The following is a 56,513-nucleotide window of genomic DNA, read 5'->3' on the forward strand; positions in this document are numbered from 1 at the left end:
ACAGCGTGGCCGGGCTGTTCTGGGTCCGCTGCCTGATGCTCTTCATCGAGGGGGCGGGCATCACGATCACCGCGTCGCTGGTGCGGGACTTCTCGCCGCGCATGGGGCGGGCGCAGGCGTTCGCGTTCTGGACGTGGGGGCCGGTCGGGGCGTCGTTCCTGGCCTCGTTCATCGCGGGGTTCACGCTGCCGCTGTTCGGCAACGCGTGGCAGTCGCAGGCGATCATCATGGGCGTCCTGTCACTGGCGATGTGCGGGGTCGTCATCTGGCAGATCGCCGAGCCGTCGGCGGCGCTGCGGGCGCAGGTGCTCCAGGCCGAGCAGGCCGTGCGGGCCGAGGGGCACATCCGGCACGGACGGCTGGGAGAGCTGTTCAGGCGCCCGCACCTGTGGGCGCACGTCTTCGGCAACACCGGCTGGCAGGTGCTCTACTGGACGTTCGCCATCTTCGGCCAGACCATCCTGACGGCGGCGTTCGGCATGGACGCGGCCGCGGCCAACCGCGTCGTGGCGCTGGGCATCGTGCTCAACGCCCTGGCCGTGGTGGTCGTCGGCCGGATCTCCGACCGGTTGCAGCTGCGCAAGCCGTTCACCGCCGCCGGCACGGTCCTGACCGTCGCGGCGCTGGCGTACTTCATCGCCATCGTCGGCCCTGGAGTGCCGGCGGCGCAGGTCACGGCCGTGTACGCGCTGCTCTACCTGTTCATGGGCATCGCGTACGTGCCCTGGATGGCCAACTTCTCCGAGGACGCCGAGGACGTCGAGTCCCGCCTACAGGGCTCCGCGCTGGGCATCTGGGGCATGGTCGTCCGCGTCATGATCGTGGTCCTGCTGGTGGTCTCCCCCGTCGTGGTCAAGGCCGGCGGCTGGCAGACGTGGCTGACCGTGGCGCTCGCCGGCCAGGTCGTGTTCCTGATCTCGATGGCCGCTTTCAGGGGCAGGTGGTCTACCGCGCCGGGACCACGACCGACTGCGGATTCCCCGGGGCGTACACCGTGATGCCCTGCGGCAGCGACTTGAGCTTCTCGATCTCGGCGCAGGCGGGGCACTTGTCGTAGCCCTCCTGCCTGGCGCGGTTCGCCTCCGCCTCGGCCTTGGCCTGGGCGACCTTCGCCTGGGCCTCGGAGACGGCCGCCGAGGCGGCCAGCGAGCGGTCCACGGCCTGCTGCACCTCGCCCGGCAGCGTCACCTTGACCAGCGTGAAGCGCAGCCCGGTGAGGAAGTCGCCGCCCAGTGTCGCCGGCAGGTCGCGGGCCAGCGAGGCGTTGACCGCGTCCTGCACCTTGATGATGGTGGTGTTGCTGTCCTGCGGCTTGAGCGCGGAGCTCTCCAGCAGCGAGCACGACGGCACCAGCTCCGCGCAGCGCATGGCGCCGATCTGGCCGCGCAGCGCGTTGTCGATCACGGGCCGGACAGCCTGGCCGAAGAAGGCCGACCAGCCGTCGTCGCCGTCCCACGCGTAGAGCGAGCGGTCGTCCTGGGTGCGGAAGGTACGGGTGCCGTACTTGTCGTCGAACGTCTTCAGCGCCGTGTGGTCCAGGTTGAGCGTGAAGTAGAGGGTGCCTTCGATGCCGAGGTTCACGCCGTCGCTGCTCGGCACCGTCACCACGTCCACGCCGAGTCTCGTGGCGCGCCTGGCGTCGGCGGTGATCGTGTAGAAGCGCTGCTGCGCCGGGTAGCGGTGGGTGGACGACCACATGCCGGTCCAGGTCAGGCCCGAACCGGGGTCGATCACCTGGCGTACCTGGTTGTCGTCGAGGGGTCCGCCGTCGCGAATGACGGCCACCTCGCCGCCGGCCGTTCGCTCCAGGCCTTCCACGCCCCCGACGAGCAGGGGGACGGCGACGAGCGCGGCGACGATGATCAGGACGATTCTCATCCGAGCCCTTCCGCGCGGGCGGCGTCGGCAGCCGCCGCCCGCGGCTTTCGCGGCGTATTCCAGTGGTGTCTCGCTTGGCAGAGGGGCTCAGGCGAACGGGCCCACCTGGCCGGGGAGAGAGGTCCTGGCCTCGGGGGCCTCCGCGAGGTCGAGGTCGCGGGTCTCCGGGGCGATGGCCAGGCCCAGGGCCGTGACCGCCAGGGCGACGACCACGTAGATCGACACCGCGAGCGTGGATCCGTACGCCTCGAACAGCTTGAGCGCGATGATCGGGGCCAGCGCGCCGCCGACGATGCCGGCCACCTGGTAGCCCATGGAGGCGCCGCTGTAGCGCAGGCGCGTGCTGAACAGCTCGGCGATGAACGCCGCCTGCGGCCCGTACATCGCGGCATGGGTGACCAGCGCCACCACGGCGGCCAGCGCGATCAGCGGGAACGACCCGCTGTCGAGCAGCGGGAAGAACGCGAACACCCACACCGCCGCGCCGACCACGCCCGCGAGGTAGACGGGCCGCCGCCCGAACCGGTCGGACAGCGCGCCGGACAGCGGGATCAGCACGAGCTCCAGCGCGGACCCGATCAGCACCGCGTTCAGCGCGTACGAGCGCGGCAGGTGCAGCACCGTGGTGAGGTAGACGATGATGTACGCGGTGAAGGTGTAGAAGGCCACGTCCACGCCGATCCGCGCGGTGAAGGCCGACAGCAGGGCCCGCGGGTGCGTACGCACCACCTCGAGCAGCGGCATCCTGGCCTTGGCGCCCCGCTCCTCGACCTCGGCGAAGAGCGGCGACTCGCTGATCCGCAGCCGCACCCACAGGCCCACGAACACCAGCACGCCCGACAGCAGGAACGGCACCCGCCACCCCCACGACAGGAACGCCGCGTCGGACATCGCGAACGAGAGCACCGTGAGCAGCCCGGTGGCCAGCACGTAACCGGCGGGCACGCCGACCTGCGGCCAGCTGGCGTTGAAGCCGCGCCGCCGCCCGTCGCCGTGCTCGAGCGACATGATCACCGCGCCGCCCCACTCGCCGCCGAGCCCCAGACCCTGCACGAACCTGAGCAGTGCCAGCAGGATCGGCGCCGCCACGCCCACGCTCGCGTAGCCGGGCAGCACGCCGATGAGGAACGTCGAGACGCCCATCACCAGGAGCGTCACCACCAGCACGGTCTTGCGGCCCGCCCGGTCCCCGAAGTGGCCGAACACGATCCCGCCGAGCGGCCGGGCGACGAACGCCACGGCGTTGGTGGTCAGCGACGCCAGCGTCGCGCTGAACGGGTCGAGCGAAGGGAAGAACAGCTTGGGGAAGACCAGGGTCGCGGCCGTGGTGTAGAGGAAGAAGTCGTACCACTCCAGCGACGTGCCGATCAGGCCGGCGAGGATCACCCGCCGGGTCTGGTGCGCGGAGCCTGTCATTCGATCGCTCCTCGATTCATCTGTGGGGGTTCTTCTCAACATAAGAATCGTTGAACAATTCGACAAGAGGTTTGCTCCATGATTCCCTGTTCGATGTGGATGACGTGGTTGCCGATCTCGCCCAGGACCGCTCCCGGCTGGGCCGCACCAGCACCGCGGAGCGGGTGGCCGACATCCTGCGCGACCGCATCAGCGAGGGCTTCTTCCGCCCCGGGCAGCGGCTGTCGGAGGAGTCGATCTCGGAGGGGCTCGGCGTGTCGCGCAACACGCTGCGCGAGGCGTTCCGGCTGCTCGGCCATGAGCGGCTGCTCGACCACCAGCTCAACAGGGGCGTGTTCGTCCGGCTCCCGTCAGCCGAGGACGTCGCCGACCTCTACCGGGTGCGCCGCGTGCTCGAAGGGGCCGCGGTGCGCCGCAGCCCGGCTCCCGAGACGCTGGCCGCGATCAAGGAGGCCGTGCTCGACGCCGAGCGGGCCGCCGCGCGGGACGACTGGCAGGGCGTCGGCACCGCCAACATCCGCTTCCACCAGGCGCTCGCCGCTCTCAACGGAAGTCCCCGGATCGACGAGGCCATGCGCCAGCTGCTGGCCGAGCTGCGGCTGGTCTTCCACGTGATGGAGAATCCGCGGGCGTTCCACCAGCCGTTCGTCGACCGCAACCGCGTGCTTCTCGGTCTCATGGAGTCGGGGCAGGCGGAGAAGGCCGCCGCATACCTGGACGACTACCTCGACCACGCGGAACGGCTGCTCATCGAGGCGTACGCGCCGTAACGTGTGGCGCATGGATCGGATCTTCACCGTTGACGAGGCCCGCGCGCTGCTCCCCGAGGTGATCGAGGACGCCCGCGCGGTGATCGCCGCCCGCGCCGACCTGGCCGAGATCGAGTACGCCCGGCGCACCGGGGACGTCTCCCCGCTCGGCGGCCTGCCGGAGACCAAGGGGCTGCAGGCCCGCATCGAGGAGATCGCCGGCGGCTGGATCGAGCGGGGCATCGAGGTCAAGGGCATCGCCCCGGTGCTGGTCGACTTCCCCGCCGTGCTGGACGGGGTGTCCGTACGGCTCTGCTGGATCGAGGGTGAGCGCGAGCTCGGCTGGTATCACCGTACGGAACTGGGCTTTGCCGGGCGCCGGCCCCTGGGTTAGCATTCAACGCATGGGTTGATAAACCGAAAGGTTGAATGCCATGCTCCTGCAGGACAAGGTCGCCCTGGTCTACGGCGCGGGCGGTCCGATCGGCGGCGCGGCGGCACGGGCCTTCGCCCGGGAGGGCGCGCGGGTCTTCCTCGCGGGCCGCACCCAGGCGCCGCTCGACAAGGTCGCCGCCGACATCCGCGCCGCCGGAGGGACAGCCGAGACGGCCCTGGTGGACGCCCTGGACGAGGGGGCCGTCGGCGCGTTCGCCGACTCGGTGGCCGGGCGGGCCGGCGGCATCGACGTCTCGTTCAACGCCATCGGGGTCCAGGACGTGCAGAAGCCGCTGCTGGAGATCTCCGCCGCCGAGTTCCTGCGGCCGATCGAGGTCGCCGCGCGGACGCAGTTCCTGACCATCAGGGCCGCCGTCAAGCACATGATCCCCCGCGGCTCCGGGGTGATCCTGCTGTTCGGCGGCGGCGGGCCCCAGACGCAGCCCGGGCTCGGCGGGTTCAAGGTCGCGCTCGACACCATGGAGGGCATCCGGCGGCAGTGGGCGTGCGAGGCCGGCCGCCACGGCGTCCGCGTCGTCACCATGATCACCGGCGGCGTGCCGGAGAGCCTGCCCGGCGACTTCCCCGGCCGGGACGAGCTCGAGGCCGAGCTGCGCGGGCCGACCCTGCTCCAGCGGACCGCGACGCTGGCCGACGTGGGCGACGTCGCCGCGTTCGTGGCCTCTGACCGGGCCAGGACCATGACCTCCGCGACCGTGAACATCTCCTGCGGCGCCATCGTGGACCACTGACGTGCCCGACGACCAGCTGAGCCTTACCTTCGCCGCGCTGGCGGACCCGACCCGGCGCGCGATCCTCGCCCGGCTGGCCGAGGGCGAGGCGACGGTGAACGAGCTGGCCGAGCCGTTCGACATCAGCCTCCAGGCCGTCTCCAAGCACCTCAAGGTGCTCGAACGCGCCGGGCTGATCAGCCGGGGCCGCGACGCGCAGTGGCGGCCCTGCCGCCTGGAGACGGCCCCGCTGGACGGCGCCGCGGAGTGGATCGGCCGCTACCGCGAGCGCTGGAGCGACCGGTTCGACCGGCTCGAGCAGGAGATCAGGAAGATCCAGAGGGGTGAGCATGAGTGACACCGAGTTCGTCATCGAACCCGGCCGCCAGGACATCGTCATGATCCACGTCTTCGACGCTCCCCGCGAGGTGGTGTTCCGGGCGGTCACCGACCCGGAGCTGGTGCCCCGGTGGTGGGGGCCGCGCGTCCTCAGCACCCGCGTCGACGTGATGGAGGTCCGGCGGGGCGGCCTGTGGCGGTACGTGAACGTCGACGCCCACGGCCGGGAGTACGGCTTCCGCGGCGTCTATCACGACGTGGTGGCTCCCGAGCGGTTCGTACGGACGTGGGAGTTCGAGGGCACGCCCGAGGACGTGGCGCTGGAGACCGTCGCCCTGGAGGAGGTGGCGGGCGGGACGCGCTACGTCGCCCGGTCGGTGCACCAGTCGGTGGCGGCGCGGGACGCGATCGTGCGGGCCGACGGGCCGCGGGGCGGGCGCGAGTCCATGGAGCGCCTGGCCGAGGTGCTGGCTCAGAGGCCCACCAGGACGTAGGGGGCCCACAGGTCGGGCTCGGCGGGGCCGTACAGGTCGCGTAGGTCCAGTACGGCCTCGCGCAGCGCCTGCGCGGGGGCCGTGCCGGAACGCAGCCTGGTGTGGAAGTCACGCATCAGCGCCCCGGTGACCTCGGCGGAGACCGGCCACAGCGGGAGGAGCACCGACCTGGCGCCCGCGTGCAGGAGCGCGTGGGCCGGCGCGGCCAGGTCGTCCCCGCTCGTGGCCCCGCCCTCCTGGGCGGTGAGGACGACGAGCCTGGCGTCCACGTTCATGCTCATGAGCCGCCTGGCGGTCAGGAGCCCGTCGGCGAGCCTGATGCCCGAGCCGAACGGGTCGCGGGCGTCGAACACGGCCTGGCACGACAGGTGCACCACGTCCCAGCTGCCGGGGAGTGCGGTCGCGGCGGCGTCCGGGCCGGTGAGGGGCCGGGTACCGAGCAGCGCGGCGACGTCTTCGAGCCCGGGTTCGGCGGTGCGGCCGAGCACCAGCGACCGGGTCGCGGTCGAGGGGGCTCGCTGTGCGAGGCGGGCCAGGGCGGCGACTGAGGGGGCGTACGTCACGGGGAAGCGCTCGAGGAGCGGGCGGCCGTCCGGGGCGAGGGCGTGGAGCGGGACGCGGTGGAGTCCTGCGTGCGGGACCAGGTAGAGGTGGTCCAGGCCGTCCTTGAGCGCGTCGAGCGCGTCCGCGAGGAGGAGGTCGGCCAGGCTGCGCCAGAGGGCGGCCCGGTGGCGGCGCGCCTCGATGTCCAGCAGCTCCGGCCGCCGCCCGTCGATGGTGGCGGTGAAGGCGGCCAGCAGGTCGTGGCCGACGGCGGTGGGGAAGGCGCGTGGCTCGGGCCAGCCGGTGCGGTGGGCGAGCACCGTCACGCTCTCCTCACCGACGTGAAAGCCGAGCAGGGCGGTCGCTCCGCCCGCAAGGCCGGGGGTGACAAGGGTGTCGAGCTGCAGCCGGCCGGGCGGGGTGCCCCGGCGCAGCGCGACGTGGCCGGGGGCGAAGGGCTCCATCCGCCGCCACAGCGCCTCGACGTCGGCCCGCGCGCCGCGGGCGCGCCGGATGAGCGTCGCGGCCTCCGCCGGGTCGCGCGTGTTGCGGGCGGCCGCCATGAGCGTCCGCACGGCGTCGAGCCCGCGCCGCTCCTCCTCCAGCAGCTCGCCGGGCACGTCGCCAGAGGCCTGCGCGTCCCCGAGGTCGAGCTGCGCGGCCGGTATGCGGGACTTGGCCTGCTCCACGTACCTCCAGGCCGTCATCGCGCGTCCCAGGCGGATGGCGAGACCGATGGCCCTGTCTGAGTCGTGGCCCAGCTCGCGGGCGCGTTCGGCGTCGGCGAGCGCGCCCGGCGAGTCTCCCAGCCCCTCCGCCGCGAGAGACCGGTGGTGCAGGGCGAGGCCCAGCTCCAGGTCGTGGCCGAGCTCCTCGAGCAGCTCCACGGCCTCGGTCAGCCGCCAGTGGGCCCGGGTGTACGACCCGGCGGCCACGTCGAGCGCGCCGAGGCGGCCCAGGGCGAGCGCCGCGCCGGGCCAGAAGCCGATGCTCTGGGCCAGGGCCGCCGCCTCCTCCAGGGAGACCTCCGCCCCGGCGGGGTCCTCGAGGCGGGCACGCATGATGAGCGCCAGGACCACGCCCCGGGTCCGCCCGCCGGCGCGTTCGAGCTCCAGGGCCCGTGCGGCGAAACCGCCGGCCTGCTCCCTCTCGCCTCGCAGCGCGCAGACCAGGCTGAGGTCGGCGTAGGCGTCCGCGAGGTCCGTACGGCCGCCCAGTTCCTCCTCGATCGCGATGGCCTCCCGGTACCGGGCCTCGGCCTCCGCGAGCTCGTCCAGCTTCAGGTGGAGCGCGGCGCGTCCGGCCAGCAGGGACGCCCGCCACGCGCGCCAGATCGGCGACGACACCAGCCCCAGTCCCTCGTCGAAGGCGGCGGCGGCCTCCTCCCAGCGGGCCTGGTCGGTGCGGATGCGGCCGAGCAGGTCGAGCGCCCGTACGAGATCGGCCGGGAGCGCGACGTCCGCGTCGCGGGCCAGGGCGACCGCCCGGGTGAGGTGCTCGGCGGCTTCATCCGGACGGCCCAGTCCCCTGGCCGCCGCGCCGAGGTTGCGCAGGTGGCCGGTCATGAGGTGGTCGCGCAGCTCGTGGCCGCGGGCGGCGTACGCGTGGGCGGCTTCCAGGTCTCCCAGCGCGCGGCAGAAGGCGGAGAGCTTGGCCAGCAGGAACGAGCGGTGCCGGGACGCGGTGGAGCGTCCGCCCACGCTCAGCTCTGAGACGACGGAACGGCTGTTCAGGGCGCGCTCGGCGAGGGCGCGGGCGCTCTCGAGGTCGCCTGCGGCCTCGGCCTCCTCGATGCGGAGCCACGTCTCCAGCCGCTCCGTCTGGTCGCCGCCCGCCCTGATCGCCTCCGCCAGGGTCGCGTGGCCGCGGGTGACGTCCCCGAGGGTGAGCTGGATGCTCGCCAGCCGCGCCAGCAGCTCGGCGTCCAGCCCTCCGCCTCCGCCCATGGCCGCGATGAGCTCGAAGGAGCCGCCGGACTCCGCCGAGCCACCACGCTCCACCGAACCACCGCTCCCGGTGCCGATGCCGCTCCCGGTACCGCTCCCGATGCCGCCGCGTGTCGGCCCGACGCCACCGGATGCCGGCCCGACGCCACCGGATATCGGCGCGACGCCACCGGATGCCGGCCCCACAGCCCCGGATCCCGGCCCTGCACCACCTGACACGCCACCGGATGTTGGATCGACGCCGTCCAGTGCCGGGTCGAGGCCGGCGAGGCCCATTTCCAGGGCCGTGCGGGCCTGGTGGAGCTCGCCGCGTGCCTCCAGGGCGAAGCCGAGCTTGATCGAGGCCGGCGCCGCCAGCTCCCGCAGGCCGCCGGCCCGGAAGCCCGCAGCCGCCGCCTCCAGCGCCTCCACCTGCGCATCCAGGTCACCGGTACGGGCGGCCAGCGCGGCCAGCCGGTCGTGTACGACGGCCTCCTTGAGCGGGTCCCCACCGGCCAGCCCCAGGGCCGAGCCGAGCCGTTCCCCGGCCTGCTGCCACGAGCCGAGCCGCGCGTCCAGCTCGGCCCGCCCCAGCGTGGCGGTGAGCAGGGCGGTCACGTCGCCCTCCGCGGCGGCCAGGTCCAGCGCGCGCTCCAGGTCGGCCGGCGCGTCGTCGAGGCGGTCGAGGAGCATCAGGCAGGAGGCGCGCATGGTCAGCGCGGAGGCCTCCTTCGCGAAAGCGCTCAGCCGGGCGAACGCCTGCCCCGCCGCCCCGAACTCCTCCAGCGCCCGCTCCGTGTCCCCCTCCGCGTACGCGAGCACGGCCAGGTTGTAGCGCGCCGAGGCGGCCCCGTCGTACTGGCCGAGGGCTTCGTACTCGCGTTCGGCCAGCTGAAAGGCCAGCCTGGCGCCGTCGGCGTCGCCGCGTTCGCGGCGGCGGAGCGCGATGCGGTACCACTCGTCGGCGGGCTCGCGCCGCTCCCCCCTCCGCCGCACGATCTCCACCAGCCGCGCCTCGCAGGCGGCGGCCTGGGCGGGGTGGCCGCGGCCGGCCAGGAGCAGGGCCTGCGCGTCGAGCGTCCTGCAGGCCTCCTCCCACGCCCCGGCCGCCTCCAGCTCGATGGCGCACGCGGCGATGCGTTCGCCCGTGGCCGTGAGGTCGTCCTGGTCGAGGGCCGCCCTGGCGGCGGGCACGAGCACCAGGGCCGCCTGCCGCGCGTCGCCGAGCTCGAGATGGAGGTCGCGGGCCCTGGCCGCGCAGGAGACGGCGCCGACGGGGTCGCCGGCGGCCAGGCAGGCCTCGGCCGCGTACCCCAGCTGGACCGCCTCCTCCCCGGCCAGCCCGGCACTCTCGCACAGGGTCGCGGCCCGCTGGTGGTGTTCGAGGGCGCGGGCCGGGTGCCCCGCCTGGAGGAGGACCAGGCCCATGTGCCCGAGCTGGAGCGCCTCGGAGGCGGTCTCGCCCAGCGAGCGGTAACCGGCCGCCGACCGGTCGAAGGACTCGAGAGCCCGGTCGAGCTCGCCCAGCTCCTGGTGGATGAGCCCCTGTTCGGACAGCGCGTACGCCATCCGGGACCCCGCGCCGAACGCCTCCGCGGCATGCCCCAGCACGACGCAGGCTGTGCGCCGCCGACCGAGCTCGCGCAGCCGCTGCCCCGCCTCCAGCAGGAACTCGCCGGGCGAGTCGGCCTGCCGCTCGGCGTACCGCAGCAGCTTGACCGCCACCGCGCCGTCCGGGGAGTCCGGCAGGGCCAGCGCGAGCTCGGTGGCGGACTGGGAGAGCCGCGGGTCCGGCGGCAGCGGGCCGTCGAGGACCGTACCGAGCCGCGACAGCAGCTCGGGGTCCCCGTCCCTGGCGAGCGCGAGGACCTCGTCCAGGTCGCGCGGGTCGCCCTGGGCGGAGAAGCGCGCCAGCAGCGCCCGGCACAGCACGCGCCGCGCGGAGCCGCCCCGCCCGCCCTCCGCCCCACCGCCGAAGTCCGGCGCCTGGTCGCGAGCGGTCTTCACGGCCGGCTCGACGCCGTGCCGAGCGGTCTTCACGGCCGGCTCGACGCCGTGCCGGCCGGTCTTCGCGGCCAGCTCGACGCCCTGCCGGGCCGCCGCCACCGCTTCGTGCAGGTCCTCCGCCCGTCCCGCGTGCGCGGCGCGCCGTAGCAGCACTTCCGAGACCAGCTCGTACGCCTGCGCCCGGAACGCCGGCCGCTCACCGGCCGCCAGGGCCTCGCGCAGCACGGCGACGGCCTCGTCGGTGTGCTCCGGGCGAAGGTCCAGGTGGAGCGCCCGGCCCAGCGTCAGCAGCGCCTCGGCCCTGGCCGGGTCCCGCTCGCCGTGGGCCGCGAGCGCGGCGCGGGCGGCGGCGATGGGCTCGGCGGGCTCTCCCCCGGTCACCATGGCCCGCTCGAGCAGCGCGTTCGCCAGGTTCGCGAGCAGCCTGGCGCGGTCCGGGTGCCCGGTCGGCACCGCCCCGGCCGCCTCGCGCATGACCTCGACGGCGCTCTCCAGGTCGGCAGGCTCGCCGGTGACGCCGTAACGCTTCCAGCGGCGGTCGGCCAGCAGGCCGAGCCGGACGACCGGGTCGGTCCCGAGCCCCCGCGCCGTCTCGTCGGGCGGCACGTGGAGGGCCTCCAGCATCTCGGTGCCGGCCTCCAGCGAGCGCTCGTCGCCCGTGACGACGAACCACTCGACCAGCCCCGCCGCGTACGGCGCCAGCACGCCCGGATGGGCCCACTGCTCGTGCCAGAAGTCCAGCGCGCACTGCCCCACCCTGATGAAGGCCAGCAGGTCGCGGTCGGCGAACGACCCCGCCGACCGCGCGTGCGCCACCTCCACCAGCGCCAGCAGGGCCCGCGACCGATCCTGGCCGCGCGGCTCCGTCCCGGTGGCCGCCAGGTACGCCCTGACCAGCTCCTCGTCACCGAACGCGGCCATGCCGAGCGCCGTGGCCAGCTCCCCCGCGTGGGCCGGCTCGGCCAGCGCCGCCCTGAACAGCACGTGCACCGCGTCGTCGATGTGCTCCCGCTCCCCCGTCACCCCGAACAGCCGCACCAGCCCGTCGCCCAGCACCGCGAGCGCGCCGGGCGCCCAGACGGGGTCGGGCGAGCGCACCGACTCCTGTAACAGCAGCTCTCCGAGCCGGTCGGCCACCTCGGGCGTGGGGTCGGCGACGGCCCGCCGCACCAGGGCGTGGACGAGCAGCCCCACATGCGGGTACGCAGCCGGGTCGACGTGCTGGAACACCTCTTCCACCAGCCCCGCCCACGTGTCGGCCGAGTCCCCGGTCGGCGCCTTCGAGCCGCGCAGCCTCTCGGGAAGGCGCTCGGGGTCGGCCACGGCCACGGCGGCGAAGAACGCGCCCGCGACCGCGGCGTCCTGCGTGATGCGCTGGTCGAGCCGGTAGCGGGCCAGGTGCAGCATGCCGATCAGCCGCCAGGTGGCCGCGTCGGACCGGTCGCCCGCACACGCGCGCATCGCCTGCTCGGCCTCGGCCAGCGCCGCGGGATCCCAGATCAGGCCGGGATCCGCGCTCTGCTCGAACCGCTCGATGCGGGCGGCCAGCGCGCCGGCCGGTTCGGTCATGGGCACGGGTTTTCACCGGGCTGCGTACCCGTACAGAACCGTGCCTTCGACCACATCGCCCCGTACGGTATCGCGCCCCGGCGCGCGCGGTCGCCCCTTTACGGTGCCGGCCGCCGCCACCTCCTGGCTTGTCCATTTCTCGGCCAGGCCTCGGCCAGCACCGGTGAGGCCACCCCCGTGACGGGTAGTCGGGGATCATGCTCTACGGCAAGGAACACGTACAGCGTTATCGGGAGACCAACGGCCAGGAGGGACACGACTGGAACAACACGACTGTCCTCCTGCTCACCACCAAGGGCCGCAAGTCAGGCCGGCCCTATACGACGCCGCTCATCTACCAGAAGCACGGCGAGGACCACGTGGTCGTGGCCTCCAAGGGCGGGGACCCGGATCACCCGCAGTGGTACAAGAACCTCCTGGCCGACGCCGAGGTGGAGGTGCAGGTGATGGGCGACAAGTTCCGGGCCCGCGCCCGCACGGCCTCGCCGGAGGAGAAGCCGGAGCTCTGGGGGCTGATGACCCGGACCTGGCCGGACTACGACGAGTACCAGAAGAAGACCGAGCGCGACATCCCGATCGTGGTCCTGGAGCGCGTCGGATGACGCCTCGATGACAAGAGCCCCGCCGTCGCGCGGCGGGGCTCCCTGACCTCACTTGATCTCGTAGGCCCTGACGACGGTCTCGGTGAAGGCGTTGAGGCCCAACAGGTGGTAGAAGTACCGCCTCATCCGTGGGTCAGGGACGCAGCGTGGCGTACAGGTCCATCGTGCGCTGGGCGATGCGCTCCCAGGAGAAGTGCTCGACGGCCCTCGCCCGCCCCGCCACCCCGAGCGCGGTGGCCCGCGCCGGCTCGCGGAGCAGGGTGTTGACGCGCTCGGCCAGGTCGGCGGCGAACCGCTCCGGGTCGTGCGGCGTGCCGTCGGGACCCTGGGAGATGGGGACGAGCAGGCCCGTCTCGCCGTCGGCCACCACCTCGGGGATGCCGCCGGTGGCGGTCGCCACCACGGCGGTCTCGCAGGCCATCGCCTCCAGGTTCACGATCCCCATGGGCTCGTACACCGACGGGCACACGAACACCGCCGCGTGGGTCAGCAGCTGGATCACCTCGGGCTTGGGCAGCATCTCCTGGATCCAGAACACCCCGTCGCGGTCGAGGCCGCGCACCAGCTCCGTGACCTCCGCCGCGATCTCCGGCGTGTCGGGGGCGCCGGCGCAGAGCACGAGCTGGGCCTCGGGGTCGAAGGAGCGTGCCGCGCGCAGGAGGTGGACCAGGCCCTTCTGCCGGGTGATGCGGCCCACGAAGATGACGTACGGCCTGCGCGGGTCCACCCCGTGCCGCTCCAGCACGTCGGTGGCGGAGTCGGGGGCGTATTCGGCGGTGTCGATGCCGTTGTGGATGACGCTGACCTTCTCCGGCGGGATCTCCGGGTAGGCGGACAGGACGTCGCGGCGCATGCCCTCCGACACCGCGATGACCGCGTCCGCACCGGCCAGCGCGGTCCGCTCGGCCCACGACGAGATCGTGTAGCCGCCGCCGAGTTGCTCGGCCTTCCACGGCCGCAGCGGCTCCAGGCTGTGCGTGGTGATCACATGGGGTACGCCGTGGAGCAGCTTGGCGACGTGTCCGGCGAAGTTGGCGTACCAGGTGTGCGAGTGGACGACGTCCGCGCCCTCGCAGGCGGCGGCCATCTCCAGGTCCACGCCGAGCACCTGCAGCGCGGCGTTGGCCCCGGCGAGCCCGTCGGGCACGCGGTAGGCCGAGACGCCGGGCTCGGCGCGCTCGGCCCCGAAGCAGCGCACGCGTACGTCGGCGAGCTTCCGCAGCTCCCTGGCCAGGTATTCCATGTGCACCCCGGCCCCGCCGTAGACCTCCGGCGGGTACTCCCGGCTGAGCAGATCAACACGCATGACATGACCTTATTGGGGGTCGTGTCCGGCGGGCCACAGCGACAAGCCGAAGATCAGGAGCTCCCGATCGCGCATTGCACAACAAATCTGGACACGAAGGAAGTTCTCCATGCCGGGTTTCGTCGATAGATCGGCCATTTGGGGGTAGCGTCCTGGACATGAAGTCCCGAAAGGTGCTCGCGGTCGTGCTGGCAGGTGGAGAGGGCAAGAGGCTCATGCCGCTCACGGCGGATCGGGCGAAACCGGCCGTGCCGTTCGGGGGGATGTACCGGCTCGTGGATTTCGTGCTGTCGAACCTGGCGAACGGCGGCTTCCTGAAGATCGTCGTACTGACGCAGTACAAGAACCACAGCCTCGACCGGCACGTCTCGCGGACCTGGCGGCTGACCGCGATGCTGGGCAACTACGTGACCCCGGTGCCCGCGCAGCAGCGGCTCGGCCCGCGGTGGTTCTCGGGTTCGGCGGACGCCCTGTTCCAGAATCTCAACCTGATCTACGACGAGATGCCCGAGCACGTGATCGTGTTCGGGGCCGACCACATCTACCGGATGGATCCCCGGCAGATGGTCGAGCAGCACGAGGACTCGGGCGCCGACGTGACGGTGGCGGCGATCAGGCAGCCGCTGTCGCTGGCCGACCAGTTCGGCGTGATCGAGACCGATCCTGAGGGCCGCAGGATCGTGGCGTTCAGGGAGAAGCCGAAGGACGCGGTGGGCCTGGCCGACTCGCCCGACGAGGTGTACGCGTCGATGGGCAACTACGTCTTCAAGACGCAGTCGATGATCGACGCGCTGCGGGAGGACGCCCTCGACCCCACCAGCAAGCACGACCTGGGCGGCAACATCATCCCGATGCTCGTCAAGTCGGGCGGGGCCGACGTGTACGACTTCGCCAACAACATCGTGCCCGGCTCCACCGAGCGCGACCGCGGCTACTGGCGCGACGTGGGGACGCTCGACGCCTACTACGAGGCCCACATGGACCTCATCTCGGCGCATCCCGTCTTCAACCTCTACAACGACAAGTGGCCGATCTTCACGGGCCACGACCCGCTGCCGCCGGCCAAGTTCGTGCACAACGAGGGCGACCGGGTGGGGCACGCGATCGACTCGCTGGTCTCCCCCGGCGTGATCGTCTCCGGCGGCACGGCGATCAGGTCGGTCCTGTCGCCCAGTGTCGTGCTCCACTCGCACTCGCTGGTGGAGGACTCCGTGCTGATGGAGAACGTCAAGGTCGGCCGGGGCGCCATCGTCCGCAAGGCGATCATCGACAAGAACGTCGTGATCCCCGACGGGGCGCGGATCGGGTTCGACCTCGAATACGACCGCACCCGGTTCGCGCTGACCAGGGGCGGGGTCGTGGTGATCGGCAAGAACGAGATCGTCGACCGCTAGCCGCGCAGCCTCAGCAGCCGGTCCACGTACGTCCTGGCGTGCTCGGGACCGATCGGCCGGTTGAAGAAGATCGCGTGGTAGTAGATCGGGGCGAGGACCAGTTCCATGAGCTCCAGCAGCTCGGGCGGGTCCTCGCCACGCCGTCGCGCCCGCTCCAGCATGGCCTCCAGCTGCAGGGCCCGGTCCGTCATGTAGGTCTCGTAGTCGCCGCCGCTGGTGCCGATGTGCGCGGCGCGCACATACAGGCGGCCCAGCGGGCCGGCGACGTCCGCCGCCACCCTCGTGGCGTACGCCTCCAGGTCGCCGCGGAGCGAGCCCGTGTCGGGCACCGGCGAGCCCTTGGAGAGCTGCTCGGTCACCGTGTCGTCGACCAGCGCCGGCAGCGTGCCCCAGCGGCGGTAGATGGTCGCCTGGTGCACGCCTGAACGCTCGGCCACCCGTGCGATGCTCAGCGTGTCCCAGTCCTCCTCGCGCAGCAGCTCGAGGACCGCGTCGTGAACGGCCGCCCGGACCTTCGCGCTGCGGCCGCCGGGCCGTCGTGCGGGTTGCATGCCCCTTACTTTAATGCGAAATCTCTTGCGTTAGCACTCTATCCGGCTTATCTTGAAGCGAAATTCTTCGCGTTAAGGGGTCGGCCCCGGCCGGCGCTCCCGGAAAGGACCTGGCCGTGAACCGCTCCCTCATCAAGGTCGTCGTCGGGGACGTCCTCCCGTCGATCGCCGTTTACTACGCGTTACGCGTGCTCGGCGCGAGCGAGTACGTCGCGCTGCCGGCCGCCGCTGCGACGGGCGTCGTACGTGCCGCCTATGTCGGGATAAGGGAGCGCAAACTTGACGGTTTCGCCGCCTTCATGGGGCTGATCTTCGGCCTGGGACTCGCCCTCGCCTTCGTCACCGGCGACGAGCGCTTCCTGCTCGCCGTCAAGTCCGCCACCACCGGCTCCATAGCTGTCGTGCTGGCGGCCACGTGCATGGCCAGGCGCCCCGCGGCGTACGGGATCGCCAAGCGGTTCGGCGCGGAGGACGCCGCCACGGCCGCCCGCTGGGACCGGCTGTACGAGGCGGATGCCCGCTTCCGGCGGGTGTACGTGGTCATGACGCTGACCTGGGCCGGGGCCCTGCTGGCCGAGTCGGCGATCCGCATCCCGCTGATCTACCTGCTGCCCGTGGACGTCATGGCCGGCCTGTCGTCGGTGCTGCTGATCGGCACCCTCGTGCTGCTGGCCGCCTGGAGCGCCTGGTACGGCCGCCGCGGCGAGCAAGCCGCCGCCGCCCAGCACCAGGCCTCCTGATCCGGGAGCACGCCGCCCCGCAACCGCGCGGCTCAGCCGCCGCCGTCCCAGGCGCCGCGGGCACTCCACCCCGGGCTGCCCCACCGGATGACCCAGGCGGGCTGCGGGGGCCGGCTGGGGTGACGGTCGAGGTAGACCGGGCCAGGGTCGCCGGCGAGGTGCGGGTCGCGGCCCCAGACGGTGCGGTACCAGGTCTCGTAGTCGTCACACAGCGGGTGTGACACGCCGGCTGCGCCCACCTCGCAGAGACCGGCCTCGGCGGCAGCGGCCGGTCCGAAGAGCACCACACCGGCGATCAGCATTCCGCCTGCGGCTACGAAGTTACCTTTCACGATCCCCCCCTGTAATCATGAAGTGACGACACGACCACTCTAAGAAGCGACGTCCGTATCGTGGCGGAACGGCACGGCGGGCCTGCGGTGTACGGCCGTCGCCACCCCGAGGGCAAGGGCGGCATATCCCCAGGAGACGGCCAATCCCGCCCAGGGCGGGAGCGGGTAATAGCCCCCGATCAGCGACGACACCACGTCCACGTGCGCGAACGTGGGGACGCTCTGCGTGATCGCGAACCCGGCGGCAGGGGTGATCATCAGCAGCCACGGCGCCAGGCCCGCGGTCGCCAGCAGATCGGGCACGACGACCAGCGCGATGGCCAGCCCGATGGCGACGGCGGCCCGCTTGACCAGCGCGGCGAGGCCCAGCGCCAGGACGGCGGCGGCCGCGGTCAGGGCCGCGTAGCCGACGATCACCCGCAGCTCGGTGCCCAGGGAGATCGGCTGAACCGGGTTCTGGTTGGCGCGCAGCATCGCCAGGCCGACGGGGATCACGACCCCCGAGGTCACCAGCCCCGTCACGAACGCGACCGCGCCGACCACCACGGCCTGGGCCGCCAGCAGCCGCGCCGGATGCGGCCCGGCCTGCGGACCGCCCCCGATCGGCCCCCGCCGGTGTTCCGCGGTGCAGAACGTGACCGCCACCACGAGCACCAGGATCAGCCCCAAGGCCGCGCCGATCAGCATGAGGTCAGCGCGCACACCGCCCTCCACCGTGGCCGGCCCGATGTCACCGCCTCCGGTCACGATGAGCTTGTCGCCGGACTCGACGACCCCGCCCGGGTGATGGGGAGTCCTGCCGTCGGACTCCAGGGCGACGCCGACGTCGTCGCGACGCCACGGACCGTTCGCGCCCTGCAGCGTGATCTGGTCGAAGGTGGCGGTGGCCTGGGCGAAGGCTTCCGCCATGTCCCACAGGGCGCCCGGCGAGGTGGCGAACAGCCCGATCTCGACCGTCTCCGGCAGCCCGGTCAGCTTGACCGTGCCGACCTCGCTCCACGTCCTGCCGTCGTCGGACTCGTAGCCGGTGACGGTCTCGCCCGACCTGGTCAGCCGGAGCCACTGGGGGCCGTTGTGCGGACCGCCGGCCACGTCGTGGGTGTAGTTGTACTGCATCCGCACGCCGTGGTCCCCGGTGAGCATGACGGCGGCGTACGGTGTGCCCTGCTTGAGGCTCGGCCTGACGAGGAGCCCGACCTTCGCCCACGGCACCACTCCCTGCTTGATGTTGCGCACCCCGGGCACGGCGTCCGGCAGCCGGATCTGCCCGGTCAGGTCCGACACACGGGCGGTGAGGCTGCCGTTCCCCTTGAGCGGCTGGTGCACGAAGTAGTACTTGTCCTGCACCGCCGTGCCATCGGGTCCCACCAACGGCGCGGGACAGGCGCCCTCCCCCTTCCCGGTCACGCAGGTGGTGCGGACGCCCCCGGCGACCAGCAGTCCGAGCGACACGGTGACCAGTACGGAGGCCGCCATCGTGAGCAGCCGGCCGCGCGCCGCGCGGAACCTGGCCCACTGGGCGCGCAGCACCTGGGGGAAGCCGTCCGGTCCGGCCTGCCGGCTGGATCGGTGAGGCGTGAATGAACTCATGCCGACGGTTGTACGCGGCACCCGGTTCCGGCCGGGTCGCAGCCGCCGCGACCGGGCTGCGACCGGGGATCTGGCATCGTTGACGGCATGGCATCCCGACCCGGCGACCGGCCGGTCCGCCCTGCCCGCACGACCGGCGGCGAGTGGCGGTGAGGGTCCTCGTCGTCGAGGACTTCGAGGTCCTCGCCCGCTCCATCGGCACCGGGCTGCGCCGCGAGGGCATGGCCGTCGACGTCGTCCTGGACGGCACCGCCGCCCTCGACCGCCTGGCCGCCACCCGCTACGACGTGGTGATCCTCGACCGCGACCTGCCCGGCGTCCACGGGGACGAGATCTGCCGGCGGCTGGCCCACGGCCGCTGCGACACCCGCGTCCTGATGCTCACCGCCTCCGGCACGATCGAGGACCGCGTCGACGGGCTCAGCCTCGGCGCCGACGACTACCTGCCCAAGCCGTTCGCGTTCGCCGAACTGGTCGCCCGCGTCCGGGCGCTGGCCCGCCGCGCCACCCCGCCGATACCGCCCACCCTGACATGCGGGGACATCACCCTCGATCCGGCCCGCCGTACCGCGTCCCGGGCCGGGCGGCGCCTTGAGCTGAGCCCCAGGGAGTTCGCCCTGCTCGAATGCCTGCTCGCCGTGCCCGGCCTGGTGATCTCCGCCGAAGAACTGCTCGAACGCGTCTGGGACGAGGCCGCCGACCCCTTCAGCAGCGCCGTCAAGCACACCATGCACCGCTTGCGGGCCAAGCTCGGCGATCCGCCCGTGATCGAGACCGTCCGCGAAGGCGGCTACCGCATCGGACCGTCATGACCTCCCGGAAGCGGTCCCTGCAGACGCGGCTCGCGCTCGCCTACGCGGCGGGCATCTACGCCGCCGGGGTCTTCGTGGTGGTCTTCGTCGCCGTCCCGCTCGCCGGCGTCCAGTCGGCCACCTCCACGGAGCACCCCTCATCGAGCGCGATCACCGGAACCGGGTCCGGGATCAGCCTGCCCCAGCTCCTCACCGGATCCGCCGTCGCGCTGGTCCTGCTGATCCCCGTCGCCCTGGCTCTCGGCTGGTTCGTCGCCGGCCGGTTCCTGCGGCCGCTGCGCGCCATCACCGCCACCGCCAGGAGCATCTCGGCCGGAGACCTCCACCGGCGCCTCGGCCTCGGCGAGCCCACGGACGAGCTGACCGAACTCGGCCACACCCTCGACGACCTGTTCGCCCGCCTCCAGGCCGCCTTCGACGCCCAGCGCCACTTCGTCGCCAACGCCTCCCACGAGCTGCGCACCCCGCTGGCGGGCCTGCGTACCCTGCTCGAAGTCGCCCTCGCCGACCCCGACGCCGACGCAGGCGCGCTGCGCGAGGCGTGTCAGGAGGCCCTCGCTCTTGGCGGGTACCAGGAGCGGCTCGTCCAAGCGCTGCTCGCGTTGGCCACCAGCGAGCGCGGCGTCACCCGCTGGGACACCCTCGACCTCGCCCACGTCGCCGCGCGAGTGCTCGCCTCCCGCCGCGGCCAAGCCACGGAGGCAGGCATCGACCTCGCCGAACACCTGACGTCCGCGGTGACGGCCGGAGACCCGGGACTGGTCGAAAGCCTGTTCGCCAACCTCATCGACAACGCCATCCGCCACAACCACGCAGGCGGGCAGGTGAAGGTCACCACGCGGACCTCAGGCCCGCAGGCGGCACTCACGGTCACCAACAGCGGGCCGGTCATCCCCGAGGACCAGATCCAGCGGCTCTTCCAGCCCTTCCAGAAGCTGGCGCCCGATCGACACGGCCGCGGCGACGGTTACGGTCTCGGCCTCGCCATCGTCAACGCCGTCACGCACGCGCACCACGCCACCCTCACCGCCGGCGCACGCCCCGAAGGCGGCCTGTCCATCACCGTACGGTTCACGCACGGGTCTGCCGCTCCACTGCGGCGCGGAGCGCCGCACCGAACCGGTCCGGTGCGTCCAGCCATGGATGGTGCCCCGCGTCCGGGATGATGACGGCCTCGCAGCCGAGCTGTTCTCCGAGACGTCGCAGGGCATCGGCGGGGCGGCTGTCGCCCGCCCCGCCGATGATCACCGCGCCGGGCGGCAGGCGCTCACGGAGTTCGTCCACGCGCGTTTCGAGCGGGTCGGCTCTCTTCGCCGCGTTGAGCTGGGCGTTCATCGCGTAGTTGATGGGCCGCAGCGTACGGGCTGAGGCCAGCGCCCAGTCCCATGCCCGTGTCCGATCCGCGTGGTCGGTGAACCACGACAGCGTGAGGTACTCGATCTCCTCGGCGTCCGTGCGCGATTCGCTCGCATCGAGTTCATCGAGCCTGGCCTGCTGCTCGTCGGTGCGCCGTGCTCGCTGTGCTGCCAGGTCGGCTTCCCGCCACGGATCCAGGAACGGCCCGGCGATCTGGATCAGCCCGGCCACGCGCTCGGGGTGGGCCAGCAGGAAGTAGCCGGCCAGGTTGGTGCCGAACGAATGCCCCAGCAGAACGACCCGGTCATGTCCCCACGCGTCGAGCAGCAGCGCCAGGTCGCGAACGTGGCGGGCGATCGTGTGCTCTCCCTGCCAGCACGATCCGCCGGTGCCGCGCTGGTCGTAGCGGTGGACCAGGCACAGGTCGTCGATGACGGCGGCGACCGGGGCGAGATAGTCGGGAACTCCTGGGCCGCCGTGCACCATGACCACGGGTGCTCTCCGCGGAATCAGCGAGCCCGCGGTCCAGGTACGTAGCCGTGCACCGTCATCCAACTCGATCATGGTCGCGGTCATGGGCGTGAGTGTAATGTTGCGGCCGTTCACGCCGCGGTGCGGTGCCGTGGTCGCCGGTGGCGGGCCGTCTGCCGGTCCGGCGGCGGGTGGGTGAGCCGTCCCGCCGCCGTGCCGTGAACTATCGGGCGTGAGCTCTCGGGCGTGAGTTATCGGGTCAACCGCCGGTCACCAGTCGTCGCCGCCTCCCTCGTCGCCGTCGAAGAACTCCTCGGCCACTTCCTCGACGATCTCGCCCGCCACGAGCCCTCCCACGACGCCCGCGGCACCGGCGGCGGCCACCGTCCCCCAGCCGGGCCCACCGTGATGCTCCCCGTGGTGCCCGCCGTGGTGCCCGCCGTAGTAGCCGCCGTGGTGCCCGCCGTGGTGCCCGCCGTGAACGGGTCCGTAGTGGGCCAGGCCGTCCAGCCAGCGGCCGAGCTCGCTCTCCCAGTCCGTGTGGAGCGCGTCCTGGTGGCTGACGTGGAAGCGGCCGATGGCGTCGCTCGACGAGAAGCGCCCCGTACGCTTGTCCGCCTCCAGCACCACCGCGACCCCGGCGGGGTCGGTGACGAAGGTCACCTCTACCTCGCCCACCAGGCCCGCGTACCGACCCGTCGGGTAGAACTCGATCTCCTGGTAGAACGGCAGATCCTGGTGCACCCCGTAGAGATGGCCCGCCTCCAGGTCGGCCGACTTGAAGCCGAACCCGAGCCCCAGGAACGCCTCGAGGATGCGCAACTGCGACGGCAGCGGCTCGATCGCCACCATGTCGAGGTCGCCCTTGTCGACGGCCTTGGCGATGGCCAGCTCGGTGCGCACGCCCACCGCCATCCCGGTCAGCGGCTGCCCGGCGATCTCGCTGATCGGCGCCTCCCACGGCACCGCCAGCTCGAAGCCGATGACGCGCTCCTCGCCCTGGCGCAGCGTGAACGGGCCGGACACCTGGGCGCGGGAGAACTCGCCGACCCCGCCGTACTCGCCGTCCCCGTGCTCGATCTCGACCCGAGCCACCAGACCGAGGGTGACGTGCTCGATCTCGGCGTCGAAGTCGCCGCCCTTGAGCCGTACCTCCCCTCGCAGCGTCCCGCCCGGCTGGGTCCTCGGGGTGGACAGGACGGTGTCCACCGAGGGCGCGCCGACGCCGAAAGCACCCAGCATCCGTTTGAAGACCACGGCTCTTGTTCTCCTGTCGAAGATCGGTTGTGTGCCGCTGGGCTAACGATCCACGCGGACGCCCGAGTTCCGGGCCTCGGCAGGTGCACCTTATGTCCGGTCGTGGTCGCACCGTCGAGCCCGCTCCTGGCCCGCCTCCCAGGGCACGGCCCTTGATGGCCGTGACCAACGTGTGGATCCCGAACTGCGGGTCAACCTCGACCAGCAGGTGAACATGGTCGGGCATGACCTCCGGTTCCACCGGCCACGTGCCTTTCTCCGCGATCACCTCCAGGATCAGCTCTTTCAGTCGCGTCTCGATCCGTCCGCCCAGCACTGCCTGGCTGAAGCCAGGAGTCCGCGCCCTAGATCTCCGATCGACGAGTCGGCCCTGCGCACGACGACTACGTGCGTTGGGAGCGCGTCCTGCCCATCCGCCCCGACGGCTCGACCGGGTACGTCTGAGACGTGCGTCACATTCGCCCGCACCCGTCACACCCGGGCCACCGCCCCTGCTCTCAGGAGGCATGACAGAGAACACGATCCCGGTGACCGGCGCGACCGGCACCCTCGGGCGTCCCCTGGTCGAGCTGCTCGTCGCGGAGGGCGCCGCGGTCCGCGCCGTCAGCCGCGCTCCGCACGGCGCCCGCCTCCCCGCTGAGGCCGAGGTCGTCGAAGGGGACCCGTCCAGGCCGGGCACGCTCGCCCGCCACCTGGACGGCGTCACCGCGGTCTTCCTGCACTCCCGCGCCATCGGAGAGTCCGCGGGCGAGCTGCTCGCCCTGGCCAGGGAGCGCGGCGCGGGGCGGGTGGTCGCGCTGTCGGCGACGAACATCGACGAGCCGCTCGACCGGCAGCCCTCCCGCTACCGCGGCGACAGGAACAAGGAGTCCGAGGCCGCCGCCGTCGCCAGCGGCCTGAGCTGGACGAGCCTGCGGGCCGGCCCCTTCGCCTCCAACGCCGTCCAGGCGTGGGCCGCGCAGATCCGCGCGGGCGACACGGTCCGGTACGTGTCCGCGTCGTTCCGCGAGGTGCCGCTGGACGACCGGGACCTGGTCGAGGTGGCCGCCCGCGCGCTGCTCACCGACGAGCTGGCCGGGCGGCGGGCAGAGCTGACGGGCCCGCAGGCGCTGGCCCACGAGGAGATGGTGGCGATCATCGGCGCGGCGATCGGCCGGCCGCTGCGCCTCCAGGAGGTCCCGCAGGAGGCGTTCGAGCAGGGCATGATCAGGAACGGGCTCCCTGAGCCGTTCGTGCGGGCCCTGCTGGACAGGTACGTCAGGAACGTCCCCGAGCCCGTGACCGACGAGGTGGCGAAGATCCTCGGCCGCCCGGCGCGGACGTTCGCCGAGTGGGCGGCCGACCACGCGCGGCTCTTCGCCAGAGGCCCGGACGATAACGATTAGCTGTGAACCGTGCCGGCGGTGTGCCCCTTTCCCACCACCCGTGGAACGCTACAGGCGTCACGATGACGAGGATCGGGTGAGATTCGGTGGCATCGACTGGCAGGGGATGGATCAGGGGGCGGCTCGGCCGGGCGGCCGCCTTGGCGGCGGCCGTGGCTCTGGCCGTGACGGGCTGCTCCCTCGCGGACCGGGCGGAGCGGGGGACCACCGGCGCCCAGCAGGAGCGGCGCTCCCCTGCCGGGTCCCAGCCGGCGCCCGCGGACCGGCCGCGGGTGGACGAGGGCTGGCCGCGCTGGGGCTTCACGCACACGGGCGTCAGCGCCAACAACGTCAACCCTGGCTTCGAGCAGGACGTCGCCAGGCGGCTGTCGGAGACCCCGATGCTGCAGAACCAGCACATCATGGGCTTCGGCGCGCTCAACCCGGAGCCGTACCGGGGGCAGTACTACTGGGAGGACCTCGACAGCCGGCTGAACCTCATGAAGGAGTCCGGCGCCGTCCCCGTCATCACGCTCTGCTGCGCCCCCGACTGGATGAAGGGCGGCCCCGAGGGTCCCACCGAGGGCTCGGCGTGGGGGGAGCACCTGGAGGACGCCCCCTATCCGGAGCACTTCGACGACTTCGCCAGGCTGGCGGCGGCCGTGGCCTCGAGGTACACCGACGTCAAGTACTTCATGGTGTGGAACGAGCTGAAGGGCTTCTGGCGGGACCACGCCAAGCCGGCGGACTACAAGGGCTACACCGAGCTGTACAACAAGGTGTACGAGGCGGTGAAGAAGGTCCGGCCTGACGCCAAGGTCGGCGGCCCGTATCTCGGCTTCGACAGCAACAAGGGCGGCGACTCCGAGCTGCGCGGCGACTGGGGAGTCGTCAACCAGCACGTCCTCGACGCCTTCGATTACTGGTTCGAGCACAAGAAGGGCGCCGACTTCGTCGTGGTCGACGGCGCCTCGCCCACCGACGCCCACGAGCTGCTGCCCGACGAGTTCGGGGCGCTGGAGAAGTTCGCCGCGGTCACCAGGTGGCTGCGCAACAAGGTGGGCGACCTGCCGGTCTGGTGGTCGGAGTGGTACTTCGTGCCCGAGGACGGCACGACGTGGCCGGAGCCCAAGCGGCTCGCCGTACAGGCCGCCTCGATGATCGAGTTCGCGCGGAGCGGCGCTGCCACGGCGCTGTACTGGAACCCGCAGACCAAGGACGGAGCCTGCCGGGCGTGCCTGTGGGACCCGCGCAGCGGCGCGGAGACGCCGACCGGGCGGCTGCTGGCGGACTTCGTCCGGTGGTTCCCCGCCGGAGCAGAGCTGGAGCAGGTCACCTCGTCGGACGCCAAGGTGCGGGTGCTGGCCCAGCCCGAGCGGCTGCTGCTGGTCAACACCGCCGACGCCGAGGTCACCACGACCGTGGACGGCAAGGAGTACACGCTCAGGCCGTACGAGGTGAAGTGGACCGGCCGCTGACAGTCAGCGGGCCTCGCGCAACAGGGCGAGAGCCGCCTGCTTGGCCAGCCGCGCGGCCTCGCCCTCCCCGTGGTGGTCGGCGAGCACCGTGGCGCCCTCCACCAGCATGAGCAGCTGCCTGCCCAGCGCCTCAGGAGCACGGGCGCCGGCCCGGCGGGCGATGTCGGTCAGCAGCTCGAGGTGCCGGTCGAGGTGCCGGGCGGCGACGGCCCGCGGCGGCCCCTCGTGCCACTGGGTCGAGGCGTTGACGATCGCGCAGCCGCGGAAGGCGGGCTCGGCGTACCAGCTCCCGAGCGCGTCGAAGACGGCGGCGAGCTGGTCGGCGGGCTCGTCACCCGCGCCGGCCGCGGCCTCGCGCAGCCAGCGCACGACGTGGTCGCTGCGGGCCTCGAGCACGGCCTCGACGAGCCCGTCCTTCGAGCCGAAGTGCCGGTAGAGCGTCTCCTTGGACGCGCCGACGCGCGCGCACAGCTCCGCCACCCCGACGCCGTCGAGCCCCCGCTCGTACAGCAGGGTCGTGGCGGCGCGCAGGATCGTCGCCCGGGTCTGCGCGGGGTCGAGTGATGCGCCTTTGGGTACGGGCATGCGGGAGATGGTACCGGACGGTTCCAACTCTCTGCTAAGTTCCTCATCGAACCGACCAGTTCGATGATGGAGATCGCGCATGGCTCTCAGTGCTCTCACTCCCCCGGCCGGCACGCCGGCGGTCACGTTCGACAGCGGCGGCGAGCGGCTGCTCGGCGTCCTGCACCTCCCTGCGGGTCCGGGGCCCCATCCGATCGTGGTGCTCCTGCACGGCTTCCCGGGGAACGAGCGCAACTTCGACGTGGCCCAGGCGTTGCGGCGGGCAGGCTACGCGGCGCTGGTGTTCCACTATCGGGGCTCGTGGGGCGTGGGCGGGTCCTACTCGTGGCGGCACGCGCTGGAGGACACGGCCCGGGTGGTGGAGGCGGTACGCGGGGACTCCCGGCTTGATGCGGCGCGGCTGGCCCTGGTGGGGCACAGTATGGGCGGGTTCGTGGCGTTGATGACGGCCGCCGCCGATCCGGCGGTCCGCGCGGTCGCCTCGGTGGCGGCCTTCGACATGGGCGCCGCCGCGGCCGGCTGCGCGGATCCGGCGGTGCGGGCGGCGTACGTACGGGATTTCGACGGCGAGTTGCTGCCGCTACGCGGCACCAGTGGTGCAGCGTTGGTGGCCGAGATGGAGGCCAACGGCGCGGAGTGGAGCCTCGCCAGCCTCGCCCCGCGCCTGGCCGGCCGCCCGGTGCTCCTCATCGGCACCGGCCGCGACCCCGTCACCCCTGCGGAGACCCACCACCATCCGCTGGTCCGGGCCTTCGGGTCGCATCCGGCGGCACAGCTGGAGCACCACCTTTTCCCGACCGACCACGCGCTCTCCGACCACCGGGTGGAGCTGACCGATACGGTCACGGACTTCCTGGACCGCACGCTGCGCCACTGACCGATGAGTTTCCGGTGGGTCTGGGGTCCATACCTTCGGACGAAGGAAGGAAATGACCATGGCAGACCTCTCGCAGGGTGACGTGCGGTTGCTGGAGACCGACATCGCACAGCGCCTGCTGCACTCGACGATTCCGGCACGTCTCGCGTACGTGGCGACCGACGGGACCCCTCGGGTGATGTCCACCTGGTACGTCTGGAACGGCGAAGAACTCGTCATGGCGACGTACGTCAACTGCCCCCCGATGGGGATCACCCACCCGGCCCGGCGGCTGCGAGCCCTGCGCGCCAACCCCGACGTCGCCGTCACCATCGACACCGAGTCCCAGCCGCCGGACGTGCTCCTGCTGCGCGGCCGTGTCTCCATCACCGAAGTCGACGGCATGGTGCCCGAACAGGCCCAGGCGGCGCGCCGTTTCCTGGGCGAGGAGGGCGGCGCCGGCTACGTCGCCCAGGCCGATCATCCCGCGACGAGGATGGCCCGCATCGCCCTCCGCCCCACCTGGGTGGGCGTCCTCGACTTCCAGACCCGCCTCCCCGGCATCCTCGGCGCCTGACCGCCCGGGAAGAAGGGGGCTGCCGGTCGATTACCTCTCGGCCGACCGTTGCGCTCTGGTGAGGTTTCGGAAAGGATCTATACTTTTGTCCGAAACTTCCCGGCATCCTCCCTTCACCCCTCAGGAGGGCTTCACCGTGGCACGCAAGACGAAGACCCGCATCGGACTGGTAGCCGGCGGGCTGGGCGCGTACTGGCCGCAGTTCCCCGATCTCCTGCCCCAGCTCCAGCGATCGGCCGCACGGGTCTCTGAACGGATGCGGGAGCTGGACGCGGAGATCGTGGACGTCGGGTTCATCTCCGACGCTCAGGAGGGCGCGGTGGCGGCCGAGAAGCTCCGGGCCGCCGACTGCGACCTCATCGTCGGGTTCCTCACCACCTACATGACGGCCACCATGCTCGTGCCGATCGCGCAGCGCAGCGGCGCCCCCGTGCTGCTGATCAACCTGCAGCCAACCGAGTCGATGGAGCACGCCACGTTCGACACCGGCCAGTGGCTGGCCTACTGCGGCGCCTGCCCGCTGCCCGAGATGGCCAACGCCTTCCAGCGGTGCGGCATCCCGTTCCGCTCGGTGTCGGGCTACCTGGAGGACGAGCGCGCCTGGGCCAGGATCACGAGCTGGGTGCGGGCGGCCGGGGCGCGCGCCGCCCTGCGGCACGGCCGCCACGGTCTGATGGGCCACCTCTACCCGGGCATGCTGGACGTCTCCACCGACCTCACGCTCGTCTCGGCGAACTTCGGCGGGCACGTCGAGGTGCTGGAATTCGACGACCTGCGGGTACGCGTGGAGAAGGTCACCGACGCCGAGGTCGCCGCCAAGCGGGCCGAGGCCGAGAAGATCTTCGAGATGGCCGACAGCGTCAACGAGATCGACCTGGAGTGGGCCTGCCGCGTCTCCGTCGGCCTCGACCGGCTGGTCGAGGACTTCTCGCTGGACAGCCTGGCGTACTACCACCGGGGCCTGGACGGCGAGATGCACGAGCGGCTCGGCGCCGGGATGATCCTGGGCGCGTCCCTGCTCACCGCGCGCGGCATCCCGGCGGCGGGCGAGTACGAGCTCCGTACCAGCCTGGCCATGCTGATCATGGACCGGCTGGGCGCGGGCGGATCGTTCACCGAGCTCCAGGCGCTGGACTTCCACCGCGGCCACGTCGAGATGGGCCACGACGGCCCCGCCCACCTGGCCATCAGCGCCCGCCGGCCGCTGCTGCGCGGACTCGGGGTCTACCACGGCAAGCGCGGGTGGGGCGTCTCGGTGGAGTTCGACGTCAAGCACGGGCCGGTGACGGCGTTCGGCATCATCCAGCGCCGCGACGGCCGCTTCGCCCTGGTGGCCTCGGAGGGCGAGACCGTGGACGGGCCGCACCTGCAGATCGGCAACACCACCTCCCGCGTGGACTTCGGCCGGGATCCCGGCGAGTGGACCGACGACTGGAGCGCCACCGGCATGTCCCACCACTGGGCGCTCGGCACCGGCCACCGCGCGGCGGAGCTGAAGGCCCTCGCCCACCTGCTGGACGCGGAGTTCGTCCAGATCTGACCCGCACCGCTCCCCGACCCGGCCGCCGATGTGGGCACGGCGGCCGGGCCGGCGCCGCCTGCGTCGCTACATGACGGACATTTCGCAATTACGTCAAGCGGGATCTTCCTCCGCGCCGTTTTCCTAGATCTATGCGCTAGCGCAACGTAAGCAATCTGCTACATGCGTACGGGTATCCTGCCCGATATGAGTGGTTTTTGCCGATTCTGGTGCTCACGTGACGGGCGCCAAGCGGGCTGAGGCGGCGCAGCAGCACGCCGCGCCGCCGAGCCGCTCGTCCCGCCTGGACGAGCTGCTGGTCGAGGCCGCCGTCAGCACCGGAGCGCACATCGGCGCCACGTACCTCATGGACGAGGACGGCGCGGTCCTCCGCATGGACGCGCACCTGGGACTCCCCGCGCTGATCGCCAGGGCGTGGGCCAGGATCAGGACGAACGACCCGGTGCCGATCGCCATGACGGTGCGCAGGCGGCGGCTGCTGTGGCTCGCCGGCCTGGAGGACCTGGCGCGCATGTCCCCGGCTGCGGCGCTGTCCCTCCCCTACCACTTCGCGGTCGCGGGCTCACCCATCCGCAGCGGCGACACCGACTGGGGCGGGTTCCTGCTGCTCTGGCCGGGCGGCCGGGTGGCCCGGCTCTCGCAGCGCCAGCTCGAGCTCATCGAGAACGCCTCCGCCAGGATGGCCGAGGTGCTCCAGGAGGCCGCCGCGCAGGGGCGCCCGATCCGGCCGGGGTCGCAGCCCCGCGCGCTCGACCTGCGGCCGGAGGCCGACCCGAAGGCCGATCTGGTCGCGCTCGACTGCCTCAACCGCCTGCCCGAGGGCTACTGCTCGCTGGACACGGAGGGGCGCGTGACCCTCCTGACGGCCCCGGCCGCCGACCTGCTGCGCAGCTCCACCTCCGAACTGCTCGGCAGGCGGCTGTGGGACGCACTGCCGTGGATGGACGACCCCGCGTACGTGGACCGCTACCGTGCCGCGGTCGTCGGCAGCCAGGACACCCGCTTCACGGCGCGCGACCCCGCGGGGCAGCAGCTGTCGTTCCGCCTCTTCCCCGGCCTGACCGGGATCTCCATGCGCATCACGCCGAGTGCGGACGCCCGCGTTCCCGGCCGGCTGGCCGGCTGCGCCGAGCGGTCGTCGAAGACCGTCGCCCTGCACGAGATGCTGCAGCTGGCCACCACCCTGTCGCGGGCGGTGACCGCGCAGGAGGTGGTCGAGCTGGTGGCCGACCACGTCATGCCGCTCTACAACGTCCAGGCCCTGTGCATCCTCACCTCGAAGGGCGGCCGGCTGCGCGTGGACGCCTCGCGCGGCTACAGCAAGGAGGCCATCGAGGAGTTCGACGGCCGTCCCGTGATCCTGCCCAACCCGGCGAACCACTCCTTCGACGCCTGCCAGCCGGCGTTCTACTGCACGTGGGACGAGCTGCGCCGGGCCTACCCGGACGCGGTCCGCTCGGACGACATGTCGGCCTGGGCGTTCCTGCCGCTGGTCACCTCGGGCCACCCGATCGGCACCTGCATCCTCGCGTACGACCGCCCGCACCAGTTCAGCGCCGACGAGCGGGCCACGCTCACCGCGCTCGCCGGGCTGATCGCGCAGGCGTTCGAGCGGGCCCGGCTCTACGACGTCAAGCATCAGCTCGCCCAGTGCCTGCAGCAGAGCCTGCTGCCGCGCACGCTGCCCGAGGTCCCCGGCCTCGAGCTGGCCGCCCGCTACCTGCCCGCCACGCCGGGGATGGACATCGGCGGCGACTTCTACGACCTCATCCGCCTCAGCGACACCATGGCCGCGGCCGTCATCGGCGACGTGCAGGGCCACGACATGACCGCCGCCGCGCTCATGGGCCAGGTGCGCACCGCCATCCACGCCCACGCCACCGCCGGGGCCACCCCCGGCGAGGTGCTCGCGCACACCAACCGGCTGCTCTGCGAGCTGGCCCCCGACCGGTTCACCAGCTGCCTGTACATCAGCCTCGACCTGCGCAAGCGCACGGCCTGCCTGGCCGGCGCGGGCCACCTGCCGCCGCTGCTCGCCCGGCCCGGCCGGCGCACCCAGATCCTCGACCACTCCCCCGGGCTGCTGCTCGGCGTGGAGCATGACGCCGAGTACACCACCTCGGAGCTGCCCCTGCCGCCCGGCTCCGTCCTGGCCCTCTACACCGACGGCCTGATCGAGAAGCCGGGGGTCGGGCTCGGCCAGTCCATCGGCGAACTGGCCGAGCGCTTCACGCCCTCGACCGGCGAGCCCCTGCACGACCTGGCGGAGTCGCTCATCAAAGGGGTCACCGTCGAGCAGCGTACGGACGACATCGCCGTACTTCTCTGCCGGACCTGAGCACCCCCCTTGACCTGTGGAACGCACAAGGACGATATAGTCCCACCAAACCTACCCATTTAGTGCGTATTCCCTCAGGAGCTATCTTGACCAGCAAGTTCGCCGGCGTAGCGGCAGCCCTCGCCCTGGCCCTCGCCGCGTGCGGCTCGGGGAACGCGGGCGGGAGCGGCGCGCCGGGCCAAGGGCCGGGCGCGCCCGACGCCGGGGCCGTGATCGAGATCGGCTCCCTGTACGAGCCGCAGAACCTCGACAACACCGCCGGTGGCGGACAGGGCGTGACCGAGGCGTTCAACGGCAACGTCTACGAGGGCCTGTTCAAGCTGACCGACGACGGCAAGGTCGAGCCGCTGCTCGCCGAGGGCCACGAGGTCTCCCCCGACGGCCTCACGTACACGTTCAAGCTCCGCAAGGGCGTGAAGTTCCACTCGGGCAAGGCGCTGACCGCGGCCGACGTGAAGTCCAGCATCGAACGCGTCATCGCGGACGGCTCCCAGTCGGCGCGCAAGAGCAGCCTCGAGGCGATCAAGTCAGTGGCGGCCCCCGACGACGGCACCGTCGTGGTCAAGCTGAAGAGCCGGTCGATCTCGCTGGTGTACAACCTCTCGTACGTGTGGATCGTGAACGCCGCCGCCAAGGACCTGGCCACGGGCGAGGACGGCACGGGGCCGTACCAGCTGGGGTCGTGGAAGCGCGGCTCCACGCTCAGCCTGGAGCGCTTCCCCGGCTACTGGGGCACCCCGCCCGCCAACAACGGCGCGGTCTTCCACTACTTCACCGACGCCGCCGCGCTCAACAACGCGCTGCTGACGAACGCCGTGGACGTCGTCACCAGCGAGCAGAGCCCCGACGCGCTGGCCCAGTTCACCGGCAACCCGGACTACAAGGTCAGCGAGGGCCACTCCACGACCAAGCTGCTGCTCGCCTTCAACGACCGGAAGCCCCCGTTCGACAAGCCGCTCGTGCGCAAGGCCGTCTCCTCCGCCATCGACGACGCCAAGCTGCTGCAGTCGATCTGGGCGGGCCACGGCAGCGTCATCGGCTCGATGGTGCCGCCGACCGACCCGTGGTACGAGGACCTGACCAAGGTGAACCCGTACGACGTGGAGCTGGCCAAGCGGCAGCTCGCCGAGGCCGGATACCCCAAGGGCTTCCGCTTCACGCTCGAGACGCCCAACTACGACCCGCACCCGACGGCCGCCACGTTCATCAAGAGCGAGCTGGCCAAGGTCGGCATCACGGTCGACGTCCACGTCATCACCGCCGACCAGTGGTACTCGAAGGTGTATAAGGACCGCGACTTCGCCGCCACGCTGCAGGAGCACGTCAACGACCGCGACGTGGTCTGGTACGGCGACCCGGACTTCTACTGGGGCTACGACAACAAGCAGGTCACCGAGTGGATCGAGCAGGCCGAGCAGGCCAGGACCGAACAGGAGCAGACCGACCTGCTGAAGAAGGCCAACCGGCAGATCGCCGAGGATGCCGCGAGCGACTGGATCTATCTCTACCCGCAGATCGTCGTGGCCTCCTCGAAGCTGTCGGGCTACCCGGTCAACGGCCTGAACTCGCAGTTCTACGTGTACGGGATCAAGAAGGGCTGATGGCGCGCTACCTGCTGCGGCGCACCGCCTTCCTGCTGGGCTCCCTGCTGCTGGCGGCCTCGGCGCTGTTCGTGCTGCTGCGGCTGCTGCCCGGCGACCCCGCGAACGCGCTGCTGCCGGTCGGCGCAACGCCCGAACAGATCGCGGCGGCGCGCCGGCAGATCGGCTCCGACCTGCCGCTGCCGGAGCAGTTCGGCGCCTGGCTGGGCGGGCTGGCCCGGCTCGACCTGGGCACGTCGCTGGTCAGCAGGCTGCCCGTCGGCTCGGAGATCGCCGGGCGGCTGGCCGTCACCGTGCCGCTGACGCTGCTGGCGTTCGCGCTGGCGGTCGCCGTGGCGCTGCCGGTGGGCTTCCTGGCGGCGTGGCGGGCGGAGCGGTGGTACGGGCCGCTGCTGAACGGGATCGCCCAGCTCGGCATCGCGGTGCCGGTGTTCTGGATCGGGATGCTGCTGGTGACGGTCTTCGCGCTGCGCCTGCGGCTGCTGCCGGCGGGCGGGTTCCCGCGCGAGGACTGGGCGGACCCGGCACGGGCCCTGACGTCGCTGGCGCTGCCCGTCGTCACCATCGCGGTCGTCATGTCGGCCTCGCTCATCCGGTACGTCCGCGCGGCCACCGTCGACGTGCTGGGCAGCGACTACCTGCGTACAGCACGGGCGCTCGGCTCGTCGTTCGCGGGCGCGATGTGGCGGCACGGGCTGCGCAACGCCTCCGTGCCCGTCATCTCGATCCTCGGCATCGAGCTGGCCACGACGTTCCTGGGCGCGGTGGTCGTGGAGAGCGTGTTCGCACTGCCGGGGCTCGGGACCTTCCTGGTCAAAGGCATCGCGGAGCACGACTACCCGGTCATCCAGGGCGTGCTGGCGGTCAGCACCTTCGCGGTGCTGGTGATCGGGTTCGCCGCCGACGTCGCGCAGCGGCTGGTCGATCCGCGCCTGCGGGCGCACGTCGCCGGGGGCCGCCCGTGAGGGGGCGGCGGTCGCTCGTGAGGGGGCGGCGGTCGCTCGTGATCGGGTGCGTGCTGGTGGGGGCCGTCCTCGCGGTGGCCGTCGTGTCGCTGGTCTGGCTGCCGTACGATCCGTCGGACACCTCCGGCGGGCGCCTGTCGCCGCCGGGCGGCCCCCACCTGCTCGGCACCGACAAGCTGGGCCGCGACCTGCTCACCCAGCTCATGGTGGGCGCCCGGATCGCGCTGACGGTCGGCGCCGGCTCCGTGCTGCTGGGCGGCGTGCTCGGCGTGGCGGCGGGGCTGGCCGCCGGGTTCGCGACCCGCTGGCTGGACGACGTCCTGTCGGCCGGGCTGGACATCCTCATCGCGTTCCCGACGCTGCTGCTGGCGATGCTCGTGGCCGCGGTGCGCGAGGCGTCGCTCGGCTCGGCCGTGCTCGCGATCGGGCTGGCCATGTCGGCCGTCGTGGCCCGGCTGACGAGGGTGCTGGTGAAGCGGGTGCTCACGCAGGACTACATCACGGCCTCCCGTACGTCCGGCGCCTCGTGGCCGCGTGTGATCGTCGAGCACGTGCTGCCGAACATCTGGCCGACCCTCCTCGTCAACCTGGCCCTGCAGCTCGGCCTGGCCGTGCTGGCCGAGGCGTCGCTGTCGTACCTGGGCCTCGGCCCGCCGCCGCCGAACGCCTCGTGGGGCCGCCTGCTGCAGGAGGCGCAGGCCACCGTGCTGACCGCGCCGACCGGCGCCGTCGCGCCCGGCGTGCTGCTCGTCGTCCTCGTGGTGGGCGTGAACCTGCTGGCCGACGGCCTGCGCGATCGGAGGGCCCGGTGACACCGCTGGAGGTGGAGGACCTGTCCGTACGGCGGGCGGACGGCCATGAGCTGCTGCGCGGCCTGTCGTTCTCCCTCGGGCCCGGCGAGCGGCTCGGCCTGGTCGGCGAGTCCGGCTCGGGCAAGTCGCTGACCGCGCTGGCCGTCATGGGCCTGCTCCCCTCGGGCATGGCCGCGTCCGGCAGCGTGCTGCTGGGCGGGACCCAGGTCATCGGCGCCCCGGCCCGGCGGCTGGACGGCGTGCGTGGGCGGGTCGCGAGCGTGGTCTTCCAGGAGCCGCTGGCGGCGCTGGACCCGCTGATGCGGGTCGGCGGGCAGATCGCGGAGCCGATCCGGCGCCGCCGCGGGCTGCGCGGCGGCCGGCTGCGCGCCGCCGTGCTGGCGGCCCTGTCGGAGGTGCGCCTGCCGGAACGGGTGGCGAGGGCGTACCCGCACGAGATCTCCGGCGGGCAGCGGCAGCGGGTGGCCATCGCGATGGCGCTGGCCTGCGAGCCCGGCCTGCTGATCGCCGACGAGCCGACCACGGCGCTGGACGTCACCGTTCAGGCGGAGGTGCTGGCGCTGCTCGACGGGCTGGTGACGGGCAGAGGGATGGCCCTGCTCTTCATCGGGCACGACCTGGCCGTGGTCGCGGACGTGGCCGACCGGGTCGTGGTGCTCAAGGACGGCTCCATGGTGGAGTCGGGAAGGACACGTGACATCGTGCGCGAGCCGCGCCACGCGTACACGCGCTCTCTGGTGGACAGCGCCTGGGCCCTGGAGGGCGAGCTGGATCGGCTGGCCCCATGAGCGCCGCCGTGCTGGCCGCTCATGAGGCCGGGTTCGCCTACAGAGGCGGGCCGCCGGTGCTGGACGGGGTCTCCGTCGCCGTGACGGCGGGGCGCAACCTGGCGCTGGTCGGCGAGTCCGGCGCGGGCAAGACCACCCTGCTGCGGCTGCTGCTCGGGCTGGCCAGGCCGACCTCCGGTCAGGTCCTCTTCGACGGCGCCGAGCTGTCGCCGCGTGACCGGGCCTTCAGGAGCGCCGTCCAGCCGGTGTTCCAGGATCCGTACTCGTCGCTGGATCCCCGCCAGCGGGTGGGCCGGATCGTCTCCGAGCCGCTCCGCGCGATGGGCCTGCTCGCCCCGGGCTCCAGGGCGGCCAGGCGGCGGGAGGCGGCCGAGCGGGTGGCCGAGGCGCTGGAGTCGGTCGGGCTGCCCGCGGACGCCGCGCGCCGCTACCCGCACGAGTTCTCGGGCGGGCAGCGGCAGCGCGTCGCGATCGCCAGGGCCGTGGTGTCCGGGCCCCGCGTGCTGCTCGCCGACGAGCCGGTCAGCGCGCTGGACGTCTCGACCAGGGTGCGCGTGGTCGAGCTGCTGGCCGAGCTGGGCGAGAGCCGGGGGCTGACGGTGGTGGTCGTCTCGCACGACCTGAGCGTGGTGGCCGCGCTGTGCCAGGAGACGGCGGTCATCGAACGCGGCCGGATCGTGGAGCAGGGCTCGACGGCGAAGGTGCTCGGGTCGCCGGAGCACCCATACACGCGCCGACTCATCGAGAGCGTCCCGCGCCTCAGCCGCGCCGCGCGCCTGCGGTGAGCGGGCGTCGGGTCACGCGCTCTGGTGGGAGGGCCGCCCGGCGGGCGCGCCGCCGGTGCGCGGCCGGAGGTCCTTGACGAACGCCAGCGGGCCGCTGGTGGGGCGGTCGTCCGCGTCGAACCGGGGCTCGTACCCGCTGGCGAGGTAGAGCGCGACGGCCTCCGGCTGGCGCGGGCCGGTGGTCAGGTGGACGCGGCGGTAGCCCCGCCTGGCCGCCTCCTCCTCCAGCTCGCGCACCACCAGCCGGCCGAGCCCGGTGCGGCGGTGGCCGGGGCGCGTCCAGATCCGCTTCAGCTCCACGGTCTCGTCGTCGTAGCGGCGGAACGCGCCTCCGGCCACCGTCTCCCCCTCCGCCGCCACGATGAGGAAGGTCCCGTGCGGCGGCGCGAACTCGCTGCCCGGGTACCTGGTGAGCTCGTCGTTGGGCCCGTACCGGGAGGTGTATTCGAGGTGCAGGCCGACCAGCAGGGGCGCGAGGGCCGGATCGGTGACGTCCACATGCCGCACCTCGATCTTCAATGGATCCTCCTCGGGATGCGTAATACCCTTGTTATACAGTAGGAAAACTAGGTATTGCTGTCAACGAAGCCCCTGGTTGCCGGAAGGACGTGTGCCCATGCCCTTACCGCACTTCCTGGTGATCGGCGCGCCCAAGGCCGGCACGACGGCCCTGCACGCGGCGCTCCAGGCCCACCCCGCGCTCCACCTGTCCCAGGTGAAGGAGCCCAAGTTCTTCCTCACCGACGGCCCGCCTCCCGCCCGTGGCGGGCCCGGCGACGCGCAGACGTACCGGGAGCACGTCTGGCGGCGCGCCGACTACGAGGCGCTCTTCGCCGGCGCGCCCAGGGGCGCCCTGCTCGGCGAGGCGACCCCGTTCTACCTGTACGACCTGGCCGCGCAGCGGCGCATCCACGCGCTGATCCCGCGGGTGCGGCTCATCGCGATCCTGCGCGACCCCGTCGAGCGGGCCCACTCCAACTGGACGCACCTGTGGTCGGCCGGACTGGAGCCGATCGGCGACCTGGTGCGCGCCTGCGCGGCCGAGCCGCGCCGCGTCGCCGCCGGGTGGGCGCACTTCTGGCACTACACCGGGCTCGGCCGGTACGGGGAGCAGCTCGCGCGCCTGCTCACCCTGTTCCCCCGCGATCAGGTCCTCGTCTTCAGGTACCGGGATCTGCTGGACACGCCGGTCCAGGCCCTCGACCTGATCTGCGGGTTCTTGGGGGTCGAGCGGGGGCTGCTCACGGAGGTGCCGCGGGAGAACGTGACCGCGCATCCGGAGGCGGGCGGCCGGCACCGGATGCTGTCGGCCGCGCTCAGGGCCGGGGCGCGGGCGGGGCGGCTGCTGCCGTACGAGCTGGCCGGGGCGCTGACCGAGCCGATCGAGCGCCTGCTGCAGCGGCGCGGGAACCCCCGGCGGCCGCTCACGTGGGATCAGCGGCGCGAGCTCATCCCGTACTTCGCCGACGGCATCGAGCTGCTGGAGAGCGTCACGGGCGAGGACTTCTCGGACTGGCTGCGGCCGCGGGAGCGCTCGGGCGGGCTGGTCGGCCGGCGTCCGGAGGGCCGGTACCAGTCCCGCAACGGCCGCCCCCGCCAGGGCTGAACCGCCGCACCCGACACCCGGCACCCGGCGCTCGGGGCAGGGTCAGGGGTCAGGTCGCGCGCCGATCGCGGCGTCGGTCAGGCGGCGCGCCACGGACGTGGCCAGGCCACGCGCCACGGGCGTGGGCGGGCAGGGCGACGGCAAGCCACCGTCCCTCGCAACTCCAAGGGACCCCAGCCACGGACGGCGCGACCGGCTCATTGCGGCCGCGGCAGCGCCCACGTGGGCTGCGGTCCCCGAGTGAAGCGGGGCGATGGCGCCTGGTCGCGCCGTCGGTCAGGCGCGCAGCTCGGTGCGCAGCTCGTGTGCGCCGTCGGCGCGGGTGTACTCGTAGTAGAGGCGAGTGCCGCCGTCCGGCAGGTCCACGAGGTCCAGGTAGCGCAGGCCGCCGCCCGCGTGGGGCGACTGCGCGGCGGGCCGGTCGCCCGTCGCCTCGAGGGCGGCCGGGTCCGTGCCGGTGGCGACGCCGGTGCGCTCCTCGTAGTTCTCGGCGGCGCTCGCCCGGCCGTCGTAGAAGGCCACCACGCCCTCGTCCGTGAACCGGACGGCGCTCACCCGGGTGCCGCGCGCGTCCCAGTGGCCGGGCCGCCCGCTCAGCGCGGTGCCGTGCCAGGCCCAGGACAGGCCGTCCTCGCTGGTGGCGTACCGGGTCACCATCTGGTCGGCCTCGTCGGGGTCGGCCAGCGGATGGCAGGAGGCCCACAGGTGCCAGATGCCGTCCCGCTGCACGATCACCGGGTCCTTGACGCCGGTCTTGGGGTCGCCGGGCAGCACGGTCGTACGCAGTCGCGAGTCGAACCCCGCCGGGTCGCCCGCGTCGATCGCCTCGATCCGCCAGTGCTTGGTGCCGTGGGTGGCGCAGCTGAGGTAGAGGCGCCAGCGCCCGTCCGGGGTCGGCACCAGGTAGGGGCGCTCCAGGGACTCGGCGTCCATCTCCTCCCTGCCGATGGTCAGCAGCGTCTCGAAACGCTCGCCGTCGCCCGAACGCGCCACGACGACCGTGTGACCGCGCCCCTCCCCCACCGGCCTGCGCAGCCGGTACGCCAGGTAGATCCACCCGTCCCCGGCCACCGCGCTGGGTGCCCCTGCCCAGTGACCGGCCGCGGTCTCCGGCGGGGCGACGGCGAGGGTCGAGCGTCCAGGGTCGGGGAGCCAGGCATTCGCATCGATCGTCATGGGGACGAGACTAGGCGCCGGAACGCGCGGGGCCCGGGAGACCGATCCTTCATGGTCGCTTCTTGACCCGGGCCGGCCCTGCGCGGCCGGTCTTTGCGGGTGACCGCCGGGGCGTGCGACGATCAACGAATGCGGGTGCGCTTCGTCGGCAGTGGGGACGCGTTCGGCAGCGGCGGCAGGTTCCAGACGTGCGTCAGCGTCACGTCCGGCGAGCGCGCGCTGCTGGTCGACTGCGGTGCCACCAGCCTGACGGCGCTGAAGTCCCAGGCCGTCGATCCGCAGTCGGTCGACGCCGTGGTGATCTCCCACCTGCACGGCGACCACTTCGGCGGCCTGCCGTTCCTCGTGCTCGACGGCCAGTTCAGCCGGCGGACCAAGCCGCTGCACGTGTTCGGGCCCGCGGGCACGGGCGAGCGGCTCACCCAGGCCATGGAGGCGCTCTTTCCCGGCTCCAGCCGGGTCACGCGGCGCTTCGAAGTCGAGGTGCGCGAGCTGCCCGCGGACGGGTCGCCGTCGGACTTCCACGGGCTGACCATCCGCGCGTGGCAGGTCGTCCACGAGTGCGGTGCGCCGCCGCTGGCCGTACGGGTGGAGGACGAGGAGTCGGCCTTCGCGTACTCCGGCGACACCGAATGGACGCCGGCGCTCGCCGAGGCGGCCCGGGGGGCGAGCCTGTTCGCCGTCGAGTCCTACACCTACGACCGGCCGATCCGCTCCCACCTGGACTACCGGACCTTGCGCGCGCATCTGGACGAACTGCGCGCCGACCGCATCGTGCTGACGCACATGTCCCCTTCGATGCTGGCCAGGCTCGCCGACACGGACCTGCCCGCCGCGTACGACGGCATGACCGTCGAGCTCTGAACCCCCTTCACGTGCCGGCGGGGGCGAGCGGGTCGGGCGCGCCACCGGTCATGGCAGGGTGCGGTCCAGGAAGTCGCGGGTGAGCTCGACGATCTCGGCAAGGTTGGTCTCGAGCGCCCAGTGCCCGCCGTCGAGCAGATGCAGCTCCGCGTCAGGCAGGTCGCGGAGGTAGGCCCTGGCGGACCCCTCCGGCATGTAGCCGTCGTGCGGCCCCCAGACGATCAGGGTGGGCGGCCGGTGCTCGCGCAGGTACGCCTGCTGCTTGGGGAACCATTCGAGCGTCGTCGCCTGGTCCTCGAAGAGGCTCACCACGTTCGCGCGGCGCTGCGGGGTGTCCATCAGCGCCCAGTGCAGCTTCCAGAGGTCAGGGGGCACCCGTTCGGCGAGGTGGCCGGGCAGGTCGCCGGCGAACTCGTCCCGGAAGCCCTCCTCCGAGACGTTCTCGGCGAGCTTCGCCCGGCCCTCGGGGGTCGGGTTCGCCCAGAACTCCTTGAGCCACGCGTACTTGGGCCCGAGCTCGTCCTCGTAGATGTCGCCGTTCTGGATGACGAGCGCCGTGACCCGCTCGGGGGCGCGCATGGCCAGGCGGAGCCCGAACTGGGAGCCGTAATCGTGCAGGTAGATGGCGTACCGCGACAACCCGAGGGCGTTCGTGAAGCGGTGGAGGAAGTCGGCGTAGCCGTCGAAGGTGTACGGGAAGCGGTCGCGGCCGGGCGTGCCGCTGTAGCCGAAGCCCGGCAGGTCGGGGGCCACCAGTCGCCGGCGGTCGCCGAGCGCGGGCATGAGGTTGCGGAATTCGTACGAGGAGCAGGGGTAGCCGTGCGGCAGCAGGAAGACGGGCGCGTCCGGCGGCCCGGCCTCCCGGTAGAAGATCTCGACCCCGTCCACGTCGATGGTCCGGTGCGCGACCGGCACCGGTCTGGTTCGCGTCATGGGATGCGCACGTACCCGTCCGGCCAGGCCATATGCGCCCTGGCCCGGCCGGGCGGGGATTGAGCGGCGCCGGCCGATACGGCTAGCGGGTCAGGTGCCGCCCGCCTGCCACGGAGAGCACCTCACCGTTGGCGTGCCCGTTCGCGGCCGAACCCAGATAGGCGACGGCGGAGGCGACGTCCTCCGGCGTGCAGATGCGCCCCGTCGGCGTCTTCGCGCCCTCGGCGTCCACGACCTCCTGCCCGAACTGGGGCCAGGTCAGCGCCTTCTCCGTCAGCGTGAAGCCCGGCCGTACGACGTTGGTCAGGATGCCGTGGCGGGCCTCCCGTACGGCGAGCACCTTCGCCGCCGCCTCCAGCGCGCTCTTGGCCGCGGGGTACGCCACGCCCGCCGGTATCGGCTGGTCCACCACATCGGACGAGATCAGCACCAGCCGTCCCCATCCGGTGCTCCGCATGCCGGGGAGCACGGCGTCGACCAGGGCGAGCGTCCCCGCCACGTTCGCCGTGAGGCCCCCGGCGAGGGTCTCCCACGTCTCCGCCGCCGCCACCGGCCAGGCGACGGCGTTGGCCACCAGGACCGCGACGTCGCCGAGCTCCCGCTCGACCTGCCGCGCGGCCTCCTGCGCCGACCCGGGGTCATGCTGGTCGGTCCGCACCGTGATCGCCTTCCCGCCCGCCTGGTTGATCGAGTCGACGAGGGCGCGTGCCCGCTCCTCGTTGCTGTGCCAGCCCGCGGCGACCAGCGCCCCCTCCGCCGCGAACGCCCTGGCGATCGCGCGGCCGATGTCGCCCGACGCCCCGGTGACCAGCACGACCCTGCCGTTGAGTCCGAGATCCATCAGTATCTCCAATAGTTAGCCGACTACTTATTAGCCGACTATACACCGATAGGATGATGGTGTGGATGCCAGTGAAGTCGGGCGCATCAACCGGGCGCTGAACAAGATGAGCAAGCTCTACCGGGTCGCCAAGGCGCGCAAGCTCGCGGCGATCGGGCTGCACCCCGGGCAGGATGTGCTGCTGTGGATCCTGGCTCAGGAGCCGGAGGGCATGACGGTCAAGGAGCTGGCGGCGCGGCTCGCGATCGAGCCGCCGACCGCGACCCGCACCCTGGCCCGGCTGGAGGGCGGCGGGTGGTTCCGGCGGGAGCCGGTGCCCGGCGACCGCCGACAGGTGCGCATCCTGGCCACGGAGGCCGGCCGCGCGCTGGTGCCCGCCATCGAACGCGCATGGGCGGAGCTGGCCGAGGAGGCCCTGGGCGAGACGGCCGAGGAGCGGCGCGAGATCGCGCTCACGGTGCTCGAGCAGGCCAACGACCGGCTCCGCCGTCTCGTCGGCGACGACGTCCTGGCCGAGGAGTGAGCCGGCCGCCCCTCATCGTCCGCGGCGCAGCCCTCGCAGGACGCCCAGGACCGGCCGTCTCTCATCGCCCGCGGCGCAGCCCCCGCAGGAAGCCCCAGAGCCCCGAGCGGGACGCCGTCCGCCCGCTCTCGTCCGCCGGCGCCGGACGGGCCGCCGGTACGTCGCCGCCGGTGCCGCGGCCCGCGGCGGGGACGTAGCTCTCGGCGAGCTCGTACTGGACGGGCAGCGAGCGCAGCGCCCGCATGAAGGGAGAGGGACGCCAGGGCAGCTGGTCGGACGGGAGCGCCAGCTTGACCTTGGAGAGCCGGGCGAAGAGGCGGCGCACGGCGGTCGTGGCGATCTGCACCGCCAGCCGCTGCCCCAGGCAGCTGTGCGGCCCCGCTCCCCAGGCCAGATGCGCCCGGGTGCTGCGGATGGCCTGCCGATCGAGCGCCCCCGCGAACCGCGGGTCGGCGTGCGCGGCCGCGACGGAGAGCATCACCGGATCGCCCGCGGCGATCGTGTAGTTGCCCATCTTCACGTCCGCCCTCGGGAAACGGAAGGTCAGGTTGGCCATGGGCGGGTTGAGCAGGGCGACCCGGTTCACCGTCTCGTCGATCGCGCCGACCGACAGGCTGGCCCGCACGTCGGGGTTGGCGACGACCTCGACGACCACGTTGCAGACCAGGCTCGCGGTGAAGTCGAGCAGGCCGGGCAGCATGAGCAGCTCGCGGGCCAGCTCGTCCAGCGTGAAGCCGGGATTGGCCGCGATCATGTACGAGGCCAGGTCGTCGCCGGGGCGGTCCCGCACGGTCGCCGCGAGCTCCGTCATGGCCGCGTACAGGCGCTCGAACGCCGCCGCCGAATCCGGCCCCGCGTCGACCAACCGCCAGATGTCCATGACCACCTCCTCGCCGCGCGCGGCGGTGAAGCCGAGCATGCGGTTGGCGACCATCAGCGGGAGCGGCCGGGCGTACTGCGCCGCCAGGTCCGCGAACCCCGTGGAGCCGCCTTCCGCCAGTACGCCGATGAGGTCGTCGGCGTACTGCTCGATGTCCCGCTCCAGCAGCTGGGCCTGCGGGTGGGACTGGTCCTGGAACGGCGCGAGCGCCTGCGTCCACGCGGCACGGAGCCGGCGCTGCGCGGCGCCCTCCGAGAACGCCGAGTTGTTGATCTGGAAGACGGGCAACAGCGGCCAGTCCGCCGGGATCCGGCCCTCCGCGCTCGCCCGCCACCTGTCCACGTCCTTGCTCCAGATGCCGCCCTTGTTCTGCAGGACGTTGAGGACCTCCTCATAGCCGAGGACGAACCAGACCGGCACCCCGAGAAGATCGAGCGGGGCAACGGGGCCGTACCTGCCGCGCAGGCGTTCGTGGACGAGTGCGGGGTCCGCGTCATACGCCCTGGTCAGCAGCGGTTCTACGGACATCGACTCCAGGGTTTCTGCGGGCTGCTGGGGCCATGGGCCGTTGATCACGGGGATGAACTACCTCTCTGGTTGCCGCCCCCTTGCAACGTCGCTGTACATGTCACGGCACGAGTGACGCGCTCTGGGAGCTTTCGGCCGATTCGCTTAAGAGGTCTGCAAGCATCACGCATAGCGCCCGACCATGGCAAGAGCCAAATGTACTCACTGTCTCGAAGTGCGGACGCTGCGTGCTCCTGGCCCGGCGCGGATCAAGCAAAGTGCTACTCAATATCAAGATCTAAGACGACAATCTTCGCGTGACCTCCGAACCGCAGCGAATCGGCCCGTACACCATCATTCGCTCCTTGGGAGAGGGCGGGATGGGGATCGTCCATCTGGCCAGGGACGAGAACCACCGGCTGGTGGCACTCAAGACGCTGCGTGAAGGACCGGCCATGGACGCCGGCTTCCGCCGCCGGTTCACCAGGGAGGTCGAGGCGGCGCGGAGCGTGGCCCGCTTCTGCACCGCGCCCGTCCTGGACGCGGGCATCGACGGGGAGACCGCGTACATCGTCACCGAGTACGTCGACGGCCCCGACCTGGCCGCCGCGATCAGGGACGGCGGACCGATGGCCGGGGCGAACCTCGAGGCGCTGGCGGTCGGCGTGGCCACGGCGCTGGCGGCCATCCACCAGGCCGGAGTCGTGCACCGCGACCTCAAGCCCGGCAACATCCTGCTCAGCCCCGTCGGCCCGCGCGTGATCGACTTCGGTATCGCGCAGCTCGCGACGCCGGACGCGACCAGGTCCGTCGGCATCGTGGGCACGCCCGCGTACATGTCGCCGGAACAGGCCGTCGGCGGGGAGGTCACGGCGGCGAGCGACGTCTTCGCCTGGGGCGGTGTGGTGGCGTACGCCGCGACCGGGCGGCCGCCGTTCGGCGCCGGCGGGGCGCCGGAGACGCTCTTCCGGGTCGTCCATTACGCGCCCGAACTGGAGGGGCTCGACGAGCGGCTCAGACCCCTGGTGGAACAGGCGCTGGCCAAGGAGCCGGCCCGGCGGCCGACCGCGCAGCAGCTCCTGGACCGGCTGCTCGGCCGGGAGTCGGCGACCGCGGAGACCGCGATCCAGGCGGTGAACGACTCGTGGACGGCGCCGTCGGCTCCGGAGCCGTCCGGCCGGCGCTGGAAGGCGCCGGTGGCGATCGCGGCCGCGCTCCTGGTGGCCGGGGGCACGCTCGCCGCTACGTGGCGTCCTTGGGAGGCGGGCGCCGTCCCCGTGCCGTCCGGGGGGCGGCCGTCCCAGCAAGCCGCCGCCGGGCCCGGGCAGCGGGACACGTTCGTGACGAACCTGGACGGCCGGCGGGTTCCCGTCCACGTCACGATCGACTCCCTCACCCGCAACGGCGACGAGGTGCTCCTCTACCTGTGGGTCAGGAACGACAGCCCGCAGAGCGACCCCGTCGACCAGTGGACGTTCCTGGGCAAGGAGGCGGAGGATCTCCGGGGCATCTCCCTGACCCCTGAGGGCTCCTCCAGGCCACTCCGTCCACGTGTCAAGAGCGACGTCTGCTCGTGTTCCAGCTGGTACTACAGCAACAGCGTCCTCGTGGGCAGCTCCCAGCTGTTCTACGCGAATTTCCGCGGCATCCCCGAGAGCGCGGAGAAGGCCGACATCGACCTGCTGGAGCTCGGACGCTTCTCGAGCATCCCCATCACGTCATAGTGGCTCGCTGGCCGGATTTGTCCTACTCTGGGGCAAGCGAGGGGAGTACTTCCCAAGCGTCGATCCGGTCAGTACGGACGCAGCCGAGCGTCCCCGGACGGCCGCCCGCATCCCCGGGTGAAGGAGACCTCGAACGGCTGAGCACGTTCGAGGAGGTTTCATGTCCATGGGGACACTTCTGGTTGCGCCCGAACAGGGCACCATCGCGTCACCCGGCCTGTGGGCGATCACCGTGGCCGGTCTGGTCCTGCTGCTGGCGATCGACGTCGTACTGACCCGGCGCCCGCACGAGGTGCGCATGCGCGAGGCCGTGGCCTGGTCGGTCTTCTATCTGGTGCTGCCGGTGGGCTTCTGCGCGTACCTGTGGGGCGCCTTCGGCACCGGGACGGCGGTCGACTTCTTCACCGGGTACGTGGTGGAGAAGTCGCTGTCGGTGGACAACCTGTTCGTGTTCATGCTGCTGCTGTCGGCGTTCGCGGTGCCGCGGGAGCTGACCCAGCGGGTGCTGCTGTACGGCATCATCGGGGCACTGGTGCTGCGGGCGGTCTTCATCGCGCTCGGAGCCGCGGCGCTGCAGAGCGGGACGTGGGCGTTCCTGCTGTTCGGGGCGGTCCTGATCGCCACCGCGGTCAAGGTGGTGAAGGGGGACGACCAGGAGGTCGACGTCTCCTCCATGCGCAGCGTACGTCTGCTGCGCCGCTTCGTCCCCGTCACCGGTGACTACCGCGGGTTCCGGCTGCTGGTGCGCGAGCAGGGCCGCCTGGCGATCACCCCGCTGGCCCTGGCCACCGTGGCGGTGTTCGCCACCGACATCGTCTTCGCCGTCGACTCGGTGCCCGCCGTGTACGGGGTGACCGAGGACCCCTTCCTGGTCTTCGCCACCAACGCCTTCGCGCTGCTGGGCCTGCGGGCCCTGTACTTCGTGCTGCGGGGCGCGCTCACCAAGCTGCGCCATCTCAACTACGGCCTGGCCGCCATCCTGGCGCTCATCGGCGTCAAGCTGGTTCTGCACTGGGCGCACGGGCTGTGGGCGTGGGTCCCGGAGATCCCCACCCTTGCCTCGCTGGGCGTCATCGTCGCCGTCCTGCTCACCGTCACCCTCACCAGCCTGTACGCCGACCGGCACGCCACTCCGGCACCCGAAGCCGGCGACGACGCCGGGTCTCCCGATCCCGAGCCGGCCGACGCCCGACGCGACGCCTGAGCGCTGGGAGGGTGCCTCGAGCCCGGGACGCAAGCCCGGCGCGACGCCTGAGCGCTGCGAGCGTGCCTCGGCCCGGGACGCAAGCCCGGCGCGACGCCTCGACGCGGCGAGGGTGCGGGACTCTCAGGGCTTTGAGTCAAAGCCCTGGTCGAGGGCTTGGCGGTGGACGGCACGCAGATCGCGGGCGCGGTCGGCTAACGGCGGGCCGCCAGGCCGTCCAGGGTGACGGTGATGAGGCGGTCGGCGGCCGGAGGCGACACGTGCTCGTGCAGCCAGGCGGCCGCGGAGGTGAGCGCGGTCACGTCCGCGCCCGTCGCGTCGGCCCGTACGGCACCGGATGCGCGTGCCCGCGCGATCAGCCGTTCGCCGATCCCGGCCATGCGGAGGCAGGAGTCATGCAGTTCCGACGCCTCGTCGTCCAGGCCATCCGCCAGCAGTGAGGCCAGGCCGCTGTAGGTGGCGGCGTGCGCCGTCGCCGCGCGCACCCAGGCGGCAAGCGCGTCCAGCGCCGCCCCGGCCGGATCGGCGCCCGAGGGAGCATCGGGCGAGGGGGCGGTGGCTGGGCCGATGCCCGAAGGGGCACTGCGCGAGGGGATGGCAGCCGGGCCCGCGCCCGAAGGGACGCCGCGCGAGGGAGCGGTGCCTGGGGTGAGGGTGGTCAGGAGTTGGTCGCCCAGCTCGAACAGGGCCTCGTTGCGCTCCCGGAGCAGCGCGCCGACCAGGGCGCGGCGGCTGGAGAAGTGGCCATAAAGCGTGCCGATGGCCACGCCGGCACGGCGGGCGATGCTCTCCAGGCTGGCATCGACACCGCGCTCCCTGAAGGCGGCGTCGGCCTCGGCCAGGAGGCGCTCGTAGTTGCGGCGGGCGTCGGCGCGAGGCCGGCGGGTGGTGGTCATGCGGGAGTCCCCTAGTAATTCGAGGCAGCCTCGATATATGTTTTCTCGAGGATGCCTCAGTTTACCGGAAGGACACCTCATGATCTTGGTCACCGGAGCCACCGGATCCATCGGCACGCACCTCGTACGCCTCCTGCTCGAACAGGGAGCCCCCGTCAAGGCGCTGGTTCGCGACGCGGCCAAGGGGCGGGCCCTGGGCTGTGACGTCGTGGTCGGCGACTTCGACGAGCCCGCCTCGCTGGCCGCCGCCATGGACGGCGTGGACCGCCTCTTCCTCAACGCCGGCGGCGCCCAGCCGGTGGAGGGCGAACAGCCGATGATCCGCCAGCAGAAGGCGGCCATCGACGCCGCGCGGGCCGCCGGCGTGTCGCGGGTGGTGAAGGTGTCGGTCTGGGGCGCCCACCGGGGCGGGCGGCTGGCGGAGGGCGCGCACTGGGAGATCGAGGAGTACCTCAAGGCGTCCGGGCTCGGCTGGTCGATGCTGCGGCCGGGCGGTTTCATGCAGAACTTCATCACCGGGGCCGGTGCCTTCACCGCCGACGGCAGGCTCGTCGACGCGTACGGAGGCGCCGGCGTGTCGTACATCGACTGCCATGACATCGCCGCCTGCGCCGCCGCCCTGCTGACCGGGGCGCGCGGCCTCGGGGAGACGTACGTGCTGACGGGCCCCCAGGCGCTCACTGCGGCCGAGATCACGCGCGAGCTCTCGGCGGCCCTGGGCCGGGCAGTCGGGCACGTGGAGGTGTCCCCGGACGAGCTGGCCGCCGCGCTGCGCTCCCAGGGGCTGCCCGCGCGCTTCGCCGACGACATCGCCGAGCTGTCCCGTGACGTCGCGGCCGGCTCGCTGGCGGCCACCACGACCGCGGTGCGGGACCTCACCGGTCGCGCGCCCCGTACGTTCGCGCGGTTCCTGGCCGCCAACGCGGAGGCGCTGCGGGCCGGCCTGCTCGCCACGGCGCGCCCGTGACGGTTGCGTCGCCGTCCAGGAGTGGTTCATGCTCTTGCCTCGGCCCAGTGATCGACAGACTCAGGGAGGGATCGCCGTGGACACGTCCTTGGAGAGCTACCTCGGAGACCTCTACCAGCGCGGCCGCGAGCACGACGCCCCGCTGGCCGACCGGCTCCTCAGGCTCCGCAACATGACGCCCGACGCCGCGGGCCTGATCGCGCTGCTCATCCGGGTGCAGGGCAGCCGGAACGTGCTGGAGATCGGCACGTCCAACGGCTACTCGGCGATCTGGTTCGCCGACGCCCTGCGCGACACCGGAGGGCGCCTGGTCACGGTGGAGCTCGACGGCGAGCGGGTCGAGCAGGCCCGCGCCAACATCGCCGCCGCCGGGGTGGCCGAGCACGTGAGCGTGGTGCACGGCGACGGTGGCGCGGTGCTGGCGGCCAGCGCGGACGCGTCGGTCGACCTGGTGGTGCTCGACGCCGAGCGGCCCGCGTACGTGGACTACTGGCCCCAGCTGGTACGGGTGCTCGTGCCCGGCGGCGTCGTCGCGGTGGACAACGCCGTCAGCCACCGGGAGCAGGTCGAGGAGTTCGGCGAGCTGGTGGCGGCCCACGGGGATTTCGCCGTGCGGCTGATCGAGCTGGGCGACGGGGTGCTCACGGCGGTCCGCCGGCGCTGAGAGCTGTTTCCTGGTTCGCCGCGATTCGGCGCGCCCGTTCGACCGCGACGGTTGATGGGGATTTTGCCAGGACGAGGATGGCTATCTTCTCCGCCGTACGAATGACTCACGATACAGGGCCTGGATCTTTGCGGCACCTTTGTCCTTTATGAGTAGCCTAAAAGAATGGTGGAGCGTATAGCCTCGCTGCTGCTGCGCCCGAGTCGGCTGTCCCTGCCCATGGCCATTCCTGTCAGTGCATCGATCGTCGCAGCCGAAACTTTTATGGGTTACTTTCTGTCGCGGCACATCCCGGCGAGCACAATAGGGCCGGTTTACGTTCTCGGCGTTCTGGTGGTGTCGTTCCTGTGCGGGCCGGTGCTGGGCGTCCTGGCCGCCGTCGCCAGCGGCGTCATCCTCGACTACTTCCTGCTCACTCCCGCCGGCGTCTTCACGGCCTGGGGCTGGATACCGCTGGTCATCTTTCTCGCCGTGGCGCTGCTGGTCGGCTGGGGCGCGGCATTGATGCGATCGCTGGCCGTCGAGGCTGAGGCCCGGCGCAGCGACGCCGACCTGGACGCGCAGATCGCCAGGCTGCTGCTGCGCACCGAGCACCTGCGATCGGCACTGCCGGTGGCCGCTCAGCAACTGGGCCGCGCCCTGGGCCTGCCGTTCCTCTCCATCGAGACCGCGACGGTGACCGGCGACGGGCAGCACGTGGCGCTGCCGCTGACGGTCAGCGGCAACCGGCTCGGCACGCTGACCGTGCCGAAGGACCTGCCGGAGGGCATGACGCGCCGGTTGAACGAACGCGTGGTGCCCTCACTGGAGGCGCTGCTGCATGCGGCCCGCGAGCGAGAGGCCGTCAGCCAGGCGCTGGAGAGCAGCCGCGACGAGCTGCGCCGGTTCGCCGAGGAGCAGGCGGCGCTGCGGCGCGTCGCCACGCTGGTGGCGCATGGGGTCCGGCCCTCGGAGATCTTCGACGCCGTCGCGTGCGAGGTCGGCCACATCGTCAAGGCCGATTTCGCGCTCCTCGAACGCTACGACCCCGGCCCCACGATCGTGCTGGTCAGCGTCTGGGCCAAGGACGGCTCCGCCCAGATGCCGACGGTGGGGTCGAGCTGGCCGCTGGAGAAGCACAGCATCGCCGGCCTCGTGACACGGGCGGGGCACCCGGAACGGATCCATATCAACGAGAACATCGCCGGTCAGCTCGCGGACTGGTCCCGCGCCATAGGGGTCGTGTCCGCCGTCGGCATCCCGATCACGGTCGACGGTCAGCCGTGGGGGGTGATGATCGCACTCTTCCACGCCGTGGAGGCCGCCGAGCAGTCCGTCGAAGAACGCATGCTCGACTTCACCGAGTTGGTCGCGACCGCCGTGGCCAACGCACAGGCGCGCAACGAGCTCGCCGCCTCACGGGCGCGCGTGGTCGCCGCCTCCGACGAGGCGCGCCGCCAGATCGAGTGCGACCTGCACGACGGAGCCGAGCAGCGCCTGATCGAGGTCGGCCGCGCTCTTCGCACCGTGACGGGCCTGGTCCCGGAGGACCTGGCCGAGCTGCGCGAACGGCTGGACCATATCGGCGAAGGGCTGGCGCAGACCATCCAGGAGCTGCGGTCGCTCTCCCCCGGCATCCATCCGGCCGTCCTGTCCAAGAGCGGTCTCGAGCCCGCGCTGACGATGCTCGCTCGCCACTCGGTCGTCCCGGTCGAGCTGGCCCTGGCCGTCGAGGGCCGGCTGCCGGAGCGCGTCGAGGCCGTCGTGTACGACCTCGTTTTCGAGGCGCTGACCAACGTGGCCAAGCATGCCCGCGCCTCCATCGTCTGCGTGGAGCTGGACATGAAGGGGACGAAGGTCCGGGTCGCGGTCCGCGACGACGGCATCGGCGGGGCCGCTCCCGCCGACGGCGCAGGGCTCCTCAGGCTCAGCGACCGGATCCAGGCGCTCGGCGGCACCTTCGAGATCGACAGCCCTGCCCGGCAGGGCACCTTGCTCACCGCGGCGATCCCGTCAGGCCGATGACCGCCCCTTGAGCGCCCTCTACGGACCGGTCTTCAGCGCGATCCATCCGCACGGTCATACGAGAGGGCCTGCCCGGACAGCGCCAGGTGCTCGGCCAGGGGAAGCCGGAGCACGAAGCGGGCTCCGCCGCTGACGGACCTGCCCGCCTCGATGGTGCCGTGATGGACATGGGCGATCTCACGCGCGATCGCCAGACCGAGTCCGGTGCCGTTGCGGTCGCGCTGCCACGAGGCGTCAAGCCGGACGAACCGCTCGAAGATTCGTTTTCTGTCTACCTCGGCGATCCCGTCGCCGTCGTCGGAGACGATCAGTTCGGCGCTGTGCCCGTTACGGCTGACCTCGACCTCGACCTCGCGCATCGCATGGCGCTGGGCGTTGTCCAGCAGGTTGGTGAGCACCCGGACCAGCTCGTTGCGGATGCCCATGACGATCACCCCGGGCGCGAGCTTCAGCTTGTTGGCCAGCCGGTCCACCCGGCGGCAGGACTCCGAGGCCACCAGCTCCGCCAGGTCGACCGCCTCCGGCATCCTGACACCGTTGGACCTGCTCTCGCTGCCCGTCGCCTCGATCCGGGAGAGCAGGAGCAGGTCGGTGACGATCGCCTCCAGCCGGTCGACATCGGCCAGTGCCTGCTCGATGAGGTCGTCCATGTGCGTCTGGCTTGGGTGCAGCTGCGCCTCCTCCAGCCGGACGCGCAGCGCGGCGATGGGATTGCGGAGCTCATGTGAGACTTCGGAGGCGAACCGGCGCTGTCGCTGGAGCGCCTGCTCCAGCCGTCCCATGCACCGAGTGACAGATCGGGTGAGCCGGGTGACCTCGTCCTCGCCGGGAAACGTCAGGAGTTCGTCGTGCATGGGCCACTTGTTCGCGTCGCCGTTCGCGGTTCCCGGGGTGCCGAGCGCGTCGACGTACTGGCGTAGCTTCATCAGGCGATCCATTGCGGGGCATCCTCATTTCGCCCCAGCCGAGCTGGTGGCGGAGCCGAGCTACAGGTCCGGCTCAATTCTTCATCGACGCCCCGCCGCCGCACATCACACATCCGTGCAGGTCAGTGCCGGCCGTCCGGATCCAGCAGGTCCCGGGCGACGGTGAGCAGCAGGTTCACGTCGGCCGGTTTGTGTACGTACTCGTTGGCGCCGGCGGCGATCGCCTTCTCCCGCTCCCCCGCGATGACCTTGGCGGTGAGCGCGATGATCGGCAGATCGGCGTGACGCGGATCGCTACGGATGGTTCGCATGGCCTCGTAGCCGTCCATGACCGGCATCATGATGTCCATCAGGACGAGCGACACCTGCGGGTGGCGGGCGAGCACCTCGATGCCCTCCGCGCCGTTCGGGGCGTGCAGCACCGACATCCCCGCCCGTCCGAGAACGTGGGTGAGCGCCGTGACGAGGCGCACATCGTCGTCGATGATGAGGACCTGGGCGCCCGACAGCGTGTCCGTCGCGGGGCCGCTCTTGCGCTCGTCGGCTCGGTCGGTCCGGGCCGTACGGTCGGCGGGCCCACGCTGGGCGGTCGGCTCGGCCAAGTGGCCGACGGGCACCGGCTCCTCCTCGGGGCCGGGTTTCGTCTGGGTGGGTGCGAGCGCCGCCGCCTCTGCCTGCTCCGGAGGCTGTTCGCTCAGGTCGTCCCGGAGCGGGGGGACGACGGGCACGTACAGCGTGAACTTGCTGCCCCGGCCGAGCTGGCTCTCGGCCACGATCCTGCCGCCGAGCAGGCCGGCGAGCTCTCGGCTGATGGACAGGCCGAGCCCGGTGCCGCTGGTGTGGCCGCCGGGACCGTGCACCTGCTCGAACGCCTCGAAGATGGTGGTGAGCTTGTCGGGCGGGATGCCGATGCCGGTGTCCTCGACGGTGAAGGCGATGACGTTCTCGGCCGAGCCCAGGGCCTCGTCGTCGATGTCGGCGGCTCGTTCCAGGCGGAGTTTGACGTGGCCTTCGGAGGTGAACTTGAACGCGTTGGAGAGCAGGTTGCGCAGGATCTGCTGGAGCCGCTGCCCGTCGGAGTAGAGATCATGAGGCGCCTCCTCGGACACCTCGATGTCGAAGTCGAGCCCGTGTTCCGTGGCGATGGGCCGGAAGGTGGCGTTCACGTAGTCGAGCAGCCTGGCCAGCGGAAGGTACTTCGGCCGGATGTCCATCCGGCCGGCCTCGACTTTCGACAGGTCGAGGATGTCGTTGATCAACTGCAGCAGATCGGATCCCGACCAGTAGATGTTCTGCGCGAACTGCTTCTCCTCGGAGGAGAGGTGGCCCTCGGCGTTGTCGGCCAGCAGCCGGGCGTAGATGAGCAGTGAGCTGAGCGGGGAGCGCAGCTCGTGCGACATGTTCGCCAGGAACTCCGACTTGTACTGGGAGGCGGATGACAGCAGCGCCGCCTTCTCCGCGAGCTGCTCGTTGGAGCGTTGCAACTCGACCTGCTGCCTCTGCAGCTCCTTGGAGCGGTCCTGGAGCTGGGTCGTCAGCCGCTGCGACTCGCTGAGCAGCGCCTCCGTCCGCGAGTTGGCGATGATGGTGTTGATCGCGACACCGATGGTGTCGACGAACTGGTCGAAGAAGGCCAGGTGCACGTCGGAGAAGCGGCTGAACGACGCCAGCTCGATGACGCCGAGCACCTTGTCCTCGAAGGGGATCGGGATGATGACGACGCTCGTCGGCGTGCCCTCCCCGAGGCCCGAGCGGATCGTGATGTAGTCGGGCGGGGCGTCCGCCACCAGGATGCGCTTCTTCTCCCGGACGGCCTGCTGCACGAGTCCGTGACCTGGCATCCCGGTGGTGTCGACGGTCCGTCCCTGCGAGCCGTAACCGGCGATGTAGGCGAGCCCCCTCCCGGGTCCGCCCTCGCAGTCGGTGTCGGCCAGGAAGAACGCGCCGTACTGCGCGTTGACCAGCGGGGTGAGCTCGCGCAGCACCAGGTCGGCGACCTCCGTGAGGTCGCGGTGGCCCTGCATCAGCCCGGCCAGGCGGGTGAGGTTGGACTCCAGCCAGTCCTTGGCCCGGGTGGTCTCCCGGAGGTTGGAGACCATCTGGTTGATGTTGTCCTTCAGTTCGGAGACCTCGCCGCGGGTCTCGACGGTGATGAGGCGGGACATGTCGCCCTGCGTGACAGCTGAGGTCACCTCGGCGATGGCGCGTACCTGGGTGGTGAGGTTGAGTGCGAGCTCGTTGACGTTGTCGGTGAGGTCCTTCCACACCCCCGACACGCCGCGGACCTGCGCCTGGCCGCCCAGGTTGCCCTCGGTGCCGACCTCGCGCGCCACCCGGGTCACCTCGGACGAGAACGACGACAGCGTGTCCACCATCGTGTTGATCGTCGACTTCAGCTCCAGGATCTCGCCACGCGCGTCCACGTCGATCTTCTTGCCCAGATCACCCTGGGCCACGGCGGTGGCCACCTGAGCGATGTTGCGCACCTGGGACGTGAGGTTGTCCGCCATGAAGTTGACGTTGTCGGTGAGGTCCTTCCACACCCCCGACACCCCACGGACACGCGCCCGCCCGCCGAGCCGACCGTCCGTGCCCACCTCGCGGGCCACCCGGGTCACCTCGTCGGCGAAGGCCGACAGCTGATCGACCATCGTGTTCACGGTGTTCTTCAACTGCAGGATCTCACCCTGAGCATCGACGGTGATCTGCTTCGACAGATCACCGTTGGCCACGGACGTCGTCACCTCGGCGATGTTGCGCACCTGGGTGGTGAGGTTGAGTGCGAGCTCGTTGACGTTGTCGGTGAGGTCCTTCCACACCCCCGACACGCCGCGGACCTGCGCCTGGCCGCCCAGGTTGCCCTCGGTGCCGACCTCGCGCGCCACCCGGGTCACCTCGGACGAGAACGACGACAGCGTGTCCACCATCGTGTTGATCGTCGACTTCAGCTCCAGGATCTCCCCACGCGCGTCCACGTCGATCTTCTTGCCCAGATCACCCTGGGCCACGGCGGTGGCCACCTGAGCGATGTTGCGCACCTGCGACGTGAGGTTGTCCGCCATGAAGTTGACGTTGTCGGTGAGGTCCTTCCACACCCCCGACACCCCACGGACATGCGCCCGCCCGCCGAGCCGACCGTCCGTGCCCACCTCGCGCGCCACCCGGGTCACCTCGTCGGCGAAGGCCGACAACTGATCGACCATCGTGTTCACGGTGTTCTTCAACTGCAGGATCTCACCCTGAGCATCGACGGTGATCTGCTTCGACAGATCGCCGTTGGCCACGGACGTCGTCACCTCGGCGATGTTGCGCACCTGCGTGGTGAGGTTGAGCGCCATGAGGTTGACGTTGTCGGTGAGGCCCTTCCACACCCCCGACACGCCACGGACCTGCGCCTGGCCACCCAGCTGTCCTTCGGTGCCGACCTCGCGCGCCACCCGGGTGACCTCGTCGGCGAAGGCCGACAACTGATCGACCATCGTGTTGACGGTGAGCTTCAGCTCCAGCAGCTCACCCGTCGCCTCGACGGTGACCGACCGGGTCAGGTCTCCACGGGCCACGGCCGTCGTCACCACCGCGATGTCCCGCACCTGGGCGGTGAGCCTGGCGGCCATCGTGTTGACGGCCTCCGTCACGTCCCGCCAGCTGCCGGTCAACCCGTTCACCTTGGCGCGCCCGCCGAGGCGTCCTTCCGCGCCGACCTCGCGGGCCACCCGGGTCACCTCGCCCGTGAACAGTGACAACTGGTCGACCATCTGGTTGACGGTCTGCCCGAGCCGGCGCAGGCTGCCGCGCAGTGGCCGGCTGTCGTCATGCAGGTCCACCCGCTGGGTCAGGTCGCCGCCCGCGACCGCCTCCAGGACGCGCGTCGCGTTGGCGGTCGGGACGACCAGCACGTCGACAAGGGAGTTGGCCGCACCGACGGTCGACGCCCAGGCTCCCTGGCCGGGGCTGTCGGACAGTCGCTCGTCGAGCCGGCCCTCACGGACGACCTCGCGGCGGACCCGGCTCAGCTCGTCCGCGAAGTGCAGATTGCGGTCGGCGATCTGGTTGAAGACGGCGGCGAGCTCGGCCGGCATGCCATCGTGCTCCGTCGGCAGCCTGACGCGGAAGTCCCCGTCGCGCAGGGCCTCCATCGCCGCCAGCAGCGGGCGCAACTCGACCGAACGAATCGCGTGGGAAGAAACGGTGGCGCGTTGGACACCCATCGACGTGCCCTCCTTCGTCGATGCCCGTATATCGGAGTCCTCCACGCTATACCCATATTTATGCCTTTTGCCGTTCTTTCCTATTGCATGGGATTTAGATGGCATTTTTTGGCCCAGTCACGCGGCGAACGAATTCCGGAAATGTTGCGCGCGCCCGTGGATCCGTTGTCTGATGTGCATATGGGGGTGAATCGGGAGGAAAGCCGCCCACATTACGCCGACGCGGACACCGAGGCACCGTTGTCCAGGCCCGGCTGGCGTGGCCGGGGCCGTGAATGGCGCCCCGTCGCCGCTCTCCTGCGGGCCGTCGAGACCGGCCGGGGCGCCATGGTGCTGGTCGAGGGCGGGTCGGGGATGGGCAAGACCCAGCTGCTCCACAAGGCCACCGAGGCCGCCGCGCGGAC

At 71.9% G+C, this 56,513-nt stretch carries 49 protein-coding genes and 1 pseudogene (2 of these 50 running past the window's edge); 31 read left to right on the top strand and 19 right to left on the bottom strand.

Features of this window, described 5'->3' with window-relative positions:
* A protein-coding gene (locus tag AB0H84_RS19795; protein WP_357605655.1) for an MFS transporter crosses the window boundary here: on the top strand, positions 1–998 show its 3' portion. Its footprint begins 313 nt before the window's first position; 998 of the gene's 1,311 nt are visible here — the last part of the coding sequence; the start codon falls outside the window, past its left edge; the stop codon is at positions 996–998.
* On the opposite strand, the gene AB0H84_RS19800 is transcribed toward AB0H84_RS19795, so the two are convergent.
* Positions 946–1,878 carry an SPFH domain-containing protein gene (locus AB0H84_RS19800; protein WP_357605658.1) on the bottom strand — a complete coding sequence of 311 codons (933 nt, stop codon included), beginning with the start codon at positions 1,876–1,878 and terminating at the stop codon, positions 946–948. The genes AB0H84_RS19795 and AB0H84_RS19800 overlap by 53 nt on opposite strands.
* 87 nt (positions 1,879–1,965) lie before the next feature.
* Entirely contained in the window at positions 1,966–3,294 is a 1,329-nt protein-coding gene (locus AB0H84_RS19805; RefSeq protein WP_357605661.1) for an MFS transporter, read from the bottom strand.
* A gap of 95 nt (positions 3,295–3,389) precedes the next feature.
* Here AB0H84_RS19805 and AB0H84_RS19810 point away from each other — a divergent pair, with 95 nt between their 5' ends.
* Genes AB0H84_RS19810 through AB0H84_RS19830 form a run of 5 tightly spaced genes read left to right on the top strand, consistent with a single transcriptional unit; the run spans position 3,390 to position 6,042 of the window.
* On the top strand, positions 3,390–4,064 hold the full coding sequence (locus tag AB0H84_RS19810) for a GntR family transcriptional regulator (RefSeq protein ID WP_357605664.1): 675 nt from the start codon (positions 3,390–3,392) through the stop codon (positions 4,062–4,064).
* A 10-nt stretch (positions 4,065–4,074) separates the two neighbouring features.
* Positions 4,075–4,437 carry a DUF2203 domain-containing protein gene (locus tag AB0H84_RS19815; protein WP_357605667.1) on the top strand — a complete coding sequence of 121 codons (363 nt, stop codon included), beginning with the start codon at positions 4,075–4,077 and terminating at the stop codon, positions 4,435–4,437.
* Between the two features lie 40 nt (positions 4,438–4,477).
* Entirely contained in the window at positions 4,478–5,230 is a 753-nt protein-coding gene (locus AB0H84_RS19820; RefSeq protein ID WP_357605669.1) for an SDR family oxidoreductase, read from the top strand.
* A 1-nt stretch (position 5,231) separates the two neighbouring features.
* Positions 5,232–5,567: a metalloregulator ArsR/SmtB family transcription factor gene (locus AB0H84_RS19825; protein WP_357605671.1), complete on the top strand. Its 336-nt coding sequence runs from the start codon at positions 5,232–5,234 to the stop codon at positions 5,565–5,567.
* A complete protein-coding gene (locus tag AB0H84_RS19830; protein WP_357605674.1) occupies positions 5,560–6,042 on the top strand; it encodes an SRPBCC domain-containing protein in 483 nt (160 codons plus the stop codon). The genes AB0H84_RS19825 and AB0H84_RS19830 overlap by 8 nt, the downstream gene beginning before the upstream one ends.
* Here the strand turns inward: AB0H84_RS19830 and AB0H84_RS19835 are convergent.
* Positions 6,021–12,086: a CHAT domain-containing protein gene (locus AB0H84_RS19835; RefSeq protein ID WP_357605677.1), complete on the bottom strand. Its 6,066-nt coding sequence runs from the start codon at positions 12,084–12,086 to the stop codon at positions 6,021–6,023. The genes AB0H84_RS19830 and AB0H84_RS19835 overlap by 22 nt on opposite strands.
* 197 nt (positions 12,087–12,283) lie before the next feature.
* Here AB0H84_RS19835 and AB0H84_RS19840 point away from each other — a divergent pair, with 197 nt between their 5' ends.
* On the top strand, positions 12,284–12,688 hold the full coding sequence (locus AB0H84_RS19840; RefSeq protein ID WP_357605679.1) for a nitroreductase family deazaflavin-dependent oxidoreductase: 405 nt from the start codon (positions 12,284–12,286) through the stop codon (positions 12,686–12,688).
* 133 nt (positions 12,689–12,821) lie between these two features.
* Here the strand turns inward: AB0H84_RS19840 and glgA are convergent, their stop codons facing one another.
* Positions 12,822–13,994, bottom strand: a complete 1,173-nt coding sequence (glgA, locus tag AB0H84_RS19845) for a glycogen synthase (RefSeq protein ID WP_357605681.1) — start codon at positions 13,992–13,994, stop codon at positions 12,822–12,824.
* A 158-nt stretch (positions 13,995–14,152) separates the two neighbouring features.
* Here glgA and glgC point away from each other — a divergent pair, with 158 nt between their 5' ends.
* On the top strand, positions 14,153–15,388 hold the full coding sequence (gene glgC, locus AB0H84_RS19850) for a glucose-1-phosphate adenylyltransferase (protein ID WP_357605684.1): 1,236 nt from the start codon (positions 14,153–14,155) through the stop codon (positions 15,386–15,388).
* Here the strand turns inward: glgC and AB0H84_RS19855 are convergent.
* Positions 15,385–15,939: a TetR/AcrR family transcriptional regulator C-terminal ligand-binding domain-containing protein gene (locus tag AB0H84_RS19855; protein WP_357605687.1), complete on the bottom strand. Its 555-nt coding sequence runs from the start codon at positions 15,937–15,939 to the stop codon at positions 15,385–15,387. The genes glgC and AB0H84_RS19855 overlap by 4 nt on opposite strands.
* A 116-nt stretch (positions 15,940–16,055) precedes the next feature.
* Between AB0H84_RS19855 and AB0H84_RS19860 the strand changes: the two genes are divergently transcribed.
* On the top strand, positions 16,056–16,679 hold the full coding sequence (locus tag AB0H84_RS19860; RefSeq protein WP_357605690.1) for a VC0807 family protein: 624 nt from the start codon (positions 16,056–16,058) through the stop codon (positions 16,677–16,679).
* A 32-nt stretch (positions 16,680–16,711) separates the two neighbouring features.
* On the opposite strand, the gene AB0H84_RS19865 is transcribed toward AB0H84_RS19860, so the two are convergent.
* Both AB0H84_RS19865 and AB0H84_RS19870 read right to left on the bottom strand, forming a co-directional pair.
* A complete protein-coding gene (locus AB0H84_RS19865; RefSeq protein WP_357605693.1) occupies positions 16,712–17,011 on the bottom strand; it encodes a hypothetical protein in 300 nt (99 codons plus the stop codon).
* Positions 17,012–17,050: 39 nt separating this feature from the next.
* On the bottom strand, positions 17,051–18,601 hold the full coding sequence (locus tag AB0H84_RS19870) for a hypothetical protein (RefSeq protein WP_357605695.1): 1,551 nt from the start codon (positions 18,599–18,601) through the stop codon (positions 17,051–17,053).
* 149 nt (positions 18,602–18,750) lie between these two features.
* On the opposite strand from AB0H84_RS19870, the gene AB0H84_RS19875 reads away from it, so the two are divergent.
* Both AB0H84_RS19875 and AB0H84_RS19880 read left to right on the top strand, forming a co-directional pair.
* Positions 18,751–19,413, top strand: a complete 663-nt coding sequence (locus tag AB0H84_RS19875) for a response regulator transcription factor (protein ID WP_357605698.1) — start codon at positions 18,751–18,753, stop codon at positions 19,411–19,413.
* A complete protein-coding gene (locus tag AB0H84_RS19880; RefSeq protein ID WP_357605701.1) occupies positions 19,410–20,579 on the top strand; it encodes a HAMP domain-containing sensor histidine kinase in 1,170 nt (389 codons plus the stop codon). Before AB0H84_RS19875 ends, AB0H84_RS19880 begins: the two co-directional genes overlap by 4 nt.
* Here AB0H84_RS19880 and AB0H84_RS19885 read toward each other — a convergent pair.
* From AB0H84_RS19885 to AB0H84_RS19895, 3 genes and pseudogenes are all read right to left on the bottom strand, one after another.
* Positions 20,485–21,345, bottom strand: a complete 861-nt coding sequence (locus AB0H84_RS19885; protein ID WP_357605704.1) for an alpha/beta hydrolase — start codon at positions 21,343–21,345, stop codon at positions 20,485–20,487. The two genes, AB0H84_RS19880 and AB0H84_RS19885, sit on opposite strands and share 95 nt — an antisense overlap.
* 165 nt (positions 21,346–21,510) lie before the next feature.
* Positions 21,511–22,497 carry a sporulation protein gene (locus AB0H84_RS19890; RefSeq protein WP_357605707.1) on the bottom strand — a complete coding sequence of 329 codons (987 nt, stop codon included), beginning with the start codon at positions 22,495–22,497 and terminating at the stop codon, positions 21,511–21,513.
* Between the two features lie 142 nt (positions 22,498–22,639).
* Positions 22,640–22,831, bottom strand: a pseudogene (locus tag AB0H84_RS19895) (transposase); the annotation flags it as partial.
* 172 nt (positions 22,832–23,003) lie between these two features.
* Between AB0H84_RS19895 and AB0H84_RS19900 the strand changes: the two are divergent.
* Together AB0H84_RS19900 and AB0H84_RS19905 are read left to right on the top strand one after the other, a co-directional pair.
* Entirely contained in the window at positions 23,004–23,882 is an 879-nt protein-coding gene (locus AB0H84_RS19900; protein ID WP_357605709.1) for an NAD(P)H-binding protein, read from the top strand.
* Positions 23,883–23,968: 86 nt separating this feature from the next.
* Positions 23,969–25,339, top strand: coding sequence for a xylan 1,4-beta-xylosidase (locus AB0H84_RS19905; protein ID WP_357605712.1), 1,371 nt, complete (start codon positions 23,969–23,971; stop codon positions 25,337–25,339).
* A 3-nt stretch (positions 25,340–25,342) separates the two neighbouring features.
* Here AB0H84_RS19905 and AB0H84_RS19910 read toward each other — a convergent pair whose 3' ends face one another.
* Positions 25,343–25,924 (bottom strand): TetR/AcrR family transcriptional regulator, encoded by a 582-nt coding sequence (locus AB0H84_RS19910; RefSeq protein WP_357605715.1) that lies wholly within the window; start codon positions 25,922–25,924, stop codon positions 25,343–25,345.
* 79 nt (positions 25,925–26,003) lie between these two features.
* On the opposite strand from AB0H84_RS19910, the gene AB0H84_RS19915 reads away from it, so the two are divergent.
* From AB0H84_RS19915 to AB0H84_RS19955, 9 genes are all read left to right on the top strand, one after another.
* Positions 26,004–26,801, top strand: coding sequence for an alpha/beta fold hydrolase (locus tag AB0H84_RS19915; RefSeq protein ID WP_357605718.1), 798 nt, complete (start codon positions 26,004–26,006; stop codon positions 26,799–26,801).
* A 58-nt stretch (positions 26,802–26,859) separates the two neighbouring features.
* Entirely contained in the window at positions 26,860–27,357 is a 498-nt protein-coding gene (locus AB0H84_RS19920; RefSeq protein ID WP_357605721.1) for a pyridoxamine 5'-phosphate oxidase, read from the top strand.
* Between the two features lie 136 nt (positions 27,358–27,493).
* Positions 27,494–28,897: an L-fucose/L-arabinose isomerase family protein gene (locus AB0H84_RS19925; protein ID WP_357605724.1), complete on the top strand. Its 1,404-nt coding sequence runs from the start codon at positions 27,494–27,496 to the stop codon at positions 28,895–28,897.
* 217 nt (positions 28,898–29,114) lie between these two features.
* Entirely contained in the window at positions 29,115–31,235 is a 2,121-nt protein-coding gene (locus tag AB0H84_RS19930) for a SpoIIE family protein phosphatase (protein WP_357605727.1), read from the top strand.
* A gap of 86 nt (positions 31,236–31,321) precedes the next feature.
* Positions 31,322–32,836, top strand: a complete 1,515-nt coding sequence (locus AB0H84_RS19935; protein ID WP_357605730.1) for an ABC transporter substrate-binding protein — start codon at positions 31,322–31,324, stop codon at positions 32,834–32,836.
* Positions 32,836–33,801 (top strand): ABC transporter permease, encoded by a 966-nt coding sequence (locus AB0H84_RS19940; RefSeq protein ID WP_357605732.1) that lies wholly within the window; start codon positions 32,836–32,838, stop codon positions 33,799–33,801. The genes AB0H84_RS19935 and AB0H84_RS19940 overlap by 1 nt, the downstream gene beginning before the upstream one ends.
* 17 nt (positions 33,802–33,818) lie before the next feature.
* On the top strand, positions 33,819–34,613 hold the full coding sequence (locus tag AB0H84_RS19945; RefSeq protein ID WP_357605735.1) for an ABC transporter permease: 795 nt from the start codon (positions 33,819–33,821) through the stop codon (positions 34,611–34,613).
* Entirely contained in the window at positions 34,610–35,401 is a 792-nt protein-coding gene (locus AB0H84_RS19950; RefSeq protein ID WP_357605738.1) for an ABC transporter ATP-binding protein, read from the top strand. The genes AB0H84_RS19945 and AB0H84_RS19950 overlap by 4 nt, the downstream gene beginning before the upstream one ends.
* Positions 35,398–36,186 (top strand): ABC transporter ATP-binding protein, encoded by a 789-nt coding sequence (locus AB0H84_RS19955; protein ID WP_357605740.1) that lies wholly within the window; start codon positions 35,398–35,400, stop codon positions 36,184–36,186. Before AB0H84_RS19950 ends, AB0H84_RS19955 begins: the two co-directional genes overlap by 4 nt.
* A 12-nt stretch (positions 36,187–36,198) precedes the next feature.
* Here AB0H84_RS19955 and AB0H84_RS19960 read toward each other — a convergent pair whose 3' ends face one another.
* Positions 36,199–36,705 (bottom strand): GNAT family N-acetyltransferase, encoded by a 507-nt coding sequence (locus AB0H84_RS19960; RefSeq protein WP_357605743.1) that lies wholly within the window; start codon positions 36,703–36,705, stop codon positions 36,199–36,201.
* A 97-nt stretch (positions 36,706–36,802) separates the two neighbouring features.
* Here AB0H84_RS19960 and AB0H84_RS19965 point away from each other — a divergent pair, with 97 nt between their 5' ends.
* On the top strand, positions 36,803–37,792 hold the full coding sequence (locus tag AB0H84_RS19965; RefSeq protein WP_357605746.1) for a sulfotransferase: 990 nt from the start codon (positions 36,803–36,805) through the stop codon (positions 37,790–37,792).
* Positions 37,793–38,068: 276 nt separating this feature from the next.
* Here the strand turns inward: AB0H84_RS19965 and AB0H84_RS19970 are convergent, their stop codons facing one another.
* On the bottom strand, positions 38,069–38,968 hold the full coding sequence (locus tag AB0H84_RS19970; RefSeq protein WP_357605749.1) for a hypothetical protein: 900 nt from the start codon (positions 38,966–38,968) through the stop codon (positions 38,069–38,071).
* 129 nt (positions 38,969–39,097) lie between these two features.
* Here AB0H84_RS19970 and AB0H84_RS19975 point away from each other — a divergent pair, with 129 nt between their 5' ends.
* Positions 39,098–39,832: an MBL fold metallo-hydrolase gene (locus tag AB0H84_RS19975; protein ID WP_357605752.1), complete on the top strand. Its 735-nt coding sequence runs from the start codon at positions 39,098–39,100 to the stop codon at positions 39,830–39,832.
* Between the two features lie 48 nt (positions 39,833–39,880).
* Here the strand turns inward: AB0H84_RS19975 and AB0H84_RS19980 are convergent, their stop codons facing one another.
* Entirely contained in the window at positions 39,881–40,765 is an 885-nt protein-coding gene (locus AB0H84_RS19980) for an alpha/beta hydrolase (RefSeq protein ID WP_357605755.1), read from the bottom strand.
* 82 nt (positions 40,766–40,847) lie between these two features.
* Positions 40,848–41,606 carry an SDR family NAD(P)-dependent oxidoreductase gene (locus tag AB0H84_RS19985; protein WP_357605758.1) on the bottom strand — a complete coding sequence of 253 codons (759 nt, stop codon included), beginning with the start codon at positions 41,604–41,606 and terminating at the stop codon, positions 40,848–40,850.
* A 61-nt stretch (positions 41,607–41,667) separates the two neighbouring features.
* Between AB0H84_RS19985 and AB0H84_RS19990 the strand changes: the two genes are divergently transcribed.
* Positions 41,668–42,129, top strand: coding sequence for a MarR family transcriptional regulator (locus tag AB0H84_RS19990; protein WP_357605761.1), 462 nt, complete (start codon positions 41,668–41,670; stop codon positions 42,127–42,129).
* Positions 42,130–42,190: 61 nt separating this feature from the next.
* Here the strand turns inward: AB0H84_RS19990 and AB0H84_RS19995 are convergent, their stop codons facing one another.
* Positions 42,191–43,537, bottom strand: coding sequence for a cytochrome P450 (locus tag AB0H84_RS19995; RefSeq protein ID WP_357605763.1), 1,347 nt, complete (start codon positions 43,535–43,537; stop codon positions 42,191–42,193).
* Between the two features lie 296 nt (positions 43,538–43,833).
* Here AB0H84_RS19995 and AB0H84_RS20000 point away from each other — a divergent pair, with 296 nt between their 5' ends.
* The gene (locus AB0H84_RS20000; RefSeq protein WP_357605766.1) at positions 43,834–45,240 is read left to right on the top strand and encodes a serine/threonine-protein kinase; all 1,407 of its coding nucleotides are present in this window, start codon (positions 43,834–43,836) and stop codon (positions 45,238–45,240) included.
* A 166-nt stretch (positions 45,241–45,406) separates the two neighbouring features.
* Positions 45,407–46,444, top strand: coding sequence for a TerC family protein (locus tag AB0H84_RS20005; protein WP_357605769.1), 1,038 nt, complete (start codon positions 45,407–45,409; stop codon positions 46,442–46,444).
* A 194-nt stretch (positions 46,445–46,638) separates the two neighbouring features.
* Here AB0H84_RS20005 and AB0H84_RS20010 read toward each other — a convergent pair whose 3' ends face one another.
* Positions 46,639–47,340, bottom strand: a complete 702-nt coding sequence (locus AB0H84_RS20010; protein ID WP_357605772.1) for a helix-turn-helix domain-containing protein — start codon at positions 47,338–47,340, stop codon at positions 46,639–46,641.
* Positions 47,341–47,419: 79 nt separating this feature from the next.
* Here AB0H84_RS20010 and AB0H84_RS20015 point away from each other — a divergent pair, with 79 nt between their 5' ends.
* The 3 genes from AB0H84_RS20015 (at position 47,420) to AB0H84_RS20025 (ending at position 50,975) form a co-directional block, all read left to right on the top strand.
* Positions 47,420–48,307, top strand: coding sequence for an NAD(P)H-binding protein (locus AB0H84_RS20015; RefSeq protein WP_357605775.1), 888 nt, complete (start codon positions 47,420–47,422; stop codon positions 48,305–48,307).
* A 76-nt stretch (positions 48,308–48,383) separates the two neighbouring features.
* On the top strand, positions 48,384–48,971 hold the full coding sequence (locus AB0H84_RS20020) for an O-methyltransferase (protein ID WP_357605778.1): 588 nt from the start codon (positions 48,384–48,386) through the stop codon (positions 48,969–48,971).
* A 219-nt stretch (positions 48,972–49,190) separates the two neighbouring features.
* Entirely contained in the window at positions 49,191–50,975 is a 1,785-nt protein-coding gene (locus tag AB0H84_RS20025; protein ID WP_357605861.1) for a DUF4118 domain-containing protein, read from the top strand.
* Between the two features lie 32 nt (positions 50,976–51,007).
* Here AB0H84_RS20025 and AB0H84_RS20030 read toward each other — a convergent pair whose 3' ends face one another.
* Positions 51,008–51,901, bottom strand: a complete 894-nt coding sequence (locus tag AB0H84_RS20030) for a HAMP domain-containing sensor histidine kinase (protein WP_357605780.1) — start codon at positions 51,899–51,901, stop codon at positions 51,008–51,010.
* A 122-nt stretch (positions 51,902–52,023) separates the two neighbouring features.
* Positions 52,024–56,109, bottom strand: coding sequence for a HAMP domain-containing protein (locus AB0H84_RS20035; RefSeq protein ID WP_357605783.1), 4,086 nt, complete (start codon positions 56,107–56,109; stop codon positions 52,024–52,026).
* 240 nt (positions 56,110–56,349) lie between these two features.
* Between AB0H84_RS20035 and AB0H84_RS20040 the strand changes: the two genes are divergently transcribed.
* On the top strand, positions 56,350–56,513 hold the start of the coding sequence (locus tag AB0H84_RS20040; RefSeq protein ID WP_357605785.1) for an AAA family ATPase. Its footprint extends 2,665 nt past the window's final position; only the first 164 of its 2,829 coding nucleotides appear in the window; it begins with the start codon at positions 56,350–56,352; the stop codon falls past the right edge of the window.

The organism is Nonomuraea sp. NPDC050786 (assembly GCF_040654115.1).
In the GTDB taxonomy this organism is placed as follows: Bacteria; Actinomycetota; Actinomycetes; order Streptosporangiales; family Streptosporangiaceae; genus Nonomuraea.

Excerpts from the sequence above, each read along its gene's own strand:
- glgC (WP_357605684.1), top strand. The coding sequence starts at position 14,153 with ATGAAGTCCCGAAAGGTGCTCGCGGTCGTGCTGGCAGGTGGAGAGGGC.
- AB0H84_RS19910 (WP_357605715.1), bottom strand. The coding sequence starts at position 25,924 with ATGCCCGTACCCAAAGGCGCATCACTCGACCCCGCGCAGACCCGGGCG.
- AB0H84_RS19885 (WP_357605704.1), bottom strand. The coding sequence starts at position 21,345 with ATGACCGCGACCATGATCGAGTTGGATGACGGTGCACGGCTACGTACC.
- AB0H84_RS19965 (WP_357605746.1), top strand. The coding sequence starts at position 36,803 with ATGCCCTTACCGCACTTCCTGGTGATCGGCGCGCCCAAGGCCGGCACG.
- AB0H84_RS19870 (WP_357605695.1), bottom strand. The coding sequence starts at position 18,601 with ATGAGTTCATTCACGCCTCACCGATCCAGCCGGCAGGCCGGACCGGAC.
- AB0H84_RS19955 (WP_357605740.1), top strand. The coding sequence starts at position 35,398 with ATGAGCGCCGCCGTGCTGGCCGCTCATGAGGCCGGGTTCGCCTACAGA.
- AB0H84_RS19975 (WP_357605752.1), top strand. The coding sequence starts at position 39,098 with ATGCGGGTGCGCTTCGTCGGCAGTGGGGACGCGTTCGGCAGCGGCGGC.
- AB0H84_RS19995 (WP_357605763.1), bottom strand. The coding sequence starts at position 43,537 with ATGTCCGTAGAACCGCTGCTGACCAGGGCGTATGACGCGGACCCCGCA.
- AB0H84_RS20030 (WP_357605780.1), bottom strand. The coding sequence starts at position 51,901 with ATGAAGCTACGCCAGTACGTCGACGCGCTCGGCACCCCGGGAACCGCG.
- AB0H84_RS19880 (WP_357605701.1), top strand. The coding sequence starts at position 19,410 with ATGACCTCCCGGAAGCGGTCCCTGCAGACGCGGCTCGCGCTCGCCTAC.
- AB0H84_RS20010 (WP_357605772.1), bottom strand. The coding sequence starts at position 47,340 with ATGACCACCACCCGCCGGCCTCGCGCCGACGCCCGCCGCAACTACGAG.
- AB0H84_RS19855 (WP_357605687.1), bottom strand. The coding sequence starts at position 15,939 with ATGCAACCCGCACGACGGCCCGGCGGCCGCAGCGCGAAGGTCCGGGCG.
- AB0H84_RS19800 (WP_357605658.1), bottom strand. The coding sequence starts at position 1,878 with ATGAGAATCGTCCTGATCATCGTCGCCGCGCTCGTCGCCGTCCCCCTG.
- AB0H84_RS20025 (WP_357605861.1), top strand. The coding sequence starts at position 49,191 with ATGGCCATTCCTGTCAGTGCATCGATCGTCGCAGCCGAAACTTTTATG.
- glgA (WP_357605681.1), bottom strand. The coding sequence starts at position 13,994 with ATGCGTGTTGATCTGCTCAGCCGGGAGTACCCGCCGGAGGTCTACGGC.
- AB0H84_RS19805 (WP_357605661.1), bottom strand. The coding sequence starts at position 3,294 with ATGACAGGCTCCGCGCACCAGACCCGGCGGGTGATCCTCGCCGGCCTG.
- AB0H84_RS19920 (WP_357605721.1), top strand. The coding sequence starts at position 26,860 with ATGGCAGACCTCTCGCAGGGTGACGTGCGGTTGCTGGAGACCGACATC.
- AB0H84_RS19815 (WP_357605667.1), top strand. The coding sequence starts at position 4,075 with ATGGATCGGATCTTCACCGTTGACGAGGCCCGCGCGCTGCTCCCCGAG.
- AB0H84_RS19940 (WP_357605732.1), top strand. The coding sequence starts at position 32,836 with ATGGCGCGCTACCTGCTGCGGCGCACCGCCTTCCTGCTGGGCTCCCTG.
- AB0H84_RS19980 (WP_357605755.1), bottom strand. The coding sequence starts at position 40,765 with ATGACGCGAACCAGACCGGTGCCGGTCGCGCACCGGACCATCGACGTG.
- AB0H84_RS19985 (WP_357605758.1), bottom strand. The coding sequence starts at position 41,606 with ATGGATCTCGGACTCAACGGCAGGGTCGTGCTGGTCACCGGGGCGTCG.
- AB0H84_RS19970 (WP_357605749.1), bottom strand. The coding sequence starts at position 38,968 with ATGACGATCGATGCGAATGCCTGGCTCCCCGACCCTGGACGCTCGACC.
- AB0H84_RS19820 (WP_357605669.1), top strand. The coding sequence starts at position 4,478 with ATGCTCCTGCAGGACAAGGTCGCCCTGGTCTACGGCGCGGGCGGTCCG.
- AB0H84_RS19830 (WP_357605674.1), top strand. The coding sequence starts at position 5,560 with ATGAGTGACACCGAGTTCGTCATCGAACCCGGCCGCCAGGACATCGTC.
- AB0H84_RS19900 (WP_357605709.1), top strand. The coding sequence starts at position 23,004 with ATGACAGAGAACACGATCCCGGTGACCGGCGCGACCGGCACCCTCGGG.
- AB0H84_RS20005 (WP_357605769.1), top strand. The coding sequence starts at position 45,407 with ATGGGGACACTTCTGGTTGCGCCCGAACAGGGCACCATCGCGTCACCC.
- AB0H84_RS20035 (WP_357605783.1), bottom strand. The coding sequence starts at position 56,109 with ATGGGTGTCCAACGCGCCACCGTTTCTTCCCACGCGATTCGTTCGGTC.
- AB0H84_RS19915 (WP_357605718.1), top strand. The coding sequence starts at position 26,004 with ATGGCTCTCAGTGCTCTCACTCCCCCGGCCGGCACGCCGGCGGTCACG.
- AB0H84_RS20015 (WP_357605775.1), top strand. The coding sequence starts at position 47,420 with ATGATCTTGGTCACCGGAGCCACCGGATCCATCGGCACGCACCTCGTA.
- AB0H84_RS19840 (WP_357605679.1), top strand. The coding sequence starts at position 12,284 with ATGCTCTACGGCAAGGAACACGTACAGCGTTATCGGGAGACCAACGGC.
- AB0H84_RS19835 (WP_357605677.1), bottom strand. The coding sequence starts at position 12,086 with ATGACCGAACCGGCCGGCGCGCTGGCCGCCCGCATCGAGCGGTTCGAG.